Origin of the sequence: Pseudomonas sp. BP8, assembly GCF_017875955.1 — a bacterium.
In the GTDB taxonomy this organism is placed as follows: domain Bacteria; phylum Pseudomonadota; class Gammaproteobacteria; order Pseudomonadales; family Pseudomonadaceae; genus Aquipseudomonas.
Genome location: NZ_JAGINK010000001.1, coordinates 2,684,433 through 2,742,103, shown reverse-complemented (window position 1 = coordinate 2,742,103; position 57,671 = coordinate 2,684,433). Strand labels below are relative to the sequence as shown.

Annotated in this window: 49 protein-coding genes and 1 pseudogene (2 of these 50 cut by a window edge); 13 read left to right on the top strand and 37 right to left on the bottom strand. The window is 57.5% G+C overall.

The features are described from left to right. The 11 genes and pseudogenes from J3B00_RS11975 to J3B00_RS11925 form a co-directional block, all read right to left on the bottom strand. Positions 1-1,192, bottom strand: a pseudogene (locus J3B00_RS11975) (IS66 family transposase); it reaches 382 nt to the left of the window's first position. A 77-nt stretch (positions 1,193-1,269) separates the two neighbouring features. Continuing rightward, positions 1,270-1,590, bottom strand: a complete 321-nt coding sequence (tnpB, locus tag J3B00_RS11970) for an IS66 family insertion sequence element accessory protein TnpB (RefSeq protein ID WP_209867706.1) — start codon at positions 1,588-1,590, stop codon at positions 1,270-1,272. After that, on the bottom strand, positions 1,587-1,907 hold the full coding sequence (locus J3B00_RS11965) for a transposase (RefSeq protein WP_209867705.1): 321 nt from the start codon (positions 1,905-1,907) through the stop codon (positions 1,587-1,589). The genes tnpB and J3B00_RS11965 overlap by 4 nt, the downstream gene beginning before the upstream one ends. A 106-nt stretch (positions 1,908-2,013) precedes the next feature. Then, a complete protein-coding gene (locus J3B00_RS11960; RefSeq protein ID WP_209867704.1) occupies positions 2,014-2,178 on the bottom strand; it encodes a hypothetical protein in 165 nt (54 codons plus the stop codon). A 16-nt stretch (positions 2,179-2,194) separates the two neighbouring features. Next, positions 2,195-3,436, bottom strand: a complete 1,242-nt coding sequence (locus J3B00_RS11955; RefSeq protein WP_209867703.1) for an OprD family porin — start codon at positions 3,434-3,436, stop codon at positions 2,195-2,197. 214 nt (positions 3,437-3,650) lie between these two features. Then, entirely contained in the window at positions 3,651-4,580 is a 930-nt protein-coding gene (locus tag J3B00_RS11950) for a dihydrodipicolinate synthase family protein (protein ID WP_209867702.1), read from the bottom strand. 123 nt (positions 4,581-4,703) lie between these two features. Then, positions 4,704-6,089, bottom strand: a complete 1,386-nt coding sequence (locus tag J3B00_RS11945; protein WP_245362535.1) for an MFS transporter — start codon at positions 6,087-6,089, stop codon at positions 4,704-4,706. A gap of 658 nt (positions 6,090-6,747) precedes the next feature. Then, a complete protein-coding gene (locus J3B00_RS11940) occupies positions 6,748-8,142 on the bottom strand; it encodes an efflux transporter outer membrane subunit (protein WP_209867700.1) in 1,395 nt (464 codons plus the stop codon). After that, complete coding sequence (locus J3B00_RS11935; RefSeq protein ID WP_245362534.1) at positions 8,126-9,292, bottom strand: efflux RND transporter periplasmic adaptor subunit; 1,167 nt, start codon at positions 9,290-9,292, stop codon at positions 8,126-8,128. The genes J3B00_RS11940 and J3B00_RS11935 overlap by 17 nt, the downstream gene beginning before the upstream one ends. Then, a complete protein-coding gene (locus J3B00_RS11930; RefSeq protein WP_209867699.1) occupies positions 9,282-12,503 on the bottom strand; it encodes an efflux RND transporter permease subunit in 3,222 nt (1,073 codons plus the stop codon). The genes J3B00_RS11935 and J3B00_RS11930 overlap by 11 nt, the downstream gene beginning before the upstream one ends. A gap of 100 nt (positions 12,504-12,603) precedes the next feature. After that, a complete protein-coding gene (locus J3B00_RS11925) occupies positions 12,604-12,855 on the bottom strand; it encodes a DUF2790 domain-containing protein (protein WP_209867698.1) in 252 nt (83 codons plus the stop codon). A gap of 217 nt (positions 12,856-13,072) precedes the next feature. Between J3B00_RS11925 and J3B00_RS11920 the strand changes: the two genes are divergently transcribed. From J3B00_RS11920 to J3B00_RS11900, 5 genes are all read left to right on the top strand, one after another. Further along, positions 13,073-13,795 carry a response regulator gene (locus J3B00_RS11920; protein WP_209867697.1) on the top strand — a complete coding sequence of 241 codons (723 nt, stop codon included), beginning with the start codon at positions 13,073-13,075 and terminating at the stop codon, positions 13,793-13,795. Then, the gene (locus J3B00_RS11915) at positions 13,792-15,192 is read left to right on the top strand and encodes an ATP-binding protein (protein ID WP_209867696.1); all 1,401 of its coding nucleotides are present in this window, start codon (positions 13,792-13,794) and stop codon (positions 15,190-15,192) included. Before J3B00_RS11920 ends, J3B00_RS11915 begins: the two co-directional genes overlap by 4 nt. Before the next feature lie 108 nt (positions 15,193-15,300). Continuing rightward, entirely contained in the window at positions 15,301-16,137 is an 837-nt protein-coding gene (locus J3B00_RS11910) for an IclR family transcriptional regulator (RefSeq protein WP_209867695.1), read from the top strand. Positions 16,138-16,514: 377 nt separating this feature from the next. Next, complete coding sequence (locus J3B00_RS11905; RefSeq protein ID WP_209867694.1) at positions 16,515-17,210, top strand: 3-oxoacid CoA-transferase subunit A; 696 nt, start codon at positions 16,515-16,517, stop codon at positions 17,208-17,210. Positions 17,211-17,218: 8 nt separating this feature from the next. Beyond that, positions 17,219-17,860, top strand: a complete 642-nt coding sequence (locus J3B00_RS11900; protein WP_209867693.1) for a 3-oxoacid CoA-transferase subunit B — start codon at positions 17,219-17,221, stop codon at positions 17,858-17,860. Between the two features lie 493 nt (positions 17,861-18,353). On the opposite strand, the gene J3B00_RS11895 is transcribed toward J3B00_RS11900, so the two are convergent. From J3B00_RS11895 to J3B00_RS11865, 7 genes are all read right to left on the bottom strand, one after another. After that, a complete protein-coding gene (locus tag J3B00_RS11895) occupies positions 18,354-19,766 on the bottom strand; it encodes an amino acid permease (RefSeq protein ID WP_209867692.1) in 1,413 nt (470 codons plus the stop codon). Positions 19,767-19,884: 118 nt separating this feature from the next. Beyond that, the gene (locus J3B00_RS11890) at positions 19,885-20,232 is read right to left on the bottom strand and encodes a RidA family protein (RefSeq protein WP_209867691.1); all 348 of its coding nucleotides are present in this window, start codon (positions 20,230-20,232) and stop codon (positions 19,885-19,887) included. 74 nt (positions 20,233-20,306) lie between these two features. Then, positions 20,307-21,023, bottom strand: coding sequence for an ABC transporter ATP-binding protein (locus J3B00_RS11885; protein ID WP_209867690.1), 717 nt, complete (start codon positions 21,021-21,023; stop codon positions 20,307-20,309). Then, positions 21,020-21,793, bottom strand: coding sequence for an ABC transporter ATP-binding protein (locus J3B00_RS11880; protein WP_209867689.1), 774 nt, complete (start codon positions 21,791-21,793; stop codon positions 21,020-21,022). Before J3B00_RS11880 ends, J3B00_RS11885 begins: the two co-directional genes overlap by 4 nt. Further along, positions 21,790-23,037: an ABC transporter ATP-binding protein gene (locus tag J3B00_RS11875; RefSeq protein ID WP_209867688.1), complete on the bottom strand. Its 1,248-nt coding sequence runs from the start codon at positions 23,035-23,037 to the stop codon at positions 21,790-21,792. Before J3B00_RS11875 ends, J3B00_RS11880 begins: the two co-directional genes overlap by 4 nt. Before the next feature lie 11 nt (positions 23,038-23,048). Next, the gene (locus tag J3B00_RS11870) at positions 23,049-23,987 is read right to left on the bottom strand and encodes a branched-chain amino acid ABC transporter permease (protein WP_209867687.1); all 939 of its coding nucleotides are present in this window, start codon (positions 23,985-23,987) and stop codon (positions 23,049-23,051) included. 133 nt (positions 23,988-24,120) lie between these two features. Continuing rightward, positions 24,121-25,272: a branched-chain amino acid ABC transporter substrate-binding protein gene (locus J3B00_RS11865; protein ID WP_245362533.1), complete on the bottom strand. Its 1,152-nt coding sequence runs from the start codon at positions 25,270-25,272 to the stop codon at positions 24,121-24,123. A gap of 370 nt (positions 25,273-25,642) precedes the next feature. Here J3B00_RS11865 and J3B00_RS11860 point away from each other — a divergent pair, with 370 nt between their 5' ends. From J3B00_RS11860 to J3B00_RS11840, 5 genes are all read left to right on the top strand, one after another. After that, entirely contained in the window at positions 25,643-26,368 is a 726-nt protein-coding gene (locus tag J3B00_RS11860) for a FadR/GntR family transcriptional regulator (RefSeq protein WP_209867686.1), read from the top strand. Between the two features lie 264 nt (positions 26,369-26,632). After that, complete coding sequence (locus J3B00_RS11855; RefSeq protein WP_209867685.1) at positions 26,633-27,358, top strand: FadR/GntR family transcriptional regulator; 726 nt, start codon at positions 26,633-26,635, stop codon at positions 27,356-27,358. A gap of 366 nt (positions 27,359-27,724) precedes the next feature. Continuing rightward, positions 27,725-28,249: a sigma-70 family RNA polymerase sigma factor gene (locus J3B00_RS11850; protein WP_209867684.1), complete on the top strand. Its 525-nt coding sequence runs from the start codon at positions 27,725-27,727 to the stop codon at positions 28,247-28,249. Position 28,250: 1 nt separating this feature from the next. Beyond that, the gene (locus tag J3B00_RS11845) at positions 28,251-29,204 is read left to right on the top strand and encodes a FecR domain-containing protein (RefSeq protein ID WP_209867683.1); all 954 of its coding nucleotides are present in this window, start codon (positions 28,251-28,253) and stop codon (positions 29,202-29,204) included. 138 nt (positions 29,205-29,342) lie between these two features. Continuing rightward, the gene (locus tag J3B00_RS11840; RefSeq protein WP_209867682.1) at positions 29,343-31,814 is read left to right on the top strand and encodes a TonB-dependent receptor; all 2,472 of its coding nucleotides are present in this window, start codon (positions 29,343-29,345) and stop codon (positions 31,812-31,814) included. A gap of 268 nt (positions 31,815-32,082) precedes the next feature. Here the strand turns inward: J3B00_RS11840 and J3B00_RS11835 are convergent, their stop codons facing one another. The 9 genes from J3B00_RS11835 to J3B00_RS11795 all read right to left on the bottom strand — a co-directional run bounded on the left by J3B00_RS11835 (position 32,083) and on the right by J3B00_RS11795 (position 44,061). Further along, on the bottom strand, positions 32,083-33,531 hold the full coding sequence (locus J3B00_RS11835; RefSeq protein WP_209867681.1) for an NAD-dependent succinate-semialdehyde dehydrogenase: 1,449 nt from the start codon (positions 33,529-33,531) through the stop codon (positions 32,083-32,085). 63 nt (positions 33,532-33,594) lie between these two features. After that, on the bottom strand, positions 33,595-35,280 hold the full coding sequence (locus J3B00_RS11830; protein WP_209867680.1) for a thiamine pyrophosphate-binding protein: 1,686 nt from the start codon (positions 35,278-35,280) through the stop codon (positions 33,595-33,597). Positions 35,281-35,306: 26 nt separating this feature from the next. Continuing rightward, positions 35,307-36,503, bottom strand: coding sequence for an FAD-dependent oxidoreductase (locus J3B00_RS11825; protein WP_209867679.1), 1,197 nt, complete (start codon positions 36,501-36,503; stop codon positions 35,307-35,309). Positions 36,504-36,530: 27 nt separating this feature from the next. Then, on the bottom strand, positions 36,531-37,343 hold the full coding sequence (locus tag J3B00_RS11820) for an NAD(P)-dependent oxidoreductase (RefSeq protein ID WP_209867678.1): 813 nt from the start codon (positions 37,341-37,343) through the stop codon (positions 36,531-36,533). 26 nt (positions 37,344-37,369) lie between these two features. Next, positions 37,370-38,572, bottom strand: coding sequence for a pyridoxal phosphate-dependent aminotransferase (locus J3B00_RS11815; RefSeq protein ID WP_209867677.1), 1,203 nt, complete (start codon positions 38,570-38,572; stop codon positions 37,370-37,372). Between the two features lie 3 nt (positions 38,573-38,575). Next, the gene (locus J3B00_RS11810; protein ID WP_245362532.1) at positions 38,576-40,228 is read right to left on the bottom strand and encodes a hydantoinase B/oxoprolinase family protein; all 1,653 of its coding nucleotides are present in this window, start codon (positions 40,226-40,228) and stop codon (positions 38,576-38,578) included. A 36-nt stretch (positions 40,229-40,264) separates the two neighbouring features. Beyond that, complete coding sequence (locus J3B00_RS11805; RefSeq protein WP_209867675.1) at positions 40,265-42,340, bottom strand: hydantoinase/oxoprolinase family protein; 2,076 nt, start codon at positions 42,338-42,340, stop codon at positions 40,265-40,267. 220 nt (positions 42,341-42,560) lie between these two features. Continuing rightward, positions 42,561-43,319: an SDR family oxidoreductase gene (locus J3B00_RS11800; RefSeq protein ID WP_209867674.1), complete on the bottom strand. Its 759-nt coding sequence runs from the start codon at positions 43,317-43,319 to the stop codon at positions 42,561-42,563. Continuing rightward, on the bottom strand, positions 43,312-44,061 hold the full coding sequence (locus J3B00_RS11795; protein ID WP_209867673.1) for an SDR family oxidoreductase: 750 nt from the start codon (positions 44,059-44,061) through the stop codon (positions 43,312-43,314). Before J3B00_RS11795 ends, J3B00_RS11800 begins: the two co-directional genes overlap by 8 nt. Before the next feature lie 104 nt (positions 44,062-44,165). On the opposite strand from J3B00_RS11795, the gene J3B00_RS11790 reads away from it, so the two are divergent. Together J3B00_RS11790 and J3B00_RS11785 are read left to right on the top strand one after the other, a co-directional pair. Further along, complete coding sequence (locus tag J3B00_RS11790) at positions 44,166-44,759, top strand: TetR/AcrR family transcriptional regulator (RefSeq protein ID WP_209867672.1); 594 nt, start codon at positions 44,166-44,168, stop codon at positions 44,757-44,759. A 197-nt stretch (positions 44,760-44,956) separates the two neighbouring features. After that, entirely contained in the window at positions 44,957-46,174 is a 1,218-nt protein-coding gene (locus J3B00_RS11785; protein WP_209867671.1) for a DUF3422 domain-containing protein, read from the top strand. Positions 46,175-46,328: 154 nt separating this feature from the next. Here the strand turns inward: J3B00_RS11785 and J3B00_RS11780 are convergent, their stop codons facing one another. The 5 genes from J3B00_RS11780 to J3B00_RS11760 form a co-directional block, all read right to left on the bottom strand. Beyond that, positions 46,329-47,678, bottom strand: a complete 1,350-nt coding sequence (locus J3B00_RS11780) for a carbohydrate porin (RefSeq protein ID WP_209867670.1) — start codon at positions 47,676-47,678, stop codon at positions 46,329-46,331. A gap of 86 nt (positions 47,679-47,764) precedes the next feature. Next, positions 47,765-48,991 (bottom strand): MFS transporter, encoded by a 1,227-nt coding sequence (locus J3B00_RS11775; RefSeq protein WP_209867669.1) that lies wholly within the window; start codon positions 48,989-48,991, stop codon positions 47,765-47,767. A 79-nt stretch (positions 48,992-49,070) separates the two neighbouring features. After that, complete coding sequence (locus tag J3B00_RS11770; RefSeq protein WP_209867668.1) at positions 49,071-51,491, bottom strand: glycoside hydrolase family 3 C-terminal domain-containing protein; 2,421 nt, start codon at positions 51,489-51,491, stop codon at positions 49,071-49,073. A 22-nt stretch (positions 51,492-51,513) separates the two neighbouring features. Next, positions 51,514-52,125 (bottom strand): NADPH-dependent FMN reductase, encoded by a 612-nt coding sequence (locus tag J3B00_RS11765; protein WP_209867667.1) that lies wholly within the window; start codon positions 52,123-52,125, stop codon positions 51,514-51,516. 19 nt (positions 52,126-52,144) lie between these two features. After that, entirely contained in the window at positions 52,145-53,239 is a 1,095-nt protein-coding gene (locus J3B00_RS11760; RefSeq protein WP_209867666.1) for an LLM class flavin-dependent oxidoreductase, read from the bottom strand. A 354-nt stretch (positions 53,240-53,593) separates the two neighbouring features. Between J3B00_RS11760 and J3B00_RS11755 the strand changes: the two genes are divergently transcribed. Beyond that, positions 53,594-54,232 carry a TetR/AcrR family transcriptional regulator gene (locus tag J3B00_RS11755; RefSeq protein ID WP_209867665.1) on the top strand — a complete coding sequence of 213 codons (639 nt, stop codon included), beginning with the start codon at positions 53,594-53,596 and terminating at the stop codon, positions 54,230-54,232. Positions 54,233-54,250: 18 nt separating this feature from the next. On the opposite strand, the gene J3B00_RS11750 is transcribed toward J3B00_RS11755, so the two are convergent. The 5 genes from J3B00_RS11750 to J3B00_RS11730 all read right to left on the bottom strand — a co-directional run. Beyond that, on the bottom strand, positions 54,251-55,036 hold the full coding sequence (locus J3B00_RS11750; protein WP_209867664.1) for a cyclase family protein: 786 nt from the start codon (positions 55,034-55,036) through the stop codon (positions 54,251-54,253). Further along, on the bottom strand, positions 55,033-56,037 hold the full coding sequence (locus J3B00_RS11745; RefSeq protein ID WP_209874795.1) for a fumarylacetoacetate hydrolase family protein: 1,005 nt from the start codon (positions 56,035-56,037) through the stop codon (positions 55,033-55,035). The genes J3B00_RS11750 and J3B00_RS11745 overlap by 4 nt, the downstream gene beginning before the upstream one ends. 67 nt (positions 56,038-56,104) lie before the next feature. Beyond that, the gene (locus J3B00_RS11740) at positions 56,105-56,428 is read right to left on the bottom strand and encodes a Rieske (2Fe-2S) protein (protein ID WP_348635943.1); all 324 of its coding nucleotides are present in this window, start codon (positions 56,426-56,428) and stop codon (positions 56,105-56,107) included. Between the two features lie 14 nt (positions 56,429-56,442). Beyond that, positions 56,443-57,375 (bottom strand): VOC family protein, encoded by a 933-nt coding sequence (locus tag J3B00_RS11735; protein ID WP_209867662.1) that lies wholly within the window; start codon positions 57,373-57,375, stop codon positions 56,443-56,445. A 28-nt stretch (positions 57,376-57,403) separates the two neighbouring features. Beyond that, on the bottom strand, positions 57,404-57,671 hold the 3' portion of the coding sequence (locus J3B00_RS11730; RefSeq protein WP_209867661.1) for a prolyl oligopeptidase family serine peptidase. It continues 890 nt past the right edge of the window; the window shows 268 of its 1,158 coding nt (coding positions 891-1,158); its start codon lies beyond the right edge, outside the window; it ends in the stop codon at positions 57,404-57,406.

Below are 57,671 nucleotides of genomic sequence, written 5' to 3'. Positions count from 1 at the left end.
TCGGCCAACATCCAGTCATGCAGTTTTTTGCTGATCGGTACCGCCATTTCCTGACGTATTCGCCACCGATCTTCATCACTCATGTCTCGCGCTTGGCGTTCGACTTCGTACAAGCCGCTGATCGAGTGCAGCGCTTGTTCGGCCAGCTGGCTTTTGTTCGCGACATGCAGATCGAAAAACTTGCGACGGGCGTGGGCCATGCAGCCGATTTCAGTGATGCCTTGCTCAAAACCAGCTTTGTAGCCAGCGAAGTCATCGCAGACAAACTTGCCATTCCAGTCGCCCAGGAAGTTGCGTGCATGTTCGCCGGCACGGCTTGGGCTGAAGTCGTACACCACGGCTTTGAGCGCCGAAAACGGCGTCGTGCTGTAGGCCCAGACATAGGCCCGGTGGGTTTTCTTCTCGCCCGGCGCAAGCATTTGCACTGGTGTTTCATCAGCGTGAATCACGCCTTGGTTCAGCATGGCTTCACGCAGCGCATCGACCAGCGGCTGGAGCCGCACACCGGTTTGTCCAACCCAGTGGGCCAAGGTCGAGCGACGATTGCCAGTCCGGCGCGGCTAAAGATTTTCTCCTGCCGGTACAGCGGCAAGTGGTCGGCAAACTTGGCCACCATTACGTGGGCCAGCAAGCCTGCGGTTGGGATACCTTTGTCGATAACCTGCGCTGGTACCGGCGCCTGGATCAGTGTTTCACACTGACCGCAGGCCCATTTGCCACGTACATGTTGCTCGACGGTAAACACGCCCGGCGTGTAATCCAGCTTCTCGCTGACGTCTTCACCAATACGCTGAAGTTGGCAACCGCAGGGGCCCTGGGTGTTTTCGGGTTCGTGACAAATCACCGTGCGTGGAAACTGTGGCGGCAATGGCGCACGTTTCGGGGGTTGCCGTGGCTCGGCCTGTGGCGAAGCGGGGAGGAGCTTTTTCAGCTCTGCCTCGATAGCTTCAAGGTCTGTGTCGAGCAGGTCATCCAGCAAGCTACCTTGCGCCGGGCTGATTTGCTCGCTGCGCTTGGCAAACTTGTGGCGCTTGAGCAGGGCGATTTCGAACTTGAACTGTTCGATGAGAATTCCATCGTTCTGGATCTTCCTGCCCATCGCCTCGACTTGGGACTGCAATTGCAACGCCTGTGCCGCCAAGGCACGAAGCTGTTCCGGGGTCATCTGGTCGAGGTTGGGCGAGAAGGTCATGCCGCCGATTGTGCCAGAGCAAGCTTGATACGACGACAAGCAGGCCGGCCAAATGGCCGGCGCTTACAGCGTTCTGATCACGCGGCCTGAGCCGCACGCTGCCAAGGCAGGCCCAACACCAGCGCCTGGAGTTGCTCGCTGTCGAGTTCGACCTCACAGCCATGGCGAATGCCGGGCCAGTGAAACTTGCCTTGATTCAGGCGCCGCGCTGCAAACCAGATGTCCACGCCATCAGGCACCAGCACTTTCATCCGGTTGGCGCGGCGATTGGCGAACAGATAAGCGCAGTGCGGCTTCGCCGCACCGAACACCGCGATCACCCGGGCCAATGCCGTTTCGGTACTGGCACGCATGTCCATCGGCTCGGTGGCCAGCCAGATTGCATCGATGCGGATCATTGAGCGACAGCCCGGATAAATTGCGCGCAGCCCTCGAGATCTGAGGTTGGCCATTTCACTGTGATCACTTGGCCGGCTATGGGCAACTCGATGATCACTGACGCTTCGGCTGGCCGTTTAGGTGCGGCTTTTAGCGGGACGAATGCCGGTAGTGAAGTCGCTGCGGGCTGATCTCGATAGAGCGGCATCCATTTGCGGATGACGTTGGCATTGATACCGTGGCTGATGGCAACACTGGACACGGTTGCGCCAGGTTGCAGGCATTCCTGAACGACCTGAGCTTTGAACGGTTTCGGATAAGAGCTTCGTTGGCGCATGGAAATCCTGGCGATAAGGGTGATCGCGTCCGCTTAAAAATACGCGGACACCATCGCCCTTAAAGCTGGAGTTCGGAAGGTGAGTTCGCCGGACGCTTACCAAGCATTAACACTGCATGCCAACCAGCTTGGAGCGTTTGCCGAGAATGTACCAGGGAGTCGATTGAGCGCTCGGGACAATTGCGAGCAGAGTCCAGCCGTCTTTAAGCAGCTCATTGGCGGATGCCTGGCCAAGCACCTCGGTGACTTCGGTAGCTTCGTGCAATTGCATGGTGTGATGCAGCCCTCTAGAAAATATTGAGCGGGTAGCTGACGATCAGACGGTTTTCGTCGTAGTCGCTGGCATTGAAATTTCGTCTGACACTGGAGTTTCGCCACCGCACGGCTAAATCCTTCAGCTTTCCGCTCTGGAACACGTAACCCAGTTCTGACTCTCGTACCCATTCCGAACCGTCGTGGACATTTCTCAGCTCCACGTTATCGCCATGCACATAGCGCGTCATGAAGCTCAAACCCGGAATGCCGTAACCCACGAAGTTCAGGTCATAGCGGACCTGCCAGGATCTTTCGCGAGGATTGTCGAAGGCATGGTTGAAGGTGTTGTTCGCAAGGTAAATGCCGCCGGTCCCACCGATGCGCATCCACCCAGTGTCACCCGAAACATTTTGCAGCCCAATGCTGATCGAGTGCTGAGCGATGTTTAGGCTGAACAGAGCGGAAGCCGTCTGGTTATCCAGCGCGCCTGCCTTAGCAGCCCCCGCATCCTTGCCCCAGAAATAGCCAAGGTTTGAGGTGAGCGATACCGTTTGGCTGAGCTGCCATTTCTGAATCAGCCCAAGATAATGCTGCTTGTAGATGTCTTCCAACTCCCCCGACCAGAGACGGACAGTCGTATTTTTAGAGCTGGAGCGGTAGTCAGCGCCCAGGAATTTGAAGGAGTCCGACTGCGCTGATCCAAATGAAAGGTCCTCCATGGAGGAATCATTTCGAAGGCTGGTTTTGGTGAACTCGCCTGCGTAAAACGACCAGTTCTTGAGTTCTTGCGAAGCGATCTGAGCGCCGCGGAAAGTCTGCGGCAGGGCCCTGAAGTCGTCTGCAGTGACGATCGGGAAATTAGGCATCCACTCGCCGACCTTGACTTCGGTGTTCGACAGCTTCGACTTTACTGCAACCCCAAGCCTGCCGAAGCTTCCGGCTGGATCACCATCGCCATCCTTAGGCAACAGCAGCGCACCGTATTCCCCTGCGCCTCCGTCAAGCTTCACTGCATACTTTCCCAAGACATCCACGCCGAAGCCAACGGCGCCTTGGGTAAAGCCTGATTTGAGATCAAAGATAAACCCCTGCGTCCACTCACGAGCATGGCTCTGAGCAACGCCAGGCGCAGTGAAGTTGCGTTCAAAAAAGAAGTTTCTGAATGTCAGTGTGGCGCTAGTGTCTTCCACGAATCCTTCAGCCCACACATTGATAGGCAGAAGCAGAGTTGGAATGATGAGTACGAGGCTCTTGCGATTTGCGTGAGTGTTCAAGACCGGTCCCCTGTTGTTTTTTTTGAAGGGCTGTGTTGGCCTGTCATCGCCGGTTGAGCGGGCGAATGCCGTCCTTCCGGGAAAACGGATCGTTATTCGTGTGTGAATCAGAATCCGAATCGAAAGATGCCAAGACCCTGATACACAGGGCCCTGGTAGATGTTTCAGGTGTAGGCCAACACCGAAAATGCTCGATGCTGGCCTTGGCTCGGGATCAGACCAGGCCAGCGCTGCGCAGGGCGTCAGCGATTTCCTTGTCTGCGCCTTCGGCCAGGGGCAGCAGCGGCGAACGCACGGTGGCGTGGTCCAGGATGCCGCGGGCCACCAGGCCGTGCTTCAGGGCCACGGTGCCTTCCATGTGGGAGCCGCGGTGGTAGACGTTACGGGTTACAGGCAGCAGCTTGTCGTGGATGGCACGAGCAGCCGGGTAGTCGCGACGCTTGCCAGCAGCGATCAGCTCGATCAGCGGCTCAGGGGTCAGGCCGCCGTAGCCGACCAGGGCGCCGTCTACGTCGAACATGGTGTGCAGCAGGTACTCGTCATGGCAGGTCAGAATCTGCAGGTCCGGCACTTCACGACGGATTACTGGGATCTCGGTGTCCCAGCGACGCATGTTACGAACACCGTTCTTCATCGCGAATACGCCAGGCTGCTTGGCGATTTCCAGTTGAGTTTCCAGATCGTAGGTGGCCTTGGTGACGTCTGGATATTGGAAGAGGATCAGCGGCAGACCGCTTTCTTCATAAATGGCTTTGTAACGGTCCTGGGCGGCACCTTTCTGGTAGCCGAAGCGCAGCCAGCCGTGGGATGGGTACACCAGACCAGCAGCAGCACCGTTGTCTACGGCACGCTTGGCTTCTTCAGCCGCGACTTGAGTACCTTCGCCGGTGATGCCGGCGATGATTGGCAAACGGCCACCGACCGATTCTTTGAATGCCTGAATGACGCGGCCCTGTTCGGCCTGGGTCAGGAAAGTACCTTCACCAGCGTGACCCAAAACAACCAGACCTTTTACGCCTTCGTAACTGCCCAGCCACGAGCCCAGTTTCTGAATGGCTGCGTAGTCAACTTCACCGTCACGAGTGAACGGAGTCACTGGAGCAGGAACGAGGCCTTTCAGGTCGATGGTGTTTTTAGTGCTCATTTTTGTTACCTCTGGTTTAGTTAATTTTCGCAACTGACGCATGCGCGGGCGCAAAACACAGATTGATGTGTTCTGAGGTTGCTGCTAAGTCAGGTACCGCCGTTTGAAATTACTAGTTGAAGCTTAAGGCGAAAGTTCTTCCAAAATCCGCCCTTTCGTTTCAATTGCGAACAACGCTGTAATTGTTGCCGTGATCAGTAGTACGACTGCGAACGTCCCGAACACATACTGAACACCAACACCGGAAACTGTAAAGCCAACAATGATAGGACCCAGTGCCGAACCCATTCTCAACCAAGCACTACCCACACCAGTTCCCAAAGCGCGCAGTCGAGTTGGATAAAGCTCTGCCGAGTACAGATAGAGAGAGAACGTCACTGTTTGTACCAGTGCGTATCCCAAACCTGCCAGGGCCAAAATCTTCAGTGGTGCACTTGCGCCAGTAGTTGCCAAGAACGCCAGTGGGATGACAGCCAAGAACAACGCCCCCATATACCAGCGGCGACGACCAACTTTGTCAATAAGCAGTGCGCAAATTACTGCGGCGACTACACCGGCGGCTGACGTCATGAAACCATACGCCAAACTTGTCTCAAGCGGCAAATTGAAGTGCTGGCGATAAAGGGTTGGCAACCAAGTAATTAATCCATTGGCAACCATGTAGGAACCGAACCACATTACCCAGATCACTAACGAGCGTTTGAAGTACATGCCTTGGAATAGCTCTTTCCACCCCAACCCGTTTTTGTCCGTCTGGATCTGCGGCACCTCCACAGGTGGTTGCAGCGTTTTACCAGCTTTCACCGCGCTGTTTTCCAGGCGGGTGACGATTCGATCAGCTTCGTCCAAGCGGCCCTTAGAGGCCAGCCAACGCGGCGATTCAAACAGGAAGAAACGCAGCGGTATCAGCAGCATCGCGGGAACAACCCCCACTGCGAACATGGCTTGCCAGCCGTAAATGGGGACCAGGAAGTAACCAATTATCCCCGCTCCGACCAAGCCCAGCAGGAACATGACCTCGTAAAGGAGGAAGAATTTGCCGCGTTTCTTCGAGCCGATCAGCTCATTGATATAGGCACTGGCGACAGGTACCTCTCCTCCCGTGCCGATGCCTTGGATGAACCGGAACGCGATCATCATCGCTGCGCCGGAGGCGAATAAGCAGGCCACGTCCATGGACACGAACAGCAGAATGGTGAAGGTCAGCACCTTCATACGTCCGAGCTTTTCAGCGAGCCAGCCAAAGATCAGCGCACCAAACAGCTGGCCCAGATAGCCTGCAGAAAGGATCATGCCGATCTGCGCACCGCTCAAGCTCCACTCCTTAGCCAATACCGGCATTGCGTAGGCGATCGCAATGACGGTGTAGCCATCAAAGAATGTCGCAGCACCGATGATGTTTCGAGCCCAAAAAACCTGCTTGGTAATCGGGAGCCGCTCTAACCTGGCGCTTATATTGGCCTGGCTTTTAACCTTGTCTGGCAAGGGTTCGGTCTCTACTTGCTGCATTAACATAGCACTTCCTTTTATTATTTTGCGTTTTTCGGGGGCGAGCAGAAGCTTGCTGTGGTAAACACAGTGCAGTGGCGCAGTTAATCTAAAAAGCTGTTTTTTTGTCAGCTTTGACTTATCACGCTATGTAATCAGTTTTTCGAAAACGACCACTTCATAGCCCGGTCCACGACGGCAGCGATAAACGCGAGGAAGTTTTTTGAGTGGAGTATAGAAAGAGTCGTTTGACAACGGTGACAACCGCCCACGTCGGGCAGCGCCGGTAGTAGCGAAGTGCCGCGCTTCAACGATAGAGGCGACACTATTGAATTGGGTGCGAATGACAGCTTGCCCCAGGTGTGAACTGGGCGTAGCACGCGAGGGACATGATCCAATCACGGAGAGACTGACATTACTGCGCTTGCCTGATTCTGAGTAGACGGCACGCTTGGAGCAGGCATGTAGATTAGCAATCTGTTTCATCTTTCTTCGCACCTTTTTGTTTTTTCGGATTGCGAAAGTTTTTTCTTCTTTTCAAATAGAATATCACCATCAGTACTCAGGGCCCATCCTTTTCTAGGCCCTTCAACTGATTTTTTATTCTTTTATTCCATGCTCGCTGCCTCTGACATTCCATTCGCTTTTATGAGGTGCTTTTGACCAGCGCTGCGGCTCTTTAAGAGCCCCATTGACCGCCCACCGCGCCGATCAAACGGGCGCTGTGAATCATCTGGTTGGTCTGCACCTTCTGCAGTTTGCGCTGAGCTTCGAGGTCCAGAGTCTGCGCAGTAAGAACCTCCAGGTAGCTGATGGCACCTTCCTTGTAGCGCTGCGTGGCCAGCGTCGTGGCACGCTGCGCTGCGCCGAGCGCGTCGTTCTCATCCGATGCTTGCTGCTCCAGGTGGTTGAGCATTGCAAGGTTGTCCTCAACCTCGCGTATCGCATTCAACACCGTGCTACGGTAACGAGCAGAGGCTTCATCAAATTCGGAGACCCTTTGATCTTCCTGTGCTTGCAAGCGCCCACCTTCAAAAATCGGCAGGTGGATCAACGGACCCAGGGCCCAATAGCGATTGCTGGCCGCCAGGAGATTTCCGCTGCCGGTTGTCTGCCCACCGATCGAGGCGGTCAGTCCTATATCCGGATACATAGCGGCCCGCGCCACGCCGATACCGCGGTTGGCGGCGTAGACTCGACGCTCAGCAGCGGAAATATCAGGACGCTGCTGTAGCAAAGCGCTGGGAAGCGTTTTCGGGATATGGGGCAGTTCGGGTTGCGGATCAGGCAAGGTCAGATTCAGTTGCTCAGCAGTAGATCCGACAAGGGCGGCGACCATGTGAAGCTCTACCGCACGCTGACCAAGGGTCTCATCAAGTTGCGCTTTGGCGTCGGAGAGTTGGTGCTTAGCTCGAACAAGGTCGAGCTCTGAGGCAATTGCGCCGCGATAACGGCTTTCGACCAGCTTCAAAGCCTGGCCATAGCTGTCGATCGTCTCGCGCAGAATCTTGCTTTGCGCATTCATACCCCGAAGTCTGAGGTAATGAATGGCCAATTGTGTTTGCAATGATCGCTGAGCTTCCCGCAGATCACCTGCTGACGCATCTGCTTGAGCTTGGGCCATCGAGGCTTCGTTGCGCAGCCGTCCCCACAGATCGAGATCCAGAGAGCCGGCCAACCCCAACGTATTGCTGTTGTAGACGGAGGGCTGACTGGATCCGCGCAAAGGGCGATTGTCAGACTGTCGCTGCCGAAGGGTGGCCACGCCAGCGTCCACCTGGGGCGCAGACAAACCGGATACACCCGCAGCATACGCAGTGACAGCCTGGTAATGCGCTAGCGCCGCATGCAGATCGGGGTTTCGCTGGATCAGAAGCGCTTGAAGGTCACTCAGGGTGGCGTCGTTGAACAGGCTCCAGTCGATTGCCTCCGTGGGGGCAGTCGGTGACGCAGACTGCCACCCCGGCTCAAAATATTGTGCTGGCAAATCGACGATCGGCGCGCTGTATTGGGGTGCAAGCGAACACCCACTGATCAGGGCGGCAAGTAGCAAAAGCTCAGGCTTTCGGGGCATGGTTAACCACTCCCTCTGCCACTTTGACCTTGTCGCCAGCCCGCAAACCATCTGGTGGGTTATCGATGACCTGCTCGCCAGCCTGAAGACCCGCGTCCAGCTGCAAGAGAGTGCCCAGGTCGAGGCCTATGTGCACATCTCGAAGGGCAACAAGACCCGCTTTATCTACCACCGCTACCTGTGGCCCTGCTTTGCGGAAAATCAAACTGGTCGCGGGAACGGCCACGCTGCTCGGCCGACTGCCAACGGGTAATTCAACTTCGGCATATCCTCCTGGGAGGAGCCTGCCACCGGGGTTGCTCACTTTGAACTGCGCCATGAGGGTACCCGAGCGCTGATCAATCGAGCCTGCAGTGCTCATCAGCGTTGCATCAAAGGCTTCACCTGGACGCTCTGGAACTCGCAATTTGGCTTTGAAGTCTGCCGATAGCGCGGTGGCGTAGCTCTGGGGAACAGGCACAAGCAGTCTTAAATCATGGAGCGCAACCATGTGGAACAGCTCAGGGCCTGATGTGTTATCCGCATGTATCAGCTGGCCAACATCCGTTTTACGAGCGGTAACTATCCCGTCGAACGGTGCTCGCAGCACCTTGAACTGTCCCATTTGCACGAGTCGCTCGTAGTTCGCCTTGGCAGCATCAGCGCGGGCCGAGATAGAGCGGCAATCCGCCGCTTTCTCATCTGCATCTTGTTGAGACACGGAGTGCTCGGCCAACAGTCGCTGCCATCGAGAGGCAGTGAGACGGGCAATCGCTGCCTGGGCGCGCGCTTGCTCCAAGTCGGCCTTCGCCTGGGCAATCTGTTGGTCCAACTCTGGGCTATCGATTTCAGCCAGCACGTCGCCGGCTTTTACACGGGTTCCCAAATCAGCTGTCCAGCGCTTCAAGTAGCCACTGACCCGAGCATGGATAGGCGCATCGCTCCAAGGAGCCAATGTGGCAGGTAACCGGAGCGTTTTTTCCGATGAGTCGGCACTCGCGATCACCGTGCTCACAGTCGGCTCAGCGTGCGCAATAGCCCACGCTTCTACCGCGCTGGCTTGGTGCGAACGGACAGCGAGACCGCTGCCCACGGCGATCACGACCAAAGCCACTCCGCCCACCAAGAATTTTTTCGAGGGATTCATCGTGGCGGTTTTATTACGCGACATCCGGGCATTCTCCAGCGTTCATCAAAAGTTCGTTCGAGCCCTTGCGCCCATGGATAAGGCTGAACAGTGTTGGAACAAACAGCAGCGTTGCGCAGGTCGCCAAGATCAATCCGCCGATCACGGCACGGCCCAGTGGGGCGTTCTGTTCCGTGGAGAGTGCGGTGGGGAGCATCCCGATGATCATTGCCAGCGCTGTCATGCAGACGGGGCGGAAGCGCGTGAACCCCGCTTCAACAGCTGCTTTCAATGCGTCGCCGTGGACAGCGAGGCGCTCCCTGCAGAAACTGACAATGAGGATTGAGTTGGCTGTAGCTACACCCATACACAGAATTGCCCCTGTCAGTGCTGGTACGGAAAGGGTCGATCCGGTCAGGAACAGCATCCAGACGATGCCGGCGAGGCCTGCGGGAAGAGCGGAAATGATTACCACCGGATCGATCCAGGATTGGAAGTTCACCACGGTGAGCAGGTAAATCAGCACGATTGCCCCGACCAATCCGAACAGCAACCCACTGAACGCCTCATTCATGGCCTCGATCTGACCATGCAGCGAAGCGGAGACGCCCTTGGGGCGTATAGATTCGGCGTCTTTCAACACGCGCTGGATATCTGCTGCAACGCCGCCCAAGTCCCGGTCTTGAACATTGGCATAGAGATTGAGCGTGGGTCGGATGTTGTAATGGCTAATAACTGCAGGGCTCGACTCGCGGGTGATGGTGGCGAGGTTGCTCAGCATCTGGGTGCGCCCGTCGCTGCCAGTGATGGGAAGCGCCTCCAGTTTGCCGAGGTCATCCATCCGGTACTGCGGGGCAGCAGCTACCAAGCCATACGAAACCCCAGATTTGGGATCAAGCCAGAACGCCGGCGCGATCTGCGAGCTACCTGCCAGGGACGACGTCATGCTGTTGGTCACATCGGCTTCGGTGATACCCAGCGGAGAAGCTTTCAAGCGGTCCACGCTGACCTTGAAGGTCGGGTAACCGGTCGGTTGCTGCAGCCTTAGGTCAGCAATGCCCGGAATCAACCGGAGCCGCTTTATCAACTCTGCGGCAAATGTACGGTTTGCTTCGTCGTTGGGCCCCGAGATCTGCACGTCCAGCGGAGCAGGAGAGCCGAAGTTGAGGATTTGACTGCTCACATCAGCCGGCAGGAAGGAGAAAGTGGTGCCTGGGAATTCGGTAGGCAATTGCTCGCGCAGGGCTTTCACGTAGGCAGCAGTATCCGAATGCCCCTCCTTCAGCTCAATCTGAATGTCACCATCATGAGGCCCCGTGGTACCGGTGTTGTTGTAAGCCATGTTGATACCCGACGCAGGGATACCAATGTTGTCCATGATGGTTTCGAGCTGGTTGCCAGGAATAACTTTGCGAATCGAGTCTTCGATCCTGTCGAATATCGCGGCGCTTTCTTCGATCCGAGTACCAAGAGGCAGGCGGACATGCAATGCAATGGCGCCGCCGTCCACGGCCGGGAAGAAATCCTTGCCAAGCGTTGGTACCAGCAGGAATGAGGCAAGTACGCAGCCCAGGAACGAACCGAGGAACACACGACGACGTGCCAGGGCGAAGCGCAGCACATAAAGATAGTGATCGCGTATGGCGGAGAACCGTTTTTCGAAGCCTTGCTGGAACGCGACAAGCCCTTTGGTCATTCGACCGTGAGGGTGATCGCCTTCGTGGTGGTTCAGGTACGGTTCTTCAGGGTGGCGACCTTCGCCCGACTCGACCTGGTGTGGCTTGAGCAGGAAGAGCGCCATCGTCGGCACCAACGTCCGCGAGAGCAGGAACGATGAGCCCATCGCGAAGATGACCGCGAGGGCCATGGGGCGGAACAGATAGCCGGCGATACCATTTAGCAAGAACATCGGTACGAACACGATGCAGATGCAGAGCAGCGATACGAATGCTGGCCCTACGATCTGGCGAGCGCCATCGAGGATGGCGTCCCTGACCGACTTACCTTGTTCCAAGTGCCAGTTGATGTTCTCGATGGTAACGGTCGCATCGTCGACCAGAATCCCGACCGCAAGCGCCAAGCCGCCTAGGGTCATGACGTTCAAGGTTTGCCCGGTGACCGACAGCAGCGCGATTGCCGAAAGGATGGCCAGCGGAATGGAGGACGCAATGATGACGGTGCTTCGCCAGCTGCCCAAAAACAATAGAATCATCAAGCTGGTGAGCACGGCCGCGATGATTCCCTCGTGCGCCACGCTTTCCACAGAGGCCTTCACGAACACCGAAGCATCAGCGAGTAACGACGTTTTCAGCGAGTCCGGAAGGACCTCGTACATCGCGGGGAAGGCCTCGCGGATTTGCTGAACGATCGATAGGGTCGAGACCGCGCCGTTCTTGAGCGCAGGCATCAGCACCGCACGCCGACCATCTACACGCACGATGTTGGTTTGCGGCGACGAACCGTCATGCACGTGAGCGACCTGACCCAGCGTGATGGTGACACCATTCACAGTCTTCACCGGCAACTGGTTTAGTGCATCAACAGCCACCGGGCTGTTGTTCAACAAAACGGTGTACTCCGAGCGATCAAGCTTCAGCGTGCCCACCGGAATGATCTGGTTCTGGGCAGACAGCGCCTTGCCAATATCCTGGGCGGAGAGTCCTTTGGCTGCCAACGCTTGAGGGTCCAGATCCAGGGTGATCTGCCGCTGCTTCCCGCCATACGGGAAAGGCATGGCCAAGCCTTCGATACTGGAAAGCTGAGGGCGAATACTGTTGAGCGCCAGATCTCGAATCTTAGCTTCGGACAGCGAGCTGCTTGAGAACGCCATCTGCAAGATCGGAACCGTGGAGGCCTTGTAGTTCAAGATCATCGGTGGAGTGATGCCGGGAGGCATCTGCTTCAACACCGTCTGGGAAATCGCTGTGACCTGGGCATTGGCCGTGCGGATGTCCACACCAGGCTGGAAGAAGATTTTGACAATACCCATCCCAGGGAGCGACTGAGATTCGATGTGCTGGATATCGTTAACGGTTGTCCCAAGCGCACGTTCGTAGGTGTAAATCACCCTGCCGGCCATGCCATTCGGCGAAAGGCCGTTGTATTGCCATACAACCGCGATAACCGGGATGTCGATGTCGGGAAACACGTCGGTTGGGGTGCGCAAGGCAGCAAGCGGACCGACGATACAAATGAGGATGGCGAGGACTGCAAAGGTGTAAGGCTTGTGCAGTGCCGTCTTGACTAGGCCAAGCATGAAAACTCCAACGGTGATGCAGGCGGCAGCGGTATCGCCGCCAGGTGCGCAAGAACTGGTGCGCTAAGCGAAAACTGGAAGAGGTGCAGAGGTCGGTCGATCAGCGATTGGTACACACACCAGCCAGGCGACGGTAGGAAACGGTCTTCACTGCGCCCTGAGAATCCTCGTAGGTCATGGTGGCCTCAACGACCTGGCAGGTCGGCGGGTTTGGCTCGTTCAGCTTGATGACCTTCGCGACATCCAAACTCTCTCCGTACTCATACGGGGCGGGATCGGCCTGGACAGCGACCGACAGGGCACTGGCCAAACAAACCAGGCCGAACAGGACGGCGTGTTTCAACTTGTTCATCTCAAGGCTCTCGTTTTCTGATCGAGCCTGAATGCTAAATCCCGAGGTGCGTGAAAAGTTTGTCCCTTGTGGGATGGTTTGTGTGTGTTATGCACCTGATATCTGTCAAATCTGTCAGAAATGTATCAGACCTGTATCGGGCCGATTGTTCAGCTCTTTTCAAAACGCCGGCCGTACCTTAGGCTGAAAGGATTCGACTACATCAGATGGTTTACAAATGAGTTCCAGTCAGCACATTGCAATCGTTGATGACTATCCGGACATCCGCGAACTGGTTGCGCAATATCTGACCCAAGAAGGCTATCGCGTGACAACTGTGGCTGATGGGGTTGCACTCAGAGAATTGCTAGATAAGGAGTCACCGGACTTAATTGTTCTTGATGTCATGATGCCGGGTGAAGATGGATTAAGCCTGTGCAGACACATCCGCTCTCGCTCTAATACTCCCGTTCTTTTTTTAAGTGCCCGCACAGAAGACTTAGACGTCATACTCGGCCTTGAGATGGGGGGCGATGACTATCTCAAAAAGCCCTTCAATCCCCGTGAATTGCTGGCTCGGGTCAAAGCCCTGCTCCGTCGGGCCATCCCCGCCAGCGAGAGTGTTTCCAGCCTGGTGGAGGGGTCCATCCGCTTCGGCGAATGGGTTCTCAACTGTAAGCTCAGAGAGTTATTGGGCACTGACGGCGTGTCAGTATCACTGAGTGGTACCGAGTTCAGATTACTGGCTGCGCTATTAGAAAGGCCAGGTGAAATCGTGACGCGAGACGAACTTCTAAGCAAAGTCTCTGGTCGCACTAGCGAACCGTTCGATAGAAGTATCGACAACCAAGTTAGTCGACTTCGCAGAAAAATTGAGCCGGACCCTAAAAATCCGATTTATATCAGAACCCATTGGGGCGGCGGCTACGCGTTCGTGCACCCGGTTTCCAAATCAACATGAAATTACGAAACCCTAATCTAGCCGCAAGATTCATCGGGCTCATGCTTTTGGCGCTGATCGTCTCGCAAGCGCTGACCCTCAGTATTTTTTGGGACGAGCGCGCAGGGGCGCTGAGGGAGGTGGCGAAGTCTGACTTTCTGAGTCGAACCTCTTCCCTGGCTTCACTCTTGGACCGAATGCCCGTGGACGAACGGCAGATGACGCTTCAAGTCAGCAGCACCGCTTACGAGCGGTTCTGGCTGTTTCCAGCTTCACCGAGCCAGCCTTCAGAGTGGTGGAAGTTCGCTCGCCGACATCTGCTTGAACCGTTAAGCCATGGACAGCCGCTGGGAACGCTGCAAATGCAATTCCGAAGCGAAGATGAGGTTCCACCGGCAACGATTGATGCGACGGCTGCGTGGTCTGTGCCAGGCGAAGCTTTATGGCCCTCTACCCGAACGGCCAGGTTCATCTACTTGCCGCAGCTCAATGTCATGGGGGTGGCCACACCGCTGAATGATGGCACCTGGTTACATGCGGCTTACGCTAAGCCGGTCACGGACTCACCGTTTAGTCGCCGAGCATTGGTATCCCTCGGTATCACCGCGTTGGCCCTAACCTTGATTGCCGTGTTGATCGCTCGGGGTATCAGCCAGCCACTGCGAGATTTAGCGCGTGCCGCCCAGAGATTGGGCCGAGGCCATTCAGACACGGAGCTGCGCGAGCACGGCCCAGAAGATATCCGTCGCACCGCCCAGGCCTTTAACCAGATGCAACGCAGGATTCAGCGCTTTGTAGATGATCGCACGCGCATGCTGGCCGCAGTGGGTCACGACCTTCGAACCCCGTTGACTTCGCTCAGGCTGCGCGTTGAGTTCATTCAGGATCCGGAGATACAGCGCAAGATGCTGGCGACCCTGGACGAGATTACGGCGATCACTGAAGCCGCAATCGGGTACGGCCGTGACAATGCTGTGACCGAGCCAACCAGGACGATGGACATAGGGACCTTGGTCGAAAGCTTGTGCGAAGACTTGGTCGCCTTGGGAATGGCCGTGTCTTTCTCCTGCAGCTCAAAAGTCATTTTGGAATGCCGGCCTGACGCGCTGCGGCGAGCTATCCGAAATCTCATCGAGAATGCTGTGAGGTACGGTGAGAGCGCAGACGTCCGCGTTTACAGTGCAGATAAGCATGTTCACATTTCGGTGAAGGACAGGGGAAACGGCATCCCTGTTTCCGAGCTTGAAGCGGTATTCACGCCCTTTTATCGGTTGGAACATTCCAGAAACCGTAATACAGGCGGGGTCGGCCTCGGTCTCTCTATCGTGCGCTCCATAGCCCGTCAGCATGGCGGCGAGGTCAGTCTGATCAACCACGATGCAGGGCTGGAGGCGGTCATTTCGCTACCTGAAAACTAGTCTGGCTGCTGAAATCTGAGGTGGGATGAAGGATCGCCTGGTGCTATTCTTTTTGAACGATTTTTTTCGCATTCCGAAAACAAGAATTACACCAGGTAGATATCGCGCATGGCTCCTAGAACATCAACAAAAAGCGAAACGCCCGCCGCTGACGAAGATAAAAATCAGCGCAGCACAGTGCAGTCTCTTGCCAAAGGATTTCGAGTCTTGGAGGCGTTCACAGCGGAAAGCGACGAGCTGACCCTGAGCCAGATCGCTGCCAAAGCCGAGCTCGATCCTGGCACGACTTACCGCATGCTGAATACGCTGGTGGACCTCGGCTATGTTTCTCGAATTCCTGAGAGCAAGCGGTTCTCCCTCACCCTCAAAATCCTGAACCTAGGCTTCCACGCCATTGCTCACACGGACCTGCGCAGTCTGGTTCGCCCTGTGTTGAGGGGACTGGTCAGCGAAACCAGTGAAGCGGCAAGCTTCGCCGTGCTGCAAGGCGCAGACGTTCTTTACCTGGAGCGTGTCAGGGCCGGTATCACTCGGCTTGGAGTGGACATTCGCATTGGTACAACGGTGCCGGCCTGCCAGACAGCGATCGGCCAGTCGATCCTCGCGTTCCTTCCTGATCACGAGGTTGAGCGCATCAAGGAGCTATCCTCGACCACATCCTTCATGAGCAAATCCCTCTCTCGGCCATTGTCCGAGGTGTTGGGGCAGATTCGTAAGGATGGGTACATCATCACAGACTCCCTGTTCGCCGAAGGCCTGCGCATCCTGGCGGTTCCGGTCCTGGATATCGATGGCTACCCTGTTGGCGCTATCAGCATTGCAGCGCCGGCTGTGCGGTGCACCACGGAGGAACTTGAACGTCGAGCGCTGTCCGTGACCGTCGCCGCGGCGAAGAATATCGGGCGAGCACTCCAGGCTAGTGGGAGCATCAACTCAAGCCCGTAAGACTACCGCTAAGCGATCCCCGTAATAGGCCGAACAGCTTCTCATGCACGCGCACTGGCGTATGGGCTAACCCCGGACGCCATCAGCGGAGATATACGTCGCCTATTTCGGGAGCACCGCATATCTATTCGGCAAGGATCGATGTTCGTCGACCCTCTTCCGATCGTACTTCCAGCAAGCCGCCGAGCGCTCGGGCGACCGCTTGCGGCCGTAGAAATAACCGAATATCGCACAACAGTTCGATAACCGCACCGATTCCGCCAATCCCCCTCTACTGCCGCCCAGTCTTGCGGCACGCTATGGCTCACATCAGCAAAACCACGCCAATCGCTGAGTGGCTCACCAATCTCTACTCCAGGAACAACCAGGAGCTCGCCTTGATCAATAAAACCTACGAATCCATCACCAGCGCGGTGGCTGGCATCACTGACGGTTCGACCATCATGGTCGGTGGCTTCGGTACTGCCGGCATGCCCTCCGAGCTCATCGACGGCCTAATCGCCACCGGTGCCCGTGACCTGACCATCATCAGCAACAACGCCGGTAACGGCGAAATCGGCCTGGCCGCCCTGCTCAAGGCAGGCTGCGTGCGCAAGGTGGTCTGCTCGTTCCCGCGCCAGTCCGACTCCTACGTGTTCGACGAACTGTACCGCGCCGGCAAGATCGAGTTGGAAGTGGTGCCGCAAGGCAACCTGGCCGAACGCATCCGCGCCGCCGGTTCCGGGATCGGGGCGTTCTTCTCGCCGACCGGCTACGGCACCCTGCTCGCCAAAGGCAAGGAAACCCGTGAGATCGATGGCCGCATGTACGTGCTGGAAATGCCGCTGCACGCCGACTTCGCGCTGATCAAGGCCTACAACGGCGACCGCTGGGGCAACCTGATCTACCGCAAGGCCGCGCGCAACTTCGGCCCGATCATGGCCATGGCCGCCAAGACCGCCATCGCCCAGGTCGACCAGATCGTCGAGCTCGGCGAGCTGGACCCGGAACACATCATCACCCCGGGTATCTTCGTCCAACGCGTGGTCGCCGTCTCCGGCGCTGCCGTTTCTTCGATCGTCAACGCTGCTTGAGGCCTGCCATGTCCATTACCAAAAAGCTCTCCCGCACCGAGATGGCCCAGCGCGTGGCTGCAGACATTCAGGAAGGCGCCTACGTCAACCTGGGCATTGGCGCACCGACCATGGTGGCCAACTTTCTGGGCGACAAGGAAGTGTTCCTGCACAGCGAGAACGGCCTGCTGGGCATGGGCCCAAGCCCTGCACCGGACGAGGAAGACGATGACCTGATCAACGCCAGTAAGGAGCACGTGACCATGCTCCCCGGTGGCGCTTTCTTCCATCACGCAGACTCGTTCTCGATGATGCGCGGCGGCCACCTGGACATCGCCGTACTGGGTGCCTTCCAAGTGTCGGTCAAGGGCGACTTGGCCAACTGGCATACCGGCGCCGAGGGCTCCATTCCGGCGGTGGGCGGCGCGATGGACCTGGCCACTGGCGCGCGCCAGGTGTTCGTGATGATGAATCACCTGACCAAATCCGGCGAAAGCAAACTGGTGCCCGAGTGCACCTACCCGCCGACCGGTTTCGGTTGCGTCAGCCGCATTTACACCGACCTGGCCGTGCTGGAAGTGACCTCCGACGGTCTGCGCGTGATCGAGATTTGCGCAGACATCGACTTCGAGCAATTGCAAGCACTGAGTGGCGTGCCGCTGATTCAATAAATGACGCAGTCAGCATCGCCGCCAAGGCGGACAGCTATCCAACTTGCAGATAAAAAGAAGCCCTGACATCAGGGCTTGAATGACACTGAAGGCGGAAGCTGAAGCATCCCAAAAGGCGCACAAGCGCCTTTTGGGATGCCACAATGACCGTGAGCCATTGAAGCCCGGATCTCACCGATTTGTTCAGCCGTCATCACCGAGGCTTGGCTCGACCAGCCTTAACGCAAGAAGGTCGCAAGTTCCGCCAACTGGGCATTGTCCGTACGCTAGGCAAGCCCGCGCATCGGCAGTGGCCGATTAACCACCTACGCCCCATCCAGACGCGGGATTACGCGTTCCATCCCCCCACCGGAGACGAAGTGGCAGGCGCCGCGGTCATCGGTGTACAGCCGCTGTATGCAAGCGCACTAGGCGTAAAGTGTTCAGGCACCCGACACTGCCTGATCGAGCTAGACGGAGGCCATAGAATGGCCCGCGCCTAGATCCCTTGACCTCAATTCGTCTTGGTAAAGACCACAGAGCTTCGCTCACTCGCCACAGAGCTACTGAGCCGCTGACGAACCACATACACAGTGATAATGAACAGGGTAACCGCTGCGGTCATCAGGGTTTCATACCGGTAAGCATCGCTAAACAGCATGTACCCCAGAACCATTACGATGGTGCCTATGACGGCCCAGGTAAGCCAAGGGAACATCCACATTTTGAACGACAATTGCGTACCATCACGTTCGGCGCGCGCGCGCATTCGGAGCTGGGAAATTGCGATTACGAGGTACACGAGCAGTGCTAGCGCACCGGTAGTGGACAGCAGGAAGGTAAACACTTTTCCCGGAAACAAGTAATTGAGCAGGCAGCCGACGAACCCTGCCAGCGTCGAGAGCACGACTGCTACTGCAGGCACGCCATTACGCGTCAGGTATTTGGTCATGGGTAACGCTTCACCGCGCGCCCCCAGCGAGTACAACATCCGCGAAGCAGTATACAGTCCAGAATTCATGCAACTCGTTACGGCCACCAGCACGACCATATCAACGATTACCTTGGCTGCAGGTATATTCAAGATTTCCAGCACCCGCTGGAACGATCCTACCTGGGTCAATTGCGGATCGTTCCAGGCGACCAGCGATACGACCAAGAAGATCGACGCCAAGTAGAAAATGGCAATGCGGTAAACCACAAGGTTGGTGGCGCGTCTGATTTTCTCTTGGGGATTTGAAGTCTCGCCAGCGGCGATAGTGACGACCTCTGCGCCAAAGAAAGAAAAGATCGTGATTAATACACCACCAAGCACGGCACCCCAGCCATTAGGCATGAAGCCACCCTCGGACCAAAGCTTGTGGACGCCACCTGTTTCAGCTAACGGCCATACCCCAAACACTGCCATTCCGCCTACAACAATAAATGCCGCAATGGCCAATACCTTTACCAGCGCAAACCAGAACTCAAACTCACCAAAATTCTTGACGCTCGCCAAGTTGGTGCCCGCCAGAACGAACATGATCAGAAATGCAAACAGCCACGCCGGCACATCGGGGAAGTAGACATGCAAGATATCGCCTCCCGCAATCGCTTCTACCGGGATAATCAACACCCAGAACCACCAGTAAAGCCAACCCGTGGTGAAGCCCGCCCATCGCCCAATGGCTTCGCCGGCGTAGGTCGAGAACGAACCGCTGTTGGGATTGGCTACTGCCATTTCACCCAGCATACGCATGACGAGTAGGACCAGGAGCCCTGTCATCGCATACGAGATCAGAATTGCCGGCCCTGCGGAGGCGATAGCAGTGGACGACCCGATAAAAAGGCCGGCACCAATGATGCCAGCAATCGAAATCATGGAAACCTGGCGAGAGGTCAAGCCATGATGGAGGGAACGTTCTTCATTAGGTTGTAGCGACATCATCTAAACCTTCGATCAACTCCGCCGCCGCGTATGCGGCGGCGTGTTGTATTCTCGTTATCTTTTACGACTCCGACAGGGTCGCACTCGACGTCAGCCAATCAGGCACGCAACAGCCCACTCAAACGGCTGCCGTGATGATGGCCTCAACCAACATGCCTGGTTTGGCAAGTCGAACCTGTCCACTCGAACGAGCTGGAGCATGCTCTTTATCGATCCAGGCATCCCAGATCCGATTCACTTCGTCGAAATCCCTGAAGTCGTCCAGCCAAAGAACTGCATTCAGGATTTTAGATTTGTCGCTGCCTGCCAAATCCAGGAGGCGATCAATTTTTGCAAGAATTTCCTGGGTCTGCGCTGCAGCAGACGCTCCCGGAGTACCCACTTGGCCTGTTAGGTAAACCACACCATTGTGTGTAACGGCATGGTGGATTCGAGTATCAAAGTCAAAGCGTTCAATATGGTTCAAAGCTGAATATTCCTAATTCAAGATTTATTACCCACGATCAGGTTCTGATCGCCCCGCCGCCGCCTCCTTCGGCATCATTCCCCTAAATAGGCTTTCTGCACCTGTTTGTCGTGCAGTAGGTCTTGGCACGCGCCCGTCAGCGCTATTCGTCCAGAATCGATGACATATGCACGGTCACATGTTTGTAGCGCGAGCCGAGCGTTTTGCTCTACCAAGAGCAACGTCACACCGCCCTTCACGACATCGCGAATGGTCTCGAAAATTTTCTGAACAATGATTGGCGCAAGCCCCATGGATGGCTCGTCCAATAGCAAGAGCTTCGGCTGCCCCATCAAAGCGCGCGAAATTGCCAACATCTGTTGCTCACCACCGGACATCGTGCCGGCGAGTTGATGGGCGCGTTCTTTCAAGCGCGGAAAGATTCCGTACATGCGTTCGATATCCGCCCCAATCGCATCCTTGCCATCTCGGCGTGTGAAAGCTCCCATTTCCAGGTTTTCATGCACGGTCAGCTTGGGAAAGATGCCCCGCCCTTCAGGCACCAAAGCCAGGCCCTCGCGGATCAGGTCATAGCTCTTGATCGCCGCATGAGCTTTTCCGGCGAAAGTGATCTGTCCAGCGCTCGGCTTGAGCATGCCCGCCAATGTCTTGAGCGTGGTGGTTTTGCCCGCGCCGTTGGCTCCGATCAACGCAACCATCTCGCCTTTGGCAACGTTCATGTCGATGCCTTTAATCGCCTGGATGGCCCCGTATGAAACCTTGAGATCATTCACTTCGAGGATCTTGCTCATGCCACCGCCTCCGCACCGAGATAGGCCTCGATGACCTTGGGATCTTTTTGCACATCGGCCGGCAGGCCATCAGCGATCTTCCGGCCAAACTCAAGCACGGTGACGTGATCGCACAAGCCCATCACCAACTTCACGTCATGCTCAATCAACAGCACTGTCTTGCCATCGGATTGCATCTTGCACATCAGTTGGCGCAACCCCTCAGTTTCAGAGGCGTTCATGCCCGCAGCAGGTTCGTCGAGGGCAATCAATTTCGGTTCGGTCGCAAGTGCGCGCGCGATTTCCAAACGGCGCTGATCGCCATATGACAAGCTTTTTGCCAACTCACCGGCCAAATGGCCGATACCCACATAATTCAGCCAATGTCGCGCAGCCTGGCGAATTTCTCGCTCTTCACGGACGCATGCCGGGGTACGGAGAATCGCGCCCAATACCCCGCTTCGGGTTCGCACATGGCGTCCGATCATCACGTTTTCCAAGGCAGTCATGTTGTGGAAGAGGCGAATGTTCTGGAAAGTGCGTGAGATACCGGCCTCAACCACCTTGTGAGGTTTGCGGATCAGCAATGGCTTACCGTCAAACACCACTCGTCCTTCTTCAGCCTGATACAGACCGGTCAGCACGTTGAACAGCGTCGTCTTGCCAGCGCCGTTAGGCCCAAGCAGACCGCGAATCTCTCCACGCCGAATACTCAAATCGATGCCGTGCAGTGCCTGAAGACCACCAAAGAATTTGCTGACCTGGTGCAACTCGAGAAGTACGTCGCTCATACCTTGCCCACCTCTTTAACAGGCTGCTCGAAGGAAGCTTCGGTGGCCGGAGCATGAACCACGGTACTTAGTGCTGCTTGCGGTGCCTCCAGCTCAGGATCTGCGTCATGCAATTCGGCAGCGCGCCTGTTCGAAGGCCACAAGCCCTCAGGACGGAAGCGCATCACGAGAATGAGCGCGAAGCCAAACACCAACATCCGCAACGTTGAGGCATCGAGCACATTGCGCAGGATGTCCCTGCTGATGAACGTCACGTTGTCCATGACCCAAGGCTGGATCCAGTTGACCAGGTCACGGAACAGCTCGGGCATAACCGCCAGTATCAGCGCACCTAGAACGACGCCCCTGATAGACCCCATGCCGCCGAGGACGACCATGGCGAGAACCATGATCGACTCCATAAGCGTGAAAGACTCAGGACTGACAAAACCCTGATAGCTGGAGAAGAGCACACCGGACACGCCACCGAAGGTTGCCCCCATAGCGAAAGCGAGCAGCTTCAGGTTGCGCTTGTTGAGCCCCATCGCTTCAGCAGCAACTTCATCCTCACGAAGCGCCATCCAGGCGCGGCCGATGCGGGAAACTTCCAACCGCTTGGACAGAACGATGGCCAAGACGACGATGAACAGGAAGAACAGGTAGTAGCTGATGACCGGGGTGACCGTCAGACCGAGGAAGCTCCAGCTCTGCTGTAATGTGATCACCGGGGCTACGGCGTCCCCGGCCGCATGGACCCATGGACCGCCATCAACATGCAGCGGAGCGATGTTGCTGATGCCTTGAGGGCCGTTGGTAAGATTGACCGGTTGATCAAGATTATTCATGAATATACGAATGATCTCGCCGAAGCCGAGGGTCACGATTGCGAGATAGTCGCCGCGCAACTTGAGCACCGGAGCGCCGATAAGGACGCCGCAGATTGCCGCCGCGACCGCAGCCAGCGGAATGATCACCCACAGCGGCCAATCCATGACACCTGCCGTAATGCCGGCCATGTGCAAATGCGGCGAAGCCAGCAACGCATAGATGTAGGCCCCAATGGCGTAAAACCCGATATAGCCCATGTCTAGCAAACCGGCATAGCCGATGACGATGTTCAAGCCCAAGGCGAGCAAGACATACAACATGGCGAAGCCCAGGATCCTTACCCAGGTAGGACCCAAAGCCGGAATCGCATCAACCAGGAACGGCAGAGCGACAAAGCCGATAATCAAAAGAAGGTACTGCGCTTTGAGGTTCTTCATGGTCGCAGCCCTCATGCTCGATCAGCTTGGCGCTCACCAAGCAAGCCATTCGGACGGAACAGCAAGACCAGGATGAGTACTGCGAAGGCGAAAATGTCCTGGTAGTTCGCGCCCAGGAAGCCCCCCGTCAGCTGTCCGGTGTAGCCAGCAGCGAGGGATTCGATCAGCCCCAGCAGCAAGCCGCCCGCCATCGCGCCGAACAGATTTCCAATGCCACCGAGTACCGCTGCGGAGAACGCCTTGAGGCCAAGCAGCAAGCCCATGTACGCATCGGCTTGTCCGTAGTTGATGGCACGCATGACGCCGGCAATCGCGCCCAGACTGGCGCCGATGAGGAAGGTGGCGGATATCACACGGTTGATGTTGATGCCCATCAACCCCGCTACCTCTTGATTTTGCGCCGTAGCGCGCATCGCTTTGCCCAGCTTGGTCTTATCAACCAACAGCCAGAGCGCCAACATGATGACCACGGCGATCAGCATGATTGCTACCTGGACGTTGGTCATGGTTGCGCCGAAAATTTCCACGGGCTGAGTTTCAACCACTTCGGGGAAGGTCTTGTAGCCGCGACCCCAGATCATCATCGCGAGGTTTTGCAGAGCGATGGAGATACCAATGGCCAAAATCAATGGCGTTAACCGTGGCGCCTTTCGTAAAGGGCGATAGGCATATTTCTCCATGCCCTGAGCCAGCAACATACAGACGACCGCTGCGGCCATGATTGCAATAAGCAAGGTCACGATACCAGGAGCAAAGCCTGCACCGGCCAGCATGGTGAGTACGGAGATAGTGACCATGGCACCGACCATGACCACTTCGCCGTGGGCAAAGTTGATCAAGCCGATGATCCCGTAGACCATGGTGTAACCGAGAGCGACCAAGGCGTAGATACTGCCCAGAACGAGTCCGTTGAGTATCTGTTGAAGCAAAATATCGAAGTTAACGTCCACGAGCTGAATCCTCGAAACTGCGTTTACGACGAACACCTGACTAGCGTCAGATGCTGTCGGGGCTGGCAGATGGATAAAGTCTTCTTGTTTTTTTGCAGACCGAAGCCCGCTAATTATTCGAGGTTGCCGCGAATCAATCCCGCTGAACGGCCAAGGTCTTCCATGCCCCACCTTCGAACTGGAATACCGTGGCAGCTGGACTTTTCAGGTTGCCGTGCTCGTCGAAAGCGATGGTTCCTGTCACGCCCTCATAGGTTTCACTCTTGAGTACTGGCAAGTAGGTCGCTGGATCTGCTGAGCCGGCCGTGACCATCGCATTGATGGCAGCCCAGGTCGCGTCATAGGCAGCAGGCGAAGACTGTACGACGCCTACTCCAAATTTATCTTTGAGCTTCTGCTCGAATGCCGCCCCCTTGGGCATCTCAAGCAGTGGCGTTCCGTAGTTCCACGCATACACACCTTCAGCAGCGCTTCCTGCCATTTGCTTGAAGGCGTCGTTAGGCAAATTGCCAATATTCATGAAGCGGGCTTTGAGGCCCAGGTTTTTCATCTGCTTGGCCATCGGCGCAGCTTGGTAATCGAGGGCCGCAAAGAACACCGCATCTGCTTTCTGGGCTTTGGCAGTCGTCAGAATGGCGTTGAAGTCGGTCGACTTGTCATTCGTATATTCACGAACCACCACGTTTCCGCCTGCCGCTTTAACGGCCTTGGTCACCTCGTCTGCCAAGCCTTGCCCATAGGCAGTGCGATCATCAAAGATCGCGATGCGTTTGGCTTCCAGCTTGTTGACCAGGTAATTGCCTGCGTAACGACCCAAGGTGGCATCGTCGTTGACTACGCGAAAGACCGAAGTGATGCCCTGCTGGGTAAGTGCGGGATTGGTCGCAGAAGGTGAGATCTGCGGGATGCCGGCTGCAGCGTAAATTTTGGATGCCGGAATGCTGGTACCGGAATTGTAGTGGCCGATCACTACGGACACCTTGGAATCCACCAGGCGCTGCGCGACAGCGGTACCGGTGCGGGGGTCAGCCACGTCATCTTCTGAAACCAGCTTGAACTCGGCAACTTTGCCACCGATCTTCAGGTGTTGCTGATTCGCTTCGTCGACGGCGATTTGGATACCGTGTTCGACATCTTGCCCCTGATGCGCTGATGGGCCGGTCAATGGCCCGGCGAAGCCGATCTTGACGACCAAGCTTTCGTCCGCATTTGCCATACCCATAGCCATCGTCAAGCTAACCGCCGCCGCGAGCAAAGTGAGCCCGCTTTTTTTGTTCTTTTGCATTTCTGGTGCTCCCAGGAAGGTCGGATGAGCATCGGGACAGACAGCAAGCGCTGAGGGGCTTGAAAGCAAGACGAGCACCTCGACATCGCTTACCACTCATTGGCGAAATCGCCACTGCACTTGTAAGATAACAGTCAGCAGGTAACTGTCAATAGAGCTATGCTTGGCTAAGGACAAATTGAAACCGAAGGAGCAGTCCATGGTTGGATGCCAGGCCCCACACCGCTCGCTATCGCGGCCTGAGGGATGAGCACAAATCCCCTTAAATTTGCGTCAGATCAGGTCAAATTTCGGGATTTGACTAGTTACAAAAAACTCATCAATTCCGGCACAAACGGGTGTTCAGCCCCCCAATAAGGAGCAATTTGTTATGCGAGCAGCGTTAGGTATCCGACGAGCGAACTTAGCCGAGACAGTCATCCAGAGCCTGTCGCTAAGGATCGACAACGGCACCTGGGGGCCTGGTGAAAAACTCCCGTCAGAGCAGGAGTTGTGCAAGGAATTCAACGTCAGTCGCCCGGTTATCCGAGAAGCAGTGGCCTCGTTGCGGCTAGGGGGACGATTGATCGCGCGTCAAGGTGTCGGCGTGTTCGTGGTTGAACAGGAGATCAAGCGCATCGGATTTGTGGTTGATCAGGTGGTTGACGATGTACGAGCCGCCGCCCAGATCTTGGAACTGCGCTTAGGCCTAGAAACTGAATCAGTTGCGCGGGCGGCGGAACGGCGAAGCCCCTCCAGGTTGGCTCAAATCACCGAAGCTTTTGATAGGTTCAATGCGTTGAGCGACGCTTCCCTCGCAGAAGAAGCGAAGGCCGATTTCGAGTTTCACATGTCAATCGCGCGAGCCACGAACAACCCTCACTTTGCCGAACTTTTGGAGGCTCTTGGCCCTGATATCATTCTCGATCTCAACCTCAAGCATGCACAGGTGGAAGGCAGCAGCCGGCAGTCCCATTTCAAGAAAATTTCACGAGAGCATGGGGCAATTCTGTCTGCAATCAGCCTGGGTGATGTGGCCGGCGCTCGGACAGCATTGCGCAAACACTTGGACGAGAGCTTGTCGCGGTACAGGCAGGTCCTCGAGAGCAGATCATAGAAAGGACCTGCCGCCGACCCTGCTCCTCAGGCTTCACTTGTGTGCCTGGTTTGAGCAGTCAGGCGACCGGAAAGCGTAAGATTTTGCCGCGAATGTAGCGACCTTTTTACGTGCATGGCGCCGTAACTACCGTTCTAGAGGCCTTGACGCGCGGCGACCAACAACCCCCAAAATCTCGGCAGATAGGTCAGTTATTTGATAACATACAAGCAAAATTTCGGATGACCTGTCGGTCGCCGCAAGTCAGTATTTGGAGCTTTAACCATGGAAACGACAGTCCGAGGGCGCAGAGCCAATCTCGCCGAAACTGTTATCCGAGAACTGTCTAACCGGATTGACTCCGGTATCTACGGCCCTGGTGAGAAATTACCGTCAGAACAGGCACTGTGCCAAGAATTCAATGTGAGTCGGCCTGTCATTCGTGAGGCCGTAGCATCCCTGCGTCTAGGTGGCCGTCTTATCGCACGGCAAGGCGTCGGCGTATTCGTCGTGGCGCCAGATGTGAAACGCATCGGCTTTGCCATCGGCAGTGTAGTCGACGATGTGCGTGCTGCAGCTCACGTTCTCGAACTGCGTCTCGGCGTAGAAACTGAATCTGTCGCACGGGCCGCGGAACGAAGAACCCCGGCAACACTGGCAGGGATCACCGAAGCGTTCGATCGCTTCAACGCGCTGGATGGATCAAGCCTTGAGGAAGAGGCCCAAGCGGATTTCGAATTCCACTTGGCCATTGCGCGCGCAACCAATAACCCACATTTCACTGAGTTACTTGAAGCTTTGGGGCCTGACATCATTCTGGATCTCAACCTCAAGCACAGTCAGGTCAGTGGTAAAAACCGGCTCGCTCATATCAAGAAAATTGGCCGTGAACACGGCGCAATCCTTTCCGCCATCACTATGGGCGATGTTGCAGCTGCACGCAGCGCATTGCGTAAACACCTGGAAGAGAGCCTCTCGCGCTACCAGCGGCTATTGACAGAGAGTAACTGAGCCGCACGACGATTGGGATCCGGACCGGAGAGCTTCATCCAGGAAGGGGTCTTGAACACCGCTCCAGCGCTTCGACACGTAGCCTCTAATCAATCTCCATTACCCTCACCGTGGGGTGCGACTAGCCAGTCTCATGTCGGCTTCGGTGATGACCTCGTCTTCTTCGATACTCAGGGCGCCCGCCCTGAGCTGCTGGAGATGACCGTTCGTGCCTCCAGCGCCCTCCCGCTCTGCGCGAACATACCTGATGGACAGAGGCGCAGGCCTGAATCTTCGGAGGATAGTGCACCCGCCGCAGATAAAATTAATCAAAATACAAATCATTTTTATTTGATATCATGCATGCATTTGTACTTGGGTACGCACATGTCCTCTCGAGCCGATGGCGCCGCCGGTGAAGCACTAGGGAACCTATATACATTGCATCGCAGTTGGCTGGTGGCTTGGCTGCAATGCCGACTCAACTCTAGAGAAGGGGCCGCCGACATCGCACAGGACACCTTTATGCGCATCTGGGCCAGTGCCAAGGCCCAAGCGCTTGAGGACATTCGTGAACCACGGGCTTACTTGAGAACCGTGGCTCAGCGGCTGATGGTCAATCACCTGGAGCGCCTGTCGGTGGAACGTGCCTACCTTGCCAGCCTGCAGCACCTGCCCGAAGAAACAGCGCTGTCGCCAGAAGCACGTGCCATCTTGCTGGAAACTCTGATAGAGCTGGACGCACTGCTCGCGGGCCTGCCACCGAAGATCCGTACAGCATTTCTGCTTTCACAACTCGATGGCCTTACCTACGAAGAGATCGCGACACGCATGCACTTGAGCGTGCGTACGGTCACCCGTTATATGGCCCAAGGCTTCAGGCAATGCCTGAGCATCATGCTGGACAGCTGATATGCCTGATGTGGATGGACGCATCCTTGACGAGGCCGCACATTGGCTCGCGCGCTCGGGCGCTTCGGATTTCAGCCAGGCCGAACAACTGGCGTTGACGCATTGGCGTAAGCAGAGCGCCCGGCACGAGCAGGTTTGGTCATGCGCACAGCAATTGAGAAGCAGGATGAGCAGCGTCCCTGGCGGTATCGGCATGCAGGTGCTGACCCGGCCTCGCACGCCCCACAACCGCCGTACTGTGCTTCGCGCACTGGCCTTCGCCATAGCCACACCGGCGCTCGGAGTGTTCACGTATCGCTATGTGCCTTGGCAGGGCTGGACGGCGGACTTCAGCACAGCCAAGGGTGAGCAACGCCTGGCCAGGCTGACTGACGGTAGCCAGGTCCTGCTCAATACCGACACCGCCTTCGATGCCCGGTTCGATGGGCATAACCGGCTGGTTCGCCAGTACAAGGGCGAAATACTGGTCAAAACGGCGCATGATATGCCAGAAAGCGCCCCACCTTTCCTCGTGCAGACAAATAATGGCCAGTTGCGAGCACTGGGCACAGAATTCATTGTTCGCCAGCACCCACACTTCACCGAGCTCTCGGTTCTCAAGGGTGCTGTCGAGATCGTGCCCGCACTAACGAGCCAGCGCCTTGTCGTGCATGAGGCACAGCGAACCAAATTCGATGCCCGGCAGATTGGCGACTGTGTGCCGTTACCCGTCATGAGCGACGCGTGGACGCGCGGAACGCTGTATGCCGACAACATGCGTTTGCAAGCGTTCCTTGACGAAATAGCACGCTATCGCAAGGGTATTTTGCGGTGTGACGATGCCGTCGCAGACCTGCGCGTATTCGGGGTGTATCAACTCCAGGATACCGATCGCCTCCTTGACTTGCTTACGCACATCCTGCCTGTGCGCGTGAGACGGCGTACGGATTACTGGGTCAATGTCACCCGCGCCTGACGCCCCCTTGTGCACGCTATTGCCTGCACGGCGGCGGCAAATCGGGCGCGGTAGTCCCACATGTCTGTCCGGTTTTTTGGGCTCGCCTGTCAATGAATAAACAATTCGATTCATTGAGCCCCCTAAGGACTGATCAACATGCTTGGACAACCTGAACAACACTCGCGTCCGGCCGCGCCGGGCACGCCCCTCAAACCTGTTGCCAAAGCCATCCGATTGACGCTGGCGAGCATCGCCGGGGGGCTGGCCGTGAGCCTGATCACACCGCAGGTTCAGGCCGGAGAAGCTGCTTCCAGTCTGTCCCGAAGGACCTATGACATTGCGGCCGGCCCGCTTGGTTCGGCAGTGGCGGCCTACGCTGCGCAGGCGGGGGTCAACCTCAGTGCAAACCTGAGCAGCCTTGAGGGTATGCGCACCCAGGGCCTGACTGGGCCATACGCGGTCGAGGAAGGTTTTGCACGCCTGCTCGCCAATAGTGGATGGCGTGCACGCTCGCTCGGCCAGGGCAACTACCTCTTGGAAGCGGCAGCGGACATGCCCCTTGTGACGCCCCCTGCCGCAACCAAGCAAAACAAACCTGCCGAACTCGAGGCCACTACCGTCAGCTCGACGCGCCTGGCGCAATCAAGTAACGACTCGCCTCAGAACATCAAGGTAATAAGCCATGAAGAGATAGAGGCACAACAAGCCTTCACCTCCAGCACCACGCAAATACTCAGCAACCTGATCCCGTCGATGCCCCCATCGATGCAAAAAATGAGTAACTACGGGCAAACCATGCGGGGCCTGCAACCGCTGGTACTGATAGACGGCATTCCCCAGTCCAGCCCGATGTACACCAGCATCGGGCGTGACATGGGCACCATCGACCCCGCCATGATCGACAGGATCGAGGTGATACAAGGCGCCAGTGCGAGCAATGGCATTGGCGGCATGGGCGGCGTTATCAACATCATCACCCAGCAGCCACGAGGCGGAACGCCGCACCAACATATCTCTGCCGAGCTTTCATCGCCGACGTCACGGCTCGCCGGCGAGGCGCTGTCATACAAGACCACCTATGGCATCAATGGCAGTGAGGGTGCCATCGACTACCTGTTCAACGCCAGCTACCAGAGCCAGGGGACATTTTTCGATGGCGCGGACAGACGAATCGGCACCTACGATGCGCAAGGTGACTTGATGGACTCCAAGTCCTACGACGTGATGGGCAAGCTGGGTTATTGGATCGGCGATGACCAGAATATCGCGCTTAGCGTGAATCGGTACGAGATAAAGAACAACAACCGCTACTCCCTCGTATCCGGCAACAGGAGCGAGGGCGTCCCGAGTACGTCCAGCAAAGACACACCGCTGGGAAGCGCTCCCTACAACGATGCCTGGACACTAGGCACAAGCTACGACCATTATGACTTCCACGGCATGAAGATAAATGCTGTGCTGTATTATCAGACCGTCGACTCGATGTTCAGGGGCAATACCAAATTCCTGAACAACAATACCTACGACCAGAGCCATGCTGAGTTCGATAAGGTGGGCGCCAAGTTTAGCGTGACCTCGCTCGGCTTTCTCGACGACAGCATGAAGGCCACGGTGGGCCTGGACATGATGCACGAACGGTCCAGTCAGTCGCTGCTCTACAGCAAGCTTTCCTGGGTGCCCGACATCGTTTACACCGATGTTTCACCCTTTGCACAATTGGAATACTCACCCACACCAACGGTGAAAATCCTCGGGGGCGTCCGCCATGAGCGCGCCAGTATCGACGTTGACAGTTTTACCACCTTGCCGCGCTATGGCAGCCGGTATGTCGAAGGCGCAGATCTCAGTTTTGGCAAAACGCTTTACAACTTCGGGGCCTCCTGGTCACCTCTCGAATCGCTCAACCTGTTTGCCAATTACTCGCAGGGTTTCAAGGTTCCAGACATGGGCAAGGCCATTCGCGGTATCTCGGTAAACGGCGCCAAGCTGTCCGAGATGTCCTACTTCGAGCCAGACATTGCCGACAATTATGAAATCGGCTTGCGCATCAACAACGACAAACTGGCACTGCAAGCCAGCTACTTCCATACTACGGTCAAGCCCGGTACCGTGCTCTCTTATACCAATGACCAATGGGTTGCAAATCGCTATAGAAGTGAAATCGATGGGGTAGAACTGGCGGCGACCTACGCACTCAATGACATACATCAGGCGGGGCTCAGTTATTCTCACACGCGAGGCCGCTATGACCTCGATGGCGACAATAAGGTCGATACCAAACTGGATGGTTCCAATATCGCACCGGACCGGCTGGGGCTGAGCTGGAGTGCGAGCTGGAATGAGCGCCTCAGCAGCCTGGTACAGGCTAACTGGTACATGAAGCGCAGCTTCGACGGCAATAATGTAGTCAACACCTATGCGCCCCAGGACTATCGTTTCTCTGGTTATACGCTGGTCGATCTGGCCGTGGGCTACACGCTTCCTTACGGTAAATTGACGCTCGGCATCTCGAACCTGTTCAATAAACAATACATTACGTACTACTCGCAGAGTGCGATTATCGGCGATGACTACTATTTCTCCGGCCAAGGCCGCACAGCAACAGCGGGATATACATACAACTTCTAAACACTGACCTCGCCCTTTACCACAATAGCGCCTGCGTGAAAAACAAGGATCACAAACTTAAAAGTGATAGAATTAAATTAACCAAACATACCCTCCAAGGCTGCTACCCAAGTCAGCACAGGCGCCGAGCCTGTGCTGACATACTCAGCCACAGCAGTGGGCGAACCTACGACCAATGGGTTAAAAGATGCTTGCTCATGACAAACCGATGCGCGCCACAGAATAGCGACGCGATCGGTTTGAATACGGTGGTGCCAGGCGGCCGGGATCAAAGCCCCAAGCAGACGTACTTGATCTCGAGATAGTCCTCGATGCCGTATCGAGAACCTTCACGACCCAGCCCCGACGACTTCACCCCACCAAACGGCGCGACCTCGGTTGCGACAACACCGACGTTTACACCCACCATGCCATACTCAAGCGCTTCTGAGACCCTCCAGATGCGGCCAACGTCTCGGGCGTACAGGTAGCACGCCAGACCGAACTCGGTGTTGTTGGCTTCGGCAATTACTTCCTCTTCGCTGGTGAAGCGGAAGAGAGGCGCAACCGGGCCAAAGATCTCTTCACGCGCAACACGCATGTCCGGTTTCACGTCAGCGAGCAATGTCGGTTCAAAAAACGCCTCGCCCAGTGCATGGCGACGACCACCCGTCACAACGCGGGCCCCGGCCTCAACAGCCTCACCCACCATGCGCTCTACACCAGCCGCAGCTCGACCATCGATCATAGGCCCGACCTGGGTTGCTGGTTGGTCCCCCTGCCCCACGACCAATGCCCGCACACGCTCAGCAAAGCGCTCGACAAAACGGTCGTAGATTCCATCCTGGATGTAGAACCGGTTGGCGCATACACAGGTTTGACCACTGTTACGGAATTTGGCGATCAGCGCACCCTCGACTGCCTTCTCCAGATCGGCATCGTCGAAGACAATAAAGGGGGCGTTACCACCCAGCTCCATGGTGACTTTCTTCACCGTTGCGGCGGACTGCTCCAGCAACTTGATGCCAATTGGCGTTGAGCCGGTGAAAGACAGCTTGCGCACGATAGGGCTTGCGGTGAGCTCGCCACCGATTGCCGCAGGATCACCCGTGACAACGCTCAGTACACCTGCTGGAATACCTGCACGCTCGGCAAGCACACAGAGCGCCAAGGCACTGTAAGGCGTTTGCGATGCGGGCTTGAGCACCAATGTACAGCCCGCCGCCAATGCTGGGGCGGCTTTGCGCGTGATCATCGCAGCTGGGAAGTTCCACGGCGTAATCGCCGCACAGACCCCAATCGGCTCCTTGGTCACAATCAGCCGGCGATCAGCATTCGGAGAGGGAATCACATCACCGTAGATGCGCTTGCCCTCTTCCGCGTAGTACTCCACATAAGCTGCGGCGAAAGCGATTTCTCCACGGGACTCGGCGAGCGGTTTGCCCTGTTCCGCAGTCATGATCTGGGCCAGATCTTCCTGGTGAGCCAAAATCTCTCGGAACCAGGCCTGCAAGCGAACGGCACGTTCTTTGGCCGTCAGGGCTCGCCAGCTCGAGAGTGCCTGCTGCGCCGCCTCAATGGCCCGTCGCGTTTCCGCCGCGCCCATGTTCGGTACCGTACCGAGTAACTCGCCGGTAGCTGGATTGGTGACGTTAATGCGCTGACCACTGTCTGCGGCCAACCATTTCCCGTCGATATAGCAAACTTCACGCAGCAGATCGTGATCGGCAAGTTTCATGTCGATTAGCTCGTTCGAAGAGAGAAAAAAGTGGGGCCATACCGCACCCCACCTGAGGGAACATCAACGCGAGGTCAGAGCCTTTTCGCGGATCTGGCTGAGGGTCATGCGCGGGGTCAGAGCTTCAGGGTCAACCTGAATTTCGATCAACGCTGGCTTGCCCGACGTTTGGCAGCGCTCAAAGGCGCTGGCGAAGTCTTCGGTCCGGGTGACCGTTTCGCCGTGCAGGCCGAATGCGCGGGCCAAGGCAGCGAAATCTGGGTTTTGCAGCTCGGTTCCAGACACACGCCCTGGGTAGCTACGCTCCTGGTGCATACGAATAGTGCCGTACATACCGTTGTTGACCACTACCACGATCAGCCGGGCATCGTAATGCGCCGCGGTGGCAAGCTCCTGGCCATTCATCAGGAAGCAACCGTCACCTGCAAAAGCGACTACTGTGCGCTCAGGGTAGGTCAGCTTTGCCGCTACGGCAGCCGGTACTCCGTACCCCATCGAACCGTTGGTTGGGCCAAGCAGGGTGCGGAATGTGCGGTGCTGATAGCCACGGTGTACCCAACCGGTGTAGTTGCCAGCACCGCAGGTCAGGATGCTGTCAGTCGGCAGCGTCTTGTTGAGCCATGCAATGACCTCGCTCATCTGGACATCACCAGGAGAACGCGGGGTTTCAAAGTTACCGCAATAGCCGCGATTGAGACTGGCAGTCCAGTCCTCGAATGCCTGTGGCTTGGCCGCTGGCAACGCCGCTGCCTGACGAAGGAAACTGGCCGGCCCGGCATTGATTCCCAGTGTCGGCTGATACACGCGACCGATTTCTTCTGCGCTCGGGTGAATGTGAACCAAGGCTTGCTTCGGCGTGGGAATGTCGACCAGCGCGTAGCCACCGGTTGTCATTTCGCCGAGACGCGCGCCGATGACGATCAGCAAATCAGACTGCTTGACCGCGTCAACCAGAACCGGCCCCGCTGCCAGGCCCATGTCACCGGCGTAATGCGGATCCGTGTTATCAAACAGGTCCTGACAGCGGAAGGAAGCCGCCAGCGGAAGTCCTTGGGTCTGGATGAAGCATTTGAGGTCAGCCACGGCATCATCATTCCACCCGCCGCCCCCCGCGATCACCAGGGGCTTGGATGCCTTGGCAATCAGCGACTGCAGCTCCTCGAGAGCAGCCGGCGCGGGCGCAGCTTCCACTCGCTGCGCAGGACGGGCATCAGGCACGTTTACCATGTCTGTCAGCATGTCTTCCGGCAAGGCGACTACGACTGGGCCTGGACGGCCACTGATAGCACGCTGGAAGGCTTGGTTGACCAGCTCAGGAATACGCGCGGCATCATCAATCTGGACCACCCATTTGGCCATCTGGCCGAACATGCGGCGATAGTCCACTTCCTGGAATGCCTCACGCTCAATCTGATCACGTGCGACTTGACCGATGAACAGGATCATCGGGGTGGAGTCCTGGAAAGCGGTATGGACGCCGACCGAAGCATTGGTGGCGCCCGGGCCGCGAGTGACCATGCAAATGCCCGGCTTACCGGTCAGTTTGCCATAGGCCTCAGCCATGTAAGCGGCACCACCTTCTTGCCGGCAGACAACCAGTTCGATTTCTTCTTTGACATCATGCAGCGCGTCGAGGACAGCAAGGTAGCTTTCGCCGGGCACGCAGAAGGCGCGGTCGACGCCATTGACTCGCAGAGCATCGACCAGAACCTGACCGCCACTGCGTTGACCGTTGGATGGATTATTCATTGTGATGTTCTCCTCAGGCCTGGGGGTCAAATGACCGAGTCTTCCAGGAATGGCTTGTTATCGATTACTCGCTGATACGACAGCGCGCCAAGGTCCAGCGAGCGATAACCGCCGTAGGTGATCAGTTCAGAAAGGCCGCGGCCGATGGCTGGCGCTTGCTGGAGACCATGCCCACTGAATCCGTTGCAGAACAGGAAGTTTTTGACCTCGTTATGCGGCCCCACAATAGCGTTGTGATCCAGCACGCAGAAGTCGTAGTGGCCCGCCCAGAAGTTGACGACCTTGATGCCTTCGAATGCCGGAACGCGCTCAGCCAGGATCGGCCAGACTTCCTCATCGAATTCATCGTGGAGTACATCGAAGTCCTCGAAATCCACTTCCGGATCATGCTTGGGATAGGTGCCACCCAAGTAGAACTTGCCCTCAGGACGGAAGAACACGCCCGTCGGATCAATCGTCAGCGGCACGGTGCCTTCCAATGGAGTGCGGCAATCGAAGACGAACAGCGAACGACGACGTGGCTCGACTGGAATGTCGAGACCCGCCATACGAGCGATTTTGGTACCGCGGGTCCCCGCACAGTTAACCAAGAGACCGCAACCAATACGCTCGCCACTGGCCAGTTGCACGCCAGTCACTCGATCGCCTTCGCGCTGAATGCCCACGACTTCATTCTCGATGTACTCAATGCCCATCGAACGTGCCTTGCGGCGGAAGCCATTGAGCATGCCCAGGCTATCGAACCAACCTTCACCCGTCTGGCCAAAGCTGGCACCGGCCAAACTGTCGATGTTCACCCAGGGGAACTTACGCTTGAGTTGCTCAGGGTCCAGCAGATGAACATCTGCGCCATGCGACACTTGGGTATCATGCAGGCGACGCAGTACTTCGTAGCCCTTGGTATCGCCGAGGAAGAGGTAGCCGTTCTCGTGGAAAGCGAGATCCGGACGATCACCGTCGACTTCCATCACTTCTGGGAAATTGCGAACAAACTCAGCGCCGAATTTCGAAATCTCGATGTTGATCGGATTGGAAAATTGCTGGCGGATCGAGCTGCTCGACAGGGCCGTTGCCGACTTGTTGTAGGTCCAGTCTCTTTCGATAACGAGGACTGAACCTTTGAAGTCGGGGTTGTTCGCCAGGAAGTACGCGGTGGAGCTACCGTTAACTGCGCCGCCAACGATCACCACATCGTAGTTCTGTTGTTTTGCTGTGGAAGCCATGGAATTCACGCTCTTGTGATGTGGGATTTATTTCGGATCTTCGAAATGCCCTGCGCCGGCAAAATTGCCGCCGTGATACCGCGCCGAAGGCTCGTTGGGATCCAGCGGTGGGTGCTCGGCCAGGACTTTTTCGCGATAGTCATCGGCACTGTCTTTCGGCGCATAGCCGATCGACGAAGCCATGCGGTTGTCCCACAGCGACTCGCGGTTGTTGGACATGCCATACACAATCATGTGGCCCACACGCGGTGCCAGCAGCGAGCGCTCTGTCAGCTGAGCGAAATCATCGAACGACAGCCAGGTAGCCAGCATGCGGCGGTCCAGCGGCTCCGGGAAGGATGAACCGATGCGAAGATTCACCGACTCGATGGCGAACTTGTCCCAATAGTAGCGGCCAAGATCTTCGGCAAAGCATTTGCTCACACCATAGAGACTGTCTGGACGGTGAGGCACGCTGGCATCGATGGTTTCGGTGCGATCGTAGAAGCCGATGGCATGGTTCGAGCTGGTATACACCACACGCTTGACGCCATTGCGTCGAGCGGCTTCGTAGATGTTGTAGGTACCTACGATATTGCCGTTGAGGATGGCCGCAAAGGTGTTTTCAACAGGCACGCCCCCTGCATGGACAATCGCGTCCACGCCTTCGGTCAGCGGCAGCACATCATCGAAATTACCGAGGTCGCAACGCACCAACTGCTCATGAGGCGCAGCCTGGCCCAGGTCAGCGATGTCAGTCAGACGCAGTTCATCGGCAAATTGCGCGAGATGCTTACGCAAGACACTTCCCAGGCGCCCAGCGGCACCGGTGATCAGCAGTCGTTTGAACGGCTTGCTCATGTTTTTTACCTCAACATCATTCAATTTCAGATCAGTGCTGCGAATGCTTCGCGCAGCTGACCCAGGGCCTGCTCCAGCTCTTGCCGAGAGGTGGCAAAGGACAGGCGAATGTAGGGTTCGATACCAAAGGCAGAACCGGGAACCGTGGCGACCTTGCCGACCCGCAGAAGGTAGGCGGACAGCTCGGCATCGTTCGAAATGACCTGACCGTCAGGCGTGCGCTTGCCAATGAACGAGGCGACGTTCGGGAAGGCATAAAACGCCCCTTCTGGCATCTGCAGCGTCAGGCCTTCGATTTCGCGAAGTCCACGCACCACCAGTGCGCCCCGGGCCTGGTATTCGCGGTTAGCTTCACGCACGAAATCCTGGGGTCCGTTCAGTGCGGCCGCCGCTGCCAATTGCGAGATCGCCGAAGGACAGGTGGTGGTCTGGGACTGGGTCTTGTTCATCGCGACGACCAGTTCCTTCGAACCAACCGCGTAACCCAGGCGGTATCCAGTCATGGCATACGCCTTGGACACGCCGTTGATCAGCAGCGTCCGATCGCGCAGTTTCGGGCAGGCGGTAACGAACGATACGAATGGCTGCTCACCCAGAACGATGTGTTCATAGATCTCATCCGAGATGATCAGCACATGCGGGTGCCGCTCCAGCACCTCACCCAATGCAGCGAACTCCTCACGGGTGAAGATCGCCCCGCTCGGGTTGTTTGGCGAATTGAGCATGACCCAGCGTGTACGCGGGGTGATCGCCGCTTCCAGCTGCTCGGGTTTGAGCTTGAAGCCTTGCTCGGCACCACATGGGATAACCTTAGGGACACCGCCATTGAGCATGGCCATGTCGGTGTAGGAAACCCAGTACGGTGCCGGGGTGATCACCTCGTCCCCTGGCTCCAGAGTTGCGAGAAAGGCGTTGAACAACAGCTGCTTCGCGCCATTGCCTACGCAGATCTCGTCCAACCCATACTTCAACCCGTTTTCACGCTCGAACTTGTCGACGATCGCCTGACGCAGCTCCTCGAGACCATTCGGAGCCGTGTAGTGATTGTTACCGGCCAGCATCGCTTGATGAGCCGCTTCGATGACATGAGCCGGTACGTTGAAGTCTGGCTCACCCAGGCTGAGGTTGATTACCGGTTCACCTTTGGCCAGCATCTGCTTGGCCAGCAGTGATACCGCCATGCTTGGCGAACTTTTCACCGCGCGCACGCGGCTGCTCTGGATTTCCATCACTCAGCGCTCCTGTACGGCCTCATAGCCATAATCTTCACGCGCTTGTTCAGCGCTGATGTAGCCGAAGCGCAGGTCGCGGGCGACTTCGTTGCGATCTCGCTCACGCGGATTCCCATAACCGCCACCACCGGGCAGGCTCAGGACAAGTCGGCGCTCAGCGGGAACGAATTGCTGACCCTTTCCGCGCAGTACCGTGCCGTCATCCAGGCCTACGAAGCCAGCAGCCCCCGACTTACCACCTTCCAGACCGCGAGCGGCATACTGAATGCGGTCGAACATGGCACTGAAGCGGAAGCTATAACCCTCAGCAGCCGACACTTCGATCTCCTGACCCAGACCACCACGCAGTTGACCCGCACCGCCAGAGCCGTCACGCAGCTCTTTGCGCCAAACCACAACTGGACCTGCGTGTTCAGTAGCTTCCACAGGCATGGTGTGCACACCGCTTGGGAATGCCGTAGCACTGAGGCCATCCATTGCAGCTCGGGCGCCCATGCCGCCGCTGTTGAACATCAGCATTTCCGCATTGCGACCGTTAGGATTGCTTTCCAGCGGACGCACACTCAGGTGCAGGTTCCACAGAGCACTGGCCCCCTCGGCTGGTACTTTGCCTGGCAGGCATTTATGCAGGGCACCGAGCACCAGGTCAGGAACGAAGTGGCCCAGAACATGGCGAACCGAGACCGGAGCTGGGTGTTTGGCGTTCAGGATGCAGCCTTCCGGGGCGGTGACCTCGAACGGCAACAGCGACGCAGAGTTGTTGGGGATCTCCGGCGCGACGATGCACTTGAGGCCATAACAGGCGTAAGCCTTGGCATAACCCAGCGGCACGTTGATACCGAACTGGCTCATGCCCGAAGTACCGGTAAAGTCGCTCTTGATCCCATCCGGGCCTACCGTGATCGTTACGGCCAAGGTGACCGGTACGTCGTAGCCGTCCAGGGTCATGCTATTGCTGTACGTGCCATGCGGCAGGGACTTGAAACACTCAAGGGTGGCACGACGGCTGTGCTCGAGAATGAAACCGCCGATGTGTTCCAGATCGTCCAGCTTGAACTCTTCGAGCATGTCCAGCAGGCGCTTGTGGCCGGTCTCGTTACACGCCGACAGCGCATAGAAGTCACCCACCACGCGGTCATTTTCACGCACGTTGTTACGCAGGATGTTGATCAGGTCCCGGTTGACCTGGCCGCGCTCGAACAGCTTCATGATCGGGATGAACAAACCTTCTTCATACACCTCACGGGCGTCCGGGCCGAAGCCGCGGCCACCGATGTCGACCACGTGAGCAGTACTGGCGAAATAGCCGATCAGCTTGCCTTTGTAGAATGACGGCGAAACGATAGTGATGTCGTGAAGGTGGCCAGTACCCTTCCACGGGTCATTGGTCACGTACACGTCGCCCTCGAAGATATTGTCTTCACCAATGTCGTTGATGAAGTGCACCACAGCCTCAGCCATGGTGTTCACATGCCCAGGAGTACCGGTGACGGCTTGAGCCAGCATGTTACCGGCACGGTCGAAGACGCCGGCGGACAGGTCGCCAGCCTCACGCACACTGGTGGAAAACGCGGTGCGGATCAGTGTCAGGGCCTGCTCTTCGACTACCGAGACCAGCCGGTTCCACATCACCTGCATTTGAATATCGATCATGGTTTCGCTCATGGTTCTTTCTTCCGATGTAGGGCGTTAGCGACGGACAACCAGCAGGCAGCCGTCGGGCTGGACCGTGGCGATATAATTCGAAGTGATGAAGGTGGAGGTTTCACGCTCGACGATCACTGCCGGCCCATCTACGCGGGCACCGACTTGCAACTCTTCGCGGGGATAGATCCCGGTCTCTACGAAGCCGCCAGCCGCGACGTCGAACACCTTGCGGCGCGAGACCTCATTAGCGCGGTAAGCGGCACCGACCTCTTCAATACGCTTGACAGGTGGCAGCGGCGAGCTGGCTCTCACGGACCAGCTGACGATTTCGATATCCGGCCCCTCAATCGGACGACCAAAGAAGCGGGTGTAGGCTTCTTCAAACAACGATTTGAACTGGACGGTGTCAGCGGCAGTGAAGGCCTTGAACGGCAGCGACACCGGAATTTCCCACCCTTGCCCGACGTAACGCATGAACGCGGTGCAATCCATCTCAGGCTCGCCTTCCGGCATCCCCTGACGCAGGAAGCTCATGGATTCAGCTTTCATGTCTGCAACGAGCTCATTGACCGCTTGCGCATCGAACTCGGACAGGCGAACGAAGGAGCTTCGTACTGCTTCGTAGCCGAATGGCGCACGCAGGAAGCCGATTGCCGAGCCCACACCCGCGCCGGCAGGCACGATGAAACGGGATACGCCCATCTTTTCGCAGAGACGCGCAGCGTGCAGAGGACCGCCGCCACCGAAGGTGATCATGGTGTAATCGGCGATGTCCTTGCCGCTCTCCACCGCGTGGACGCGACCGGCGTTAGCCATGTTCTCGTCGACCACTTCGCAAACACCAAATGCCGCCGTTGGCGCATCCATCGACAGGGGATTGCCGATGACCTTGGACATGGCAGCAGCGCCCTTTTCAACCGAAAGGCGCAAGGCCCCACCGGCGAAGTTATCGGCGTCCAAGCGGCCAAGCAGCAAGTTGGCATCGGTGATGGTGGGCTCGAGGCCACCGCGGTTGTAGCAAGCAGGACCCGGCTCGGATGCCGCACTGTGCGGCCCTACGCGAATTTGACGCATGCTGTCGATGCTGGCGATCGAGCCGCCACCGGCACCAATTTCCACCATTTCCACCACCGGGATGGAAATCGGCATGCCGCTACCCTTCTTGAAGCGATAGGTACGCGCTACTTCAAAGGTCTTGGCGGTTTTCGGCACCTGGTCTTCGATTAGGCAGATCTTGGCAGTGGTACCGCCCATATCGAACGACACGACCGAATCCAGCTGATAACGACGAGCAATATCTGCTGCGAAAATAGCGCCGCCTGCAGGGCCCGACTCCACCAGACGTACTGGGAATTCAGCCGCGCTTTGCACCGAAATAATGCCGCCGCCCGAGTGAATCATGAACACCGGGCAGTCGGCACCGGACTCCTTCAGGGTCACAACCAGACGGTCCAGGTACGACTTGATGAGCGGTTTGACGTAGGCGTTGGCACACACGGTATTGAAGCGCTCGAACTCTCGCATCTGCGGCGAGACTTCGCTCGAAATCGAGATCGACAGCTGTGGCAGCCGTGCCTGCAGTGCGTCACGCAGTTGACGCTCATGCGCACCGTTGATGTAGCTGTGCAGGAAGCCGATCGCCACGCTTTCGTAGTTGCCTTGGGCGATGCGCTCAATCAAGGCATCGATTTCGGCCTGTACAGGTGCGATCAGCACCTTGCCTTTCACATCCAGCCGCTCACGCAGGGTAAAACGGTCTTCACGCGCGATCAGCGGCGGAGGCAGTGCGATGTTGATGTCGTATTGCTCGAACCGGTTCTCGGTGCGCATTTCCAGCGTGTCACGGAAGCCTTCGGTGGTGATGAAGGCTGTACGCGCACCGCGGCGCTCGATCAAGGCGTTGGTAGCGAGGGTCGTACCATGAATGAGCTGCTGGATATCCGAAAGCGCCAGGCCAGCTGCCGCAACCACTTCCTTGACACCGGTCAGAATTGCCCGCTCAGGCAGCTCATAGTCGGTGAGGATCTTGGTGGAATGAAGCACGCCGTCCACGTCCAGCGCGATATCGGTAAAGGTCCCGCCAATGTCCACGCCGACTCGGCATGATGTCGCAGTCATCGTCATATCCCCTGCTTTGTAGTTGTCCCCAGCCCTGATCGGCCGGCTTCAATGTAAGTTATATGTTGTCTTACAGGCGGTCAAGTGGTTGTGCGCTATAGAACGCCGCCTGAGAGATAGAAAAAAATGATCAAGTGCTATGAAAAAGGCCGCTTACCTGAACCCTTCAGGCTGATGCCTGAATTACGTCCCTGTAGAGCGGCCTGGTTTAAATCTAACGCTATTCAGCCAGGGTCTTGACCATCCTGGCACCACCTACCGCTTGAGCGGTGGGGAACACTTCCAATCTCGACACATCCACCGCGGCCGGCATCCGTAGGGCCGCCATGAGCAACTGCGCAATATCTTTAGGTTGGATCGACTCGTAACCGGCGTAAAGCTCAGCTCCAGCGGCCTCCATGCCCATTGCCGTGCGGTAAAGCTGAGTCTGAACGCGCCCGGGAGCGATTTCGGTCACGCGAACGCCGGTTCCCAGCAGATCACAACGCAGTGCATCGCAGAACAGACTGACCCCTGCCTTGGATGCGCCATACACGGCAGCCCCTGGGTGGGGAGCACGACCGGCGCTCGAGCCGATAAAGAACAGGTGTCCTTGACCTCGCGCGACCATTCCCGGAAGCACTAGTCGCGCTAACTGCAGGGGTGCTTTCAGATTTATATCGAGCATGCTGTCAATCTCACGCTCGTCAATCTCATGGAAAGCAGCGCGCGTAGAGAGGATGCCAGCACTGTTCACCAATACGTCTATCTGCTTCCCAGCTATCGCCGCGCTCAACCCCGCGTGGTCTCGAACGTCCGCTTCAATGGCAGTCACCCCTGGCTCAACCGCCAATTCTGCGAGCGCATCGCGACTGCGGCCCACTGCGGTGACCTCTAAACCGGCATCCCGCAAGGCAAGGACGATCGCCCGACCAATACCACTGGTTGCACCAGTGACCAGAGCACGTCGATAACCAGAAGGAAAGGCGACATCAAGCATATATATAGCCCCCGCTCACGATGACATTCTCGCCTGTCGCGTAGGAATTGCGGCTACTGCCCATCATTACGATCCACTCGGCGATCTCAGCAGGCTCTGCGGCTCGGCCGAGCGGGTTAGCCGCGGCCAGCTCGCCAAGGAAGCCCAGCTGCTTGGCGCGCTCAGTGGCGAAGCCCGCCGGCGCTACCGAATTGACCAGAATCTGATCTTTGGCACAGGCCTGTGCAAACGACTTGGTCAAACTGACGACTGCCGCCTTGGTGGCGGCGTAATGAGCGTTTTGAGGGTGTGCCTTGAACGCGTCCACGGAAGTGACATTTACGATACGCCCAGTTACCGCAGGCGCTGCGACGTACTGCTGCATGTGCCGAACGGCGGCAACCATCATGTGGTAGGTACCCTTGATATTCACGGCGTTCTCAAGATCCCACTCATCATCAGTGATTTCGAATACATCTTTGCGCGGGTAGATCGCTGCGCTGTTGACGAGGCAATGCACGCGCCCTAACGCCTCGACGATGCACTGAAAGGCAGCATGTGCGCTGTCGCGCCTGGAGATATCACCCACGGCGGTGGCCACCTCAGCGCCAAGGCCGCGTAAGCTTTCTGCCGCCAACACCAGCTGTTGCTCGTTACGATCGATCAGACCGATCTTGTTCGAACCACGCTTCACCATCAACTTGGCCGTTTCCAGGCCCAGACCAGATGCACCACCCACAATCACAACGGTTTGATCGTTCATGACAAGCCCTCGTTGACAAAGCTTTACTGTAAGATGCCTGTTGTCTTACATTTAGTCAAACGCCACTGCTCCCGCCTTGCCGGCGGTCCTGAAAGGGCCTTGTCATGACAGATCCCAACGAAAAAAGCGCTCGAGACCGCATTCTAGAGGGCGCCTGTGAACTCTTCTCCATACACGGTTACCAGGCAATCGGATTGCGAGACTTGGCAGATCACGTCGGAATCAAGGCCGGCTCTCTCTATCACCACATTGAGAGTAAACAGTCTCTGCTCTTTGAACTGATGGAGGATGCCATCAGTGAGCTGCTCTATTGCACACGCTTGAACCTGCGCCGCAAAGCGCAGGCCCATGAACGGCTCAACTGCTTCATCGATACGTTCCTGGATTTCAAACGAAGTTCGAGCAGCCGTACGAACCTGCTCTCTCGCGAGCAGATAAACCTCAGCAGCGAGCATGCCAGTCAGTTCAACAGCCTGAAAAACGAATACATCCAGATTCTTTCAGACATCATCAAAGACCTTCTGAAGATCAACCAGCTCTCACCGCTGACCCTGTCCATGGCCACCGACGCCGTGATCGGAATGCTCTTCAATCAGGCGCAGTGGCTCAGTACCGAGGTCAAGAGCAGTGACCACAGCCCTGTTCTGAAACGCTTCGCCTATGGAATCGTCGCGACCATGAACAGCGAGGCAGCTTAGTAGAGCGGCTGCAAGTGTGCGCCATTGCGGCGACGGTGAACGCCAAGGCGTCACCGGCCGTTCAACGTGCTCACCCTGCTCACACGCAGTGAAAAAGGGCCTCTAACGATTCATCCGGAACCCGGCGCCCCCCGGCGAACCCTTTCGCAGGCGGTTGGCGCTATCTACATTGGCGACCCTTGCAGACTGGACTCCTCATGCACCCGCTACGCTCTGCTTTACACAATGAATTGCATGCCCGGCCCTCACTTTATTTCAATGGCCCCGCTCACGTTTTTCATTTCGCATTTCTGGGCAATCCAGTCGACTGCGCAAAAGTTCTACACGCGTGCGGGGTGGAGGTAAATTGCACTGAGCAAACCCACGGCATCAGGGAACGGGATGGCTACGCATTCAAATGGGAGCAGCACAGTGAATTTTTTACACTGACGCTTGTGGCCCCCTGCAACAGCGACGAATCCGGTTGGCGGCAGGTACCACCGGTGTTGGCCAAGGCTATCGCGCCCCACTGCGCCCAAATCATCAATGCGATCCAGATCGCAGTGCGCAACGAGCAACACCTTGACACGAAGCTCTATGGGTTCAAAGACCCTTGCGGCTCTTGTGTCGGCGGAGGTGACGCGGCCGTGTGGAGCGATTTCCGGCTGAGCGCAGATGGCGCAAACCACTTCCTGTTCGTCAATTACCGCCTGAACGCCTATCGTCAAGGCCGTATGATCAGGCGCCTTCTGGAAATCGAAACCTATCGAATGATGGCATCACTGTCCCTGCACACAGCCAAGAAATTGAGCAGGGAGCTCGACGAGTTTGACAAAGTACTGGTCAACTTATCGGAACGAAGCGCCCAGAGCAACGGCGGCGACTCGAAAGGTCTCCTGGACGCGATAGCTCATTTGTCCCGCCAAGTGGTGAGCCGCACCGTCACCACAAGACACAGATTTGGAGCGACTCAAGCCTATGCCCAACTGGTTTTTGAGCGCCTTGGGGAGCTTAGAGAAAGCCATGTCGGTGATTGTCAGCGCCTGGGAATCTTCATCGAACGGCGCTTCAAACCTACCATACGTTACTGCGCAGCGACGGAGCAGCGCCTGGAGCAAATGGCCAAGAATGTCGCAAATTTGGGGGACTTGCTCCAGGCGCGCGTGCAAGTGGAGATGGAAGAGCAGAATGCAGAAATTTTGCGGGGCTTAAACGCACGTGCCGACGCTCAAGTGAAAATTCAGCGTGCCGTCGAGGGTCTTTCCATCATCGCCATCGCTTATTACTTGCTAAATTTGTTCAAGCTATTTTACAGCGGCCTCAACGTCCTCGGCGTCCACTTCACCGCCCGCGAGGCGATAGTCACCATGGCACCGTTCGTTATAGGTCTGTTGGGCTTGATATTAGTCAGGATTGCCAAGGCCAAACGCCATTGAATGGCACCTTGGCTCCCCTTCCTCAAGGAACATTCTGACAACGGGTCTGCGCAACAAGCTGCGCCACGCGGCAGGCTCTCGACGGGATCATCTGCGCCGCCTGCTAGGCACTGATGGCAGGCGGCATTGGTGAACACCAAGGGCGAGCCTGCCCTCAAAATGCCAGGTTCAAACCGGTCTGGAACAGTAAGGCATCATCACGCGCAGGCGCGAAGGAAGGCCCTTGCTGGTAAGTCAAACCATTGACCCAGTACACGCCACGTGTGACGCGTGCGGCGTACGAAAAGGACAACGCCGTGGAAGTACGCTCTGCATCAGTACCGGAGCGCTCCACGGCGTCGTGGGCGTATTTGCTGAAGTAACTGCGCGTAAAGCCAAGAGAAGCCATGTCTCGCGGCCGCGCGTCGAACGGCCCGATGTAGAACGAAGTGAGCTGGAAGTCCTTGGTATAAAGATTGCGATCCTCAGGTGCGTAGTTGACCTTGGCATCCAGGTAAAGCCCCCGGGGCCCATTATTGGTCGGTTGAGTGAGCTGATAGGTGACGGCCGCATAGCCCCCATAGTTGTTGCTGCTCATGCCACCGTCACGGTAGTCGCTGTACCTGCTGGTATTGTAGATGCCGCCGATACGCGCCCAAAACGCCCGCGTGCGATCACCAGCAGGTACCTTGTACCCCACTTCATCCACCAACAATGCGCGAGAACCCTTGACTTTGATTTCGAAACCACTTGGGTTTTCATCAAGATCGTGCTGGAAGCGGTTAGGGCTCGCGCTGCGAGCGACCGAGGCGCGGTTATACCAACGCTTGCTGGCGTCCTTGACTGCCACCGTCACTGCCGGGCTTGGCGTGAACAGGGACAGGCCGAGTTGTACCGGGATGACACTGGTAGGACCGAGCGCAGCCGAAGAGGAGTTGCCCCCGAGCACCATCCCGTAATATTCGCGAATCAGGTTGTAGTAGCCATATTGCAACTCGAGTTGACCCTCCCAGAAACGCTGGTTGACAGCAAATGTGGACATGGTCAGAAAGTTCGGGTTACCCGCCTTATAGCTGCCCGACTCCCAAGTTGTACCCAATACGAACTGCGCATCGCCTCCCCAGCCCAGGCGTGTCAAATCATAAGTCAGTTTCAGCGAGGTGGACTGTCGATATGTGGGATTCTGGCCGTTGTAACGCTGGGTGTGCTCGTTATGCCCAAGCACATCGTAACGGTAATTCGGCGCGAACGAGGCCGAGATGCCAAAGCCGTGCTCAGCCAATGCCTGACGCAGCCCCCACAGTTCAGGGGCCACTGTTTCGCACGGTGAATTCTGGGTCAGCACCGCTTCGGTACGTGGCAACAGACGCTGATAGTGCTCACAGCCTTGTTGACCTGCTGGCAATGAACTGCGCTCTGGCGCGGACGTGGCCCCGGCCTGCGACGCACCTGCAGCAGGTACAGCAGCGATTGTCGGAGTGGCGACCAAAGCGATACAAGCAAAGAGCAAACGGGAAGAATGCATGGGAGTGACTTCCATTCAACGCATGGGGACATGTTGCGAGCGCACTCATACCCGCCGCCATACGGCGACGGATACAAGAACGTGCTTCAATGGGCTTGGCTAATGGGTGAGGCAACGCGGCGAGGCAGCAATGCCACGACGCACATGGCAACGAACGAAACGATGCCCAGCCAGGCCACGCTGGCCAGGAGGCTGCCGGTCGAGCCTCCCAGCCAGGTGATGGTGAACGGGCTGACGAACTGCCCCATGAAGAACGCGGAGGTCCAGATGCCTACCCCTCGTCCACGGTGCTCGAAACTGAGTCCTCCCAGGCACCAATTGATCAATGCCGGGATCAACATGCCGCAACCCACTTGTGCGACAAACGCCGCGGCGACGGCCCATTTCACGTCTGACGCCGCCCCCAAACCGACCAGCCCCACACCGAACAATGCAAATACCACCCCCAGGTGCACCTGAATGCTGCGCCGGGAAAGCTTGGCGAAGACGATGGCGCCCACTGGCACCCCGAGCCCCGCTATTGCGCCAGCGATTCCGATATGCGCGGAGCTCGTCAGCCCAAGGGCGTTGAGCACCTGGCTGATCTGCAAGACTTCGACGTAATACAGTACGGCGGCGAACAACGTGACCAGCGCAACCAACAGGACACTGCGCATAGGAAATACCCCCAGTTTCCCCGATGGCTGGTGCTCATCTGCCTGACGCTCCGGCTCCCAGGTGAAGCAAAGCAACATCACAAATACCGGGAAAGCCAGCAGGTACAACAGGAACGGACCCTGCCAGCCAAAACTGCCGAGCATGCCGCCGACGAACATCAGGATGGTGCCGGACAGCGACCCTACGGCACTTTGCACCGCCAGCCATTTGCGTCGAGGTTCAACCGGATAGAAATCGCCAAACAAGGTGTTGGCGACCGTCATGATGATGGCCTCCGTCACACCGAGTAAAAAGCGGCTGACAATGATCGCCGTCAGATCCGTCATCAGGTAGGGGGCGAAGCCGCAGACGCCGTAACCCAATACGGCAACCACCAGCAAGCGGCGTCGCCCCAGCTTGTCGGCGAGCATGCCGGCCACAGGCGATAACAGCGCAATGCACGCACTGGGCGCGGTAATCAACAACGGAATCAGGACACTGGCTTGGGGATGACCAGAGAACTGCTGCACCAACAACGGAATGATCGGGATGAGCGACAGCAAGCCCATGATCGGCAGTTGCGTGGTGAATACCAGAATCATCGCTTGCAGGGCTCCGGCCTGACGGCCAGGAGATGACATAGGGGCGGCTTTGTCAGCCGACACGACATAGGACATTTTCGTCTCCACGGCGCCTTGAATAGACGCCTTTGTTTTTGTTGTTCCATGGCACGCACTGAGTAACTCGGCAGAACTATCAGAAGACGCTCAGTTCTCCTTGCTCGGTGACTTCCACCTGGCCCCGCCTGACGATGTCCTCCAGTGCGTGGCCAACCTGCACTGAGTAAACGCCTGGCACCATTTGCCATTGCGCACCGTCCACGCTCCAGCGCGAGAAGGCCTTTCGGTCGAGTTGCAAGCGAACTTCGCCTACGGCTCCCGGTTGTAGATGGATGGCCTGGAATGCCTTGAGTGAAACCCGCAACGGCTCCCCTGGCGCCTGCGGCTCCTGAAGGTACAATTGCACCACCTCCTTACCGGCGCGCAGGGATACGTTGCGCAGCGTCACATCGACATGCACGACATCGTTGTCCACCCGCAGAGCGATACCGTCATATTCGAACCGCGCATAACCTTGCCCGTAGCCAAATCCGAATGCCGGGTGCTGGTCACGGGCGACAAAGTTGCGATAGCCCACCCACCACTGCTCGTGATAATGAAGATCACCTTGCGCATCCGGGGTTAGCGACCATACCGGATAATCGGTTTCATCCCGCGCAAGGGTCACCGGTAGCCGCCCTCCTGGCTCGCGATCGCCGGCCAGCACTGCGGCCAGCGCCGGGCCGAATTCCTGCCCCGGATACCAGGCGAGCAGTACCGCCGCAGCGTCCGTCAGGCACTGGGTGTCTACCGGATGAGCAACGTTCAGTACGACGATTGTGTTCTTGTTCACCTGGCAAACACGCTCAATCAGCTGCACCTGGGCTTCAGGCAGACAGGTGGTGCTGCGATCGACGCTTTCCAGGCCGGCATCGGCCGTTTCACCTACGATCAGCACCGCGGTATCGGCTTGGGCTGCAGCTTGTACGGCCTGCTCTAGCAAGTCGATACGCTCAGGCGGCCGGCAACCGAACCAAATGCCATGGGCCAGGCTGCGGCCGATACACATGTCGAACTCAAGGTTCACCTGCGCTCCGGCTTCCAGCCAACAGGCAGCGTGGCCATGAGGGGCCTGCATCAACTTGCCCATGATGTCGGCATCCACGCTCATGCCATCGAAGCTCAGCAGCAGCTCGCCATTGATCGCCAGCGAGGCCTGCCCCGTACCACCGAGGTAAAAGACATGGTCGCCTGTGCGCTCTGCGGTAAAGCCAGTGCGGACCTTCACCCACGCCTGGCCGTCGAGCGCAAGGAGGTTGCCCACACCCGGCATGTCCTTGAACCAGATCAGTGACGACGCACGCCGCACTTCCTGCACTGCAGCCGATTGCGTTCCGTCAGGCTCAAAGCGCACGAGCATACCTGGCTCGCCCGCTGGCGTTTTCAAGGGTAAGTCGGTCAACGGCGGAATGCGGTAGTCAGCGCTCACGCCCTGGGCGTGCAATACTGTAGCCCCGCCGCCCTGCAGGCGCTTGGTGATGGCCTCGGCCGGGGACAGCGCCTGACTCGATAACGCCACCTTGGCGAAGGTGCCGCCTTGGTAGCAGGGCACCTGGGCATTGGGCCCGATGATCGCTACGGTGGTGTCAGGCCGCACCGTCAAGGGCAGCAGGCTGCCCTCGTTGCGTAGCAACACCATACCGGCGGCTGCGGCCTCCTCCAGCACTTGCAGCCGGCGAACCTGAGCGCCTTCGTCCGCTGCATAGGGTGCTGGCCTGGAAACCCTCTGCCCCAGGCGCATCAGACGTGCGACCGCATCATCCAGGTGAGCCTGATCCGATGCCTGGTCGAGCAGCGTGCTCCCCATGTGGCGGGCAGGCCCAGGCATCTCAAGGTCAAGGCCGGCAGCCAGACTGGCAGGGCCATTCTGGGTGCCGAACCAATCGGACATGACCAGTCCATCCCACTTCAGTTCGTCCTTCAGCCAGCCCCGAATGACCGCACCCTGTTCAGCGCAGGCAACACCATTGACTCGATTGTAAGCCGTGAGCATGGCCCAGGCTCCGTGCGTGGCCGCATGCTCGAAGGGCCGGAAATACACCTCACGCAGGGTTGCCTCGTCCACCCGTGCATTCATGGTGCGGCGATCGGTTTCCGAGTCATTGCACACCAGGTGCTTGGCCACGGCGGCCACGCCCTTGCTCTGCACCCCCGAAATCCACGCACTGCCCAACTCGCAGATCAAGTGTGGGTCTTCACCGAACAGCTCGAATGCTCGCCCGGCAAGAGGACTACGCATCAGATTCAAATTGGGTGCAAGCATGGCTTGAACCCCCATACGAAGTGCCTCGTCGCCAATCACCTTGCCGACCCGACGCACCAGATCAGCGTCCCAACTCGCAGCGAGCGCCAACCCGCAGGGCGTAAGCAGTGCAATGTCGCGCTCATCCACGCGCCCGCCAGTCACCCCCATCGGCCCATCGGCCATTCGCAACGAAGCAAGGTCATACTGCGGTAGCGCCCAGGTTGACCACATGTCGCGCCCCGCGGTAAGCGTGGCCTTTTCGATCAGCGTCATGGATGCTTGCTTGCCAGCCATTTCATGCGCTCCGCGACAACGGCGCGACCGGAACAGTCAAAGCCTGCTCGGCCAGCAACTGCAGCGACGCCCCGACACTGGCATCCAGGCATTCCCCTTCCGCGTCGAACAACGAAACCCCGGCAGTGTTCAGCGTGACCCCCAAGGGCGTCGGCCAGCCACGCAATGCATGCACGATCGAGCGCAGCGCTGCAAGCGTGGTGTTGCACCCCTGCCAGCCTGCAGCTGTGACGATGCAGCCCACTGCGCGCCCATCCAGGTATACCCGTTCGTCAGCGCGCAGGTCCTCAAGCAAATCGATGGCATTCTTGACCAACCCAGAGACGCCACCGTGGTAGCCTGGTGTGGCCAAAATCACCCCATCGGCTTGGCGTACCGCCTCAACGAACGCGCGTTCCTCCTCCGTCCGTTCGGTGATTTCAGGGTTGAAGCTGGGCAGTGCCGATAGCTCAGCCCCCCCGAACAACAATGTCCGGGCGCCGCGCTTTCGGGCATGGGCCAGCGCACATTTGAGCGCTTTCTCGGTGCTGGAACCGGGGCGTGTAGTGCCACCGATGCCGACCAGCAAAGGCCGCCGATCCTGGCCGGCGACATGAGTGATTTGTGGGGCCATGGTCATCGTCTCCACAGGCTCATTGGAAGCGCGGCTTGACGTCGCGGGCAAACAGTTCAATCGACTGGCGCGTGTACTTCAGGCGCTCTTCGGTCAGCGGACCATTGGTGAAGCCCATCAACACGTTGCCAATGCCCAGATCGCGGTGCTTTTGCAGCTCGGCCGCTACGGTATCGGGGCTACCGTGCAGGCACCAAGTCTTGATCCATTCGGCGCTGAAGCAATCAGGGTGCGGGTGCAGTTCCACGCCACTGATTTTCTCCGCCCGCTTGTTGAAGGCATACTCACGGTCGATGGCAGTCTTGTAGGCCTTGAGAATCAACTGCAGCTCTTCCTCGGCCTGCTCGTCGGTTGGGGCGACATGCACGCATTGATAGGTGTGAGTGGTCCACGACAGGCAATGTTCGAGTACCTCAGGAGAGTGCCCTGCGGCCATCAGGGCATCGCGGTAACGGGTGAAATAACGCTGCAAGTGCTCGAACGGTTCGGCACTGGCCGGTACAGGCGGCGTGAATGCTGGAATGAACGCCGGCCAGCCATTCTGCGCAGCACGCTCCATGCTCGACTCGCGCAGTGCAACTGGCATGATGCGGTTGAACGGACGCTGATAGGCGGTGGGTACGATACGTTGAACCACTGCCCCTTTGTAATGGCCGGTTTCAAAAGTGATCGGCTCATCTTCGGTCTGCTTGTCCCACAATTGCATGACCAGATCGAGGTTTTCCTGGAGCAAAGCCGAGGCCTGTTTGTAGTTGACCCCGAATCCGATCATCTCTTCCGGCGTGGTGCCGCTGCCGATGCCTACCAGCAAGCGCCCCTCGGTCAACTGATCGAGCAAGTTGACGCGCTCAGCGAAGCGCACCGGATGATGCAAAGGTACCGTGGTCACCGACATACCGAAATGAATGCGTTTGAGCTGCCCTGCCAAATAAGCCGCGAACATGAACGGGTCGCTGGACATGGGCGCATACCCGGTGAAATGGTGATCCGGCATGAATACGGCATCGAACCCCAGGGCCTCGGCCTGACGCGCGTGGTCGACCAACGCGTCCATCACTGGCTTGTCTTGCTGAGCTGAGGTCGAGCGACCGACGAGGAAAACCGAAAAGCGCATGGCGTAACTCCTACATATAATGAGAACTATCCCTCGCCCTAGAACTGGTACACTAGTTCTAATTTTAAGGCGAGTAATCACCGATACCAACGCGCAGCGTCAGTTGCTGGCGTATTTCAGGAATGACCGATGGAAAAGAGCTTAGGGGGAGGCAATTCGCGATGGGGGCACATGGGCGTAATACTCTTGTTATTGTTTGATAAAACTCGATTTAGAATTCGTATTCTAATATTTTGTAAAATCTAGCATTGCGATCCCGTTCCGTCAACGACTGACTGGCGGCTGGGTTGCTTTTCTTTTTTCATAGTGATCGCAGGCAGACGAAGCCGCACCCTGTCCAACAAGAGGTTATTCATGCCCCGGCAAATTTCATCACGTACCCCCAAGCAAGACCGCAGCCGCGCCTCTCTGGAACGTTTGCTGACGGCCACACGCGAGATGCTCAGCGAAGGCACCTTCGAGGCGCTCACCATCGCCGGCATCAGCAAACGATCAGAAGTATCGGTAGGTTCAATCTATGCGCGATTCGGCGGCAAGGACGACTTGTTCCTTGCGGTAGTGAGGGATGTGCTGGGCGAACTGGACGCGGAATGGGAAAGCCTGGTCGACGAAACCAAGGCTCGAAAATTGCCGCTTGAGCGTCAGGTACCCGAGCTGATCGACACACTGGCCGAGTACCTCAAGCGCCATGCCAGCATCCTCAAGCCATTCATGACCAAGGCCAACGACCCGCAGGTGGCCACTTGCGGCAAAGCCTCGCACCTGAAAATGGCCATTTCGTTCCAGGGTTTATTGCTGGAGTCGCGCGAAACCATCCTGCACCCGGACCCGCAGCATGCCGTAAGCGCCTGCTTTTCCATTGCCTATGCAGCCCTCGCTCGTTTCCTGGGCCTTGGTTCTGCGGCGGATGCGGCTGGCGAAGGTGATTGGGCGCAACTCAAACAGGACCTGGGCATCATGTGCCTGGGTTTCTTGCACCACCACCCGGCGTAAGCGGGTGGCGGTCGCCATTCAAGCTGGCAGGATCGCCACGGCCCTGACGAAGCCTGCCGAAGCGTGCTTGATCTTGTAGGGAAAGCACGACACCCAGAAGCCACTAGCGGGCAGAAGCTCAAGGTTGCTGAGTTTTTCCATCTGGCCATAGCCAATGTCGCGCCCAGCCTTGTGACCTTCCCATATCAATGATGGGTCACCCGTCTGAGCGTAGCGCTCACGGGTGAATTTGAACGGCGCGTCCCAGCTCCAGGCATCAGTACCGACCACCTTCACCCCTTGCTCCAGTAGCCAAAGGGTTGCTTCACGACCCAATCCGCAGCCTTTGTCGATGTACCCGGGCTGACCGAAGCAGGCACCTGCGCTGGTGTTGACCAATACGATATCAAGTGGCTGCAGCACGTGATCGATGCGTCGAAGCTCATCGCGAATTTCCTGCGCATTGACCACATGGCCGTCTGGCAGGTGGCGAAAGTCGAGCTTTATTCCAGGTTGCAGGCACCAGTCCAACGGCAATTCATCGATCCCATAAGCAGGGCTACCGCCATCGGTGGTAGAAGCGTAGTGCCAGGGTGCATCCATGTGCGTGCCGCTATGGGTCGTGATCTGCAGGCGTTCGGCAGCCCAGGCTTCCTTGCCTGGCAATTGGTCGAGTTCCAGCCCTGGGAACATCGCAGCCATCTCCGCCCACCCTTGTTGGTGATCCATATAGTCGATACGTGGCAGCAATGGCGGTGGGTCTGAATAGGCATTGTTCTCCAGGGTGACGGAGAGATCGATCAGGCGGCGGTTTTTGACGTTCATGCATCAGGCTCCAGATGATCCGCTATAGAGGCGACGATGCGCTGTTCGATGCAACCGAACAGAGGCTTGTCGTCCAGAGTTCGAGCCTCCATGCGCACCAGGTCATTGAATTTCAGATAAGGGGTCAGCGGTTGACCATGGCTAATCATTTCCAGGGCCCGCTGTTCGGAAAGGCAACTCACTCCTGCCGCCAGGTCTGTATTGGAGACGGTACCTGAGCCCAGCAAGGTCCCCGCCCCCAAGCGACGCGTCAGTGCGGCATGAGCAATCAGCTGCGCGAAGCAGAAGTGCATTTCGCCGCCGTATGGGCAACCAACCTGCTGGCCATTGAGTTGCACCTGCAGGCGAAGATGCACCCGCCCTTCTCGCCAGGCATCGCCCAGCTCGTCCGGCGTGACCGCCACAGGAGCAAAGCTCGACGCGGGCTTGGCCTGGATGAAACCAAAGCCGGTTTGCATTTCACGTGGGGCCAAGGCTCGCAGACTGACATCGTTGAGCTGCAGCAAAAGCTTTATGTGTCCGGCCGCCTTCTCAACCGTACAGCCCATGGGTACGTCATCCACCAGCACGGCAAACTCACCCTCGAAGTCGATCCCTTGTTCAGGGGACGGCAACATGATCGGCTGGTGCGGGCCTAGCAAATCGTCCGAAGCGCCTTGATACATCAGCGGCGTAGTTTCCACCCCAGGAATTGGCTGCAGCCCGAATGCCCGCTGCATCCGCTCGCCATGGGCTAGAAAAGCAGAGGCATCGAGCCATTGATACGCCCTGGGCAAAGGGGCGGCGGCGGCCTTGGGGTCGAAGTCAAACGCATGCGGCAATGCCCGGTCATTAAGTTGCTGGTAAAGCGCCTGAAGCGGCGCGTGCACCTCGGCCCAACGCTCAATGGCGTCCTGAAGGTGAGTGGCCACCGCCGTGGCATCGACGGCGCGAGTCAGGTCCCGCGACACCACCACCAAGCGGCCGTCACGCGTGTGGTCATGCAAAGTTGCCAATTTCATGGGTTGCAACTCCCGGGCGGGCGTGACCAAGTCGGCAGCCCGCCTGATAAAGGTTTGAGGAAGAAGGTCACAGCAAGAGCAGCTTCCCCTCCTCGTCGACGAAGAATGGCAGGGCTGCAAGGCACTGCCCGAGGCAGGGGCCCAGCACACAGCGCCCGGTTTCGATCTCGAACTGCGCGCCATGGGCAAAGCAGATGATGCGGTCACGCGCCGCATTAAGGTAGGCATCCTTGCGCCACGCCAGCGGCGTGTCGTGATGTGGGCAGGCATTACGATAGACATGCACCTGCCCCCCTCGACGTACCACCAGCACGCTGTCTTGCCCGCAATGGTGTGGATCGAAACCGCACGACTGGCCGTCGGGCAACTCATCGATATGGCACAGCGTCACGGGCGTGTGCCGAATCAGGGACGTGCCTCTGGGCCGGGCGGACCGCCCGGGGCCCATTTCTCGCGGTAGGCAAACAGAAAGTACTGTGAATTATCCGCGCCGGGTTCGGCGACGCGCGGCAGCCAACTGGCGTCATGCAGGTCCATGTCGGCATCGTATTCGACATGGCAACCCAACGGACTATTGAAGTACCAGAACCAGTTCGAACCCAGTTGGTGACGCCCGGGCCCCCAGAACGACTGGTAGCCCTTCTCGACCATGCGCGTGCCGGCCATCATTACCTCGGTCGGCCCGCCCATGTGGAACGTGAAGTGTTCGATACCCTTCATGAACGGCGGTGTCTGGATCAGGAACAGCGTGTGATGATCCTGGGTCCCGGCCGGACGCAGGAACGGCCCCACATGGGCAAACCGATCAGTGCAGACGAACCCAAGGCGTGCGTAGAATGCCTCGGCCTTGGCGAAGTCCGGCACAAAATACACTACATGCGAAAGGCTACGTGGCAAGGCCGGCAAGTCTGGGCTCACGCCCAACTGGTTGACACCGCGTGCCACTGCGGCGCCAGGGGCGTTGACCAGCTCGCCGGGCAGCAACAGTGGCCGCCGGCAACTGATCTGAAAGCCCAGCGCGAAGCCCATGTCATCGACACAGCGCAGAACGCCATCGCTACCGCGCAGTACCTCGCGATCCTTTTTCAGCTCCGTTTCCAGCGCCTGCAAAGTCACCTCATCGGCGACACCGTAGACGGTTTCGCGCAGTTGCGAAGCAGTCCCCATGGGGGCCGGCAAACGAGGGTCGTCAGCCTTGCACAGTTGCACTCCAGTGCCATCGAGCGCTTCGAAGTAGCCATCGGCGACAGGCTTGAGCCCATAATCGATCAAATACTGGCTGCACGCGGGCAGGTCTTCGACACCGAAGACCAGGTAATCAGGTCCGATAATGTTCATTTGTTATTCTCGCTAGGTGGTGAGGGTGTCAGGCGGTACGGCCGCCCAGTACTTCGGCAACCCAGTCGGCGATGAACTGGCCGGCATTGGCGCTATTGTCGAAGCTTGAGTGCTGCACTCCACCCTCACGCTCGGTGAAGATTTTCAACTCGCGCCGCGGGCTGTTGACCAGTTGGTCATAAGTGCGTTGTGCCCATTTCAGCGGGATCTGCGAGTCTTTCTCGCCATGGGTGACCAGGAACGGTACCTTGATGCGGTCCAGCACTCCGTCCAGGTGCACGTTCTGGGCAATGCTC

Excerpts from the sequence above, each read along its gene's own strand:
- J3B00_RS11880 (WP_209867689.1), bottom strand. The coding sequence starts at position 21,793 with ATGAGCGACGTACTTCTCGAGTTGCACCAGGTCAGCAAATTCTTTGGT.
- J3B00_RS11840 (WP_209867682.1), top strand. The coding sequence starts at position 29,343 with ATGCTTGGACAACCTGAACAACACTCGCGTCCGGCCGCGCCGGGCACG.
- J3B00_RS11830 (WP_209867680.1), bottom strand. The coding sequence starts at position 35,280 with ATGAATAATCCATCCAACGGTCAACGCAGTGGCGGTCAGGTTCTGGTC.
- J3B00_RS11865 (WP_245362533.1), bottom strand. The coding sequence starts at position 25,272 with ATGCAAAAGAACAAAAAAAGCGGGCTCACTTTGCTCGCGGCGGCGGTT.
- J3B00_RS11825 (WP_209867679.1), bottom strand. The coding sequence starts at position 36,503 with ATGGCTTCCACAGCAAAACAACAGAACTACGATGTGGTGATCGTTGGC.
- J3B00_RS11945 (WP_245362535.1), bottom strand. The coding sequence starts at position 6,089 with ATGCAGCAAGTAGAGACCGAACCCTTGCCAGACAAGGTTAAAAGCCAG.
- J3B00_RS11885 (WP_209867690.1), bottom strand. The coding sequence starts at position 21,023 with ATGAGCAAGATCCTCGAAGTGAATGATCTCAAGGTTTCATACGGGGCC.
- J3B00_RS11920 (WP_209867697.1), top strand. The coding sequence starts at position 13,073 with ATGAGTTCCAGTCAGCACATTGCAATCGTTGATGACTATCCGGACATC.
- J3B00_RS11855 (WP_209867685.1), top strand. The coding sequence starts at position 26,633 with ATGGAAACGACAGTCCGAGGGCGCAGAGCCAATCTCGCCGAAACTGTT.
- J3B00_RS11735 (WP_209867662.1), bottom strand. The coding sequence starts at position 57,375 with ATGAACATTATCGGACCTGATTACCTGGTCTTCGGTGTCGAAGACCTG.
- tnpB (WP_209867706.1), bottom strand. The coding sequence starts at position 1,590 with ATGATCCGCATCGATGCAATCTGGCTGGCCACCGAGCCGATGGACATG.
- J3B00_RS11800 (WP_209867674.1), bottom strand. The coding sequence starts at position 43,319 with ATGCTTGATGTCGCCTTTCCTTCTGGTTATCGACGTGCTCTGGTCACT.
- J3B00_RS11950 (WP_209867702.1), bottom strand. The coding sequence starts at position 4,580 with ATGAGCACTAAAAACACCATCGACCTGAAAGGCCTCGTTCCTGCTCCA.
- J3B00_RS11835 (WP_209867681.1), bottom strand. The coding sequence starts at position 33,531 with ATGAAACTTGCCGATCACGATCTGCTGCGTGAAGTTTGCTATATCGAC.
- J3B00_RS11940 (WP_209867700.1), bottom strand. The coding sequence starts at position 8,142 with ATGCCCCGAAAGCCTGAGCTTTTGCTACTTGCCGCCCTGATCAGTGGG.
- J3B00_RS11915 (WP_209867696.1), top strand. The coding sequence starts at position 13,792 with ATGAAATTACGAAACCCTAATCTAGCCGCAAGATTCATCGGGCTCATG.
- J3B00_RS11960 (WP_209867704.1), bottom strand. The coding sequence starts at position 2,178 with ATGCAATTGCACGAAGCTACCGAAGTCACCGAGGTGCTTGGCCAGGCA.
- J3B00_RS11850 (WP_209867684.1), top strand. The coding sequence starts at position 27,725 with ATGTCCTCTCGAGCCGATGGCGCCGCCGGTGAAGCACTAGGGAACCTA.
- J3B00_RS11795 (WP_209867673.1), bottom strand. The coding sequence starts at position 44,061 with ATGAACGATCAAACCGTTGTGATTGTGGGTGGTGCATCTGGTCTGGGC.
- J3B00_RS11815 (WP_209867677.1), bottom strand. The coding sequence starts at position 38,572 with ATGGAAATCCAGAGCAGCCGCGTGCGCGCGGTGAAAAGTTCGCCAAGC.
- J3B00_RS11755 (WP_209867665.1), top strand. The coding sequence starts at position 53,594 with ATGCCCCGGCAAATTTCATCACGTACCCCCAAGCAAGACCGCAGCCGC.
- J3B00_RS11805 (WP_209867675.1), bottom strand. The coding sequence starts at position 42,340 with ATGACTGCGACATCATGCCGAGTCGGCGTGGACATTGGCGGGACCTTT.
- J3B00_RS11845 (WP_209867683.1), top strand. The coding sequence starts at position 28,251 with ATGCCTGATGTGGATGGACGCATCCTTGACGAGGCCGCACATTGGCTC.
- J3B00_RS11780 (WP_209867670.1), bottom strand. The coding sequence starts at position 47,678 with ATGCATTCTTCCCGTTTGCTCTTTGCTTGTATCGCTTTGGTCGCCACT.
- J3B00_RS11765 (WP_209867667.1), bottom strand. The coding sequence starts at position 52,125 with ATGGCCCCACAAATCACTCATGTCGCCGGCCAGGATCGGCGGCCTTTG.
- J3B00_RS11900 (WP_209867693.1), top strand. The coding sequence starts at position 17,219 with ATGTCCATTACCAAAAAGCTCTCCCGCACCGAGATGGCCCAGCGCGTG.
- J3B00_RS11820 (WP_209867678.1), bottom strand. The coding sequence starts at position 37,343 with ATGAGCAAGCCGTTCAAACGACTGCTGATCACCGGTGCCGCTGGGCGC.
- J3B00_RS11965 (WP_209867705.1), bottom strand. The coding sequence starts at position 1,907 with ATGCGCCAACGAAGCTCTTATCCGAAACCGTTCAAAGCTCAGGTCGTT.
- J3B00_RS11895 (WP_209867692.1), bottom strand. The coding sequence starts at position 19,766 with ATGATGTCGCTACAACCTAATGAAGAACGTTCCCTCCATCATGGCTTG.
- J3B00_RS11770 (WP_209867668.1), bottom strand. The coding sequence starts at position 51,491 with ATGACGCTGATCGAAAAGGCCACGCTTACCGCGGGGCGCGACATGTGG.
- J3B00_RS11785 (WP_209867671.1), top strand. The coding sequence starts at position 44,957 with ATGCACCCGCTACGCTCTGCTTTACACAATGAATTGCATGCCCGGCCC.
- J3B00_RS11790 (WP_209867672.1), top strand. The coding sequence starts at position 44,166 with ATGACAGATCCCAACGAAAAAAGCGCTCGAGACCGCATTCTAGAGGGC.
- J3B00_RS11930 (WP_209867699.1), bottom strand. The coding sequence starts at position 12,503 with ATGCTTGGCCTAGTCAAGACGGCACTGCACAAGCCTTACACCTTTGCA.
- J3B00_RS11745 (WP_209874795.1), bottom strand. The coding sequence starts at position 56,037 with ATGAAATTGGCAACTTTGCATGACCACACGCGTGACGGCCGCTTGGTG.
- J3B00_RS11750 (WP_209867664.1), bottom strand. The coding sequence starts at position 55,036 with ATGAACGTCAAAAACCGCCGCCTGATCGATCTCTCCGTCACCCTGGAG.
- J3B00_RS11910 (WP_209867695.1), top strand. The coding sequence starts at position 15,301 with ATGGCTCCTAGAACATCAACAAAAAGCGAAACGCCCGCCGCTGACGAA.
- J3B00_RS11760 (WP_209867666.1), bottom strand. The coding sequence starts at position 53,239 with ATGCGCTTTTCGGTTTTCCTCGTCGGTCGCTCGACCTCAGCTCAGCAA.
- J3B00_RS11875 (WP_209867688.1), bottom strand. The coding sequence starts at position 23,037 with ATGAAGAACCTCAAAGCGCAGTACCTTCTTTTGATTATCGGCTTTGTC.
- J3B00_RS11860 (WP_209867686.1), top strand. The coding sequence starts at position 25,643 with ATGCGAGCAGCGTTAGGTATCCGACGAGCGAACTTAGCCGAGACAGTC.
- J3B00_RS11935 (WP_245362534.1), bottom strand. The coding sequence starts at position 9,292 with ATGTCGCGTAATAAAACCGCCACGATGAATCCCTCGAAAAAATTCTTG.
- J3B00_RS11810 (WP_245362532.1), bottom strand. The coding sequence starts at position 40,228 with ATGATCGATATTCAAATGCAGGTGATGTGGAACCGGCTGGTCTCGGTA.
- J3B00_RS11925 (WP_209867698.1), bottom strand. The coding sequence starts at position 12,855 with ATGAACAAGTTGAAACACGCCGTCCTGTTCGGCCTGGTTTGTTTGGCC.
- J3B00_RS11775 (WP_209867669.1), bottom strand. The coding sequence starts at position 48,991 with ATGTCCTATGTCGTGTCGGCTGACAAAGCCGCCCCTATGTCATCTCCT.